The sequence below is a fragment of the Halopseudomonas salina genome, from assembly GCF_008641105.1.
Window position 1 is genome coordinate 115,343 of record NZ_VTTI01000010.1, and the last position, 48,372, is coordinate 163,714.

Below are 48,372 nucleotides of genomic sequence, written 5' to 3' on the forward strand. Positions count from 1 at the left end.
ACGATTGAATAACGTGGACTTGCCGACATTGGGCCGCCCCACGAGGGCGATTACAGGAACCATGATTACTCCGCGCACGGACTACCGTGCAATAAACGAAAACGGCCGCTGCGCCATTTCAGGGGGCAGCGGCCGGGAAAGTATAGCTTTATTTGGATCTAAGGGAGCGTCAACGCCACCAGATCACCACTATTGCCGTACACATACAGGGTGTCGCCGAGCACTATAGCGGGTGCCCGAACGCCATCACCATCCACCCGCACGCGGCCAACCATACGGCCATCGGTCTGAGCAAGCAGATGCACATAACCGTCAAAGTCGGCTACGGCGATGTAGCTGCTGAACGCTACCGGTGCAGTGAGGTTACGACGCATGAGGCTGTCGTTGACCCAGAGAGACTCGCCGCGAGACCGGTCCAGAGCTTCAACCCGCCCGTCCGCATGGCTGACATAGACACTGCCGAAACCTTCGCCGGGTCCAACCAGACTCGAAGCTTCTTTCTGCCAGCGAACAGTGCCCGACGCCACGTCAACGGCGGCAAGAGCACCCTGGTAACTGGTCACATACAGGGTCTCGTCAATCAGCAGCATTTGTCCATCAACGTCGACCATCCGCTCGAGCTCGGTACGACCCTGCGGTTGCGCGACTCGTGCCTCCATGATCGGCAAGCCGGTATCGGCCGCCAGACCCACCACTCGACCACTGGAAAGGCCCGCAAACACTCGCCCGCGGGAAATCAACGGAGTGCTGTGTCCACGAAGGGTCAGTACCGGCACACTGGATTCATAGATCCAGCGCTGGCTGCCGTCACTAATATCCAGCGCAGTGATCTTGTCATCCAGGGTCTGCACCACAACGACATCACCGTTGGTCTGCGGTGGGGCGAGGACCTCGCTCGAGACCCGTGTACGCCACATTTCCGAGCCATCCGCTTCATCCAGAACGATCACTTCGCCGTCCAGCGTACCAACCATGATACGACCGCCACCGGTGCCCACAGCACCCGAGACACGCTCATCAAGCTTGACCTGCCACATTACCTCGCCGGTATCGCGGTCCATTGCAACTACACGCCCCTTCGCGTCGGCTGCATAGAGAGTCAAACCGTCCAGCGATGGCATCAACTGGTTGTACAATTTGCCCTGGCCAGCACCAATGTTGCGTTTCCAGTTGCGCTCCAACTCTACTTCAGCGGTGAAATCCTGCAGCTCTGCCGGGGCGAGTTCTTTCTTGCCGGAACCACTGCAGCCTGCAACCAGCAGAGCCGCCATGGTTATGGCCAAATACGGGAACTTCAGTTTCACTAGGCTTCCTCCGCCAGATCATCAAGCTTCAACTGTAATTGCGGGCGTGCCTGGGGATCTTCGAGTGCCGCCAGGGCAGCCTGGTAGGCAGTACGGGCATCGTTTTCGCGACCGAGATCAAGCAACAGGTCGCCGCGTATTTCCTCACGACTGGCCAGCAAGGCACCGGTGACGTCACCGATGAGCACCTCAAGTGCTTCTTCGGCGCGATCCTGGGCGGCAAGAACGCGCGCAAGACGTTGGCGGGCGACCTCTTCCAGTACCGGATCCCCCGCATCGCCAACAATTTCATTCAGCAATTCTTCAGCTGCAGGCAGATCCTCTGCTTCCACGGCCAGTCTGGCCTGCATCAATGCAGCAAACTGGGCATAACGAGTACCGCTGTACTCGTCACGTATCTGCTCGGCCAGTTCTGCGCCGCGAGCTCGATCCTCGGTACCACCATCTGCCAACACCGACTCCAGCATTGTCTGATAGAGCGCCGAGGCGTTGGCAGCCTGGTTATCCTGATAGTTGTTCCAGCCCTGCCAGCCAAATACGCCAGCCAGGGCAATAACAACACCGGTCAGCAGAGGCACGCCGTGCTTGTTCCACAATTCCTTGATCTTTTCTACCTGTTCTTCTTCTGTCTCGTACGTCACCCCAGACTCCTTGCCTGAACGAAGCGGCTGCTTGCGCTTAAAATAATTGTTGAAGACGTGCCGGCAGCTCGTGCCAGGCAATATTTTCCTGCTGCGCATCACTGCGCAGCGGTTTGATCCCGATCTGTTCTGCCGCCGCTTCATCTTCGCCCAGAATCAGTGCAAAGAGAGCACCGGACTTGTCGGCCTTCTTGAATTGGCTCTTGAAGCTGCCGCCGCCACAATGCACGACCAGACGAACGCCCGGCAAAGCGTCACGTAGCTGTTCTGCAAGCCTGAAACTCGCAACCGCCGCTGCGTCTCCCAAAGTGACAAAGTAGACATCCACCTGTCGCGCCAGCTCGGCCGGCACCCGATCCAATGTCTGAATCAGCAGCAGCAAACGTTCAATGCCCATGGCAAAACCAACGGCTGTGGCTGGCTTGCCGCCCAATTGCTCGACCAGACCATCGTAGCGACCACCTGCACACACCGTTCCCTGAGCGCCCAGCTTGTCGGTGACCCATTCGAACACTGTCAGCCCGTAATAGTCCAGCCCGCGTACCAGGCGCGGATTGATCACGTAAGGCACACCTGCGGCATCAAGCAACGCTAGCAACCCTTCGAAGTGCAGCCGTGCGTCTTGATTCAGAAAATCGGCCAGCCGCGGCGCATCAGCCAGCAGCGCCTGAGTGGTAGGGTTCTTGCTGTCGAGCACGCGCAGCGGATTACTCTCAAGACGGCGCTGGCTGTCCTCGTCAAGCTGATCAAAACGTTCACGTAGATAAGCCACCAGCTCATCACGATAGCGGGCGCGATCGTCGCTGCTGCCAAGGCTGTTAAGCTCCAGAGTGACCGCGTCCTGCAGGCCCAGTTGCTTCCAGAGCCGCCAGCTCAACAGAATCAGTTCTGCATCAATATCCGGCCCGCTGATGTTGAAGGTTTCCACGCCAATCTGATTGAACTGACGATAGCGACCCTTCTGCGGGCGCTCGTGACGAAACATCGGGCCGGCGTACCAGACCTTCTGGCTTATGCCGCCACCCAGCAGGCCGTGCTCGAGCATGGCGCGCACACAACCGGCGGTGCCCTCCGGGCGCAATGTCAGCGAGTCGCCATTGCGATCAGCAAAGGTGTACATCTCTTTCTCGACGATATCAGTTACTTCACCAATCGAGCGCTTGAACAGCTCAGTAGGCTCGACGATCGGCATGCGCACCTGCTGGTACCCGTAACCAGTCAATAGATCAGCTACTGTTCTTTCAAAGTACTGCCATAAAGCGCTGTCGGCGGGCAGTACGTCGTTCATGCCGCGCACGGCTTGCAGGGTCTTCAATGCATCTTTCCTTAATCAGCCACGGGCGATGGTATTGGCTTCCAGCGCCTGTTTGGCAGCAATCTTGTCTCGAATGAGTTTTTCCAGCGTGTCGACCAGGTGAACATTATCGACTTTCTGGTCCGGCGTGCCGCCGACGTAAATCAGGTTGTTCGGAGAGCCACCTGTCAGACCGATATCAGCCTCTTTGGCTTCGCCGGGCCCGTTCACCACGCAACCAATCACTGCCACATCCAGAGGTACCACGACATCCTCGAGTCGTGCCTCGAGCTCATTCATGGTCTTGATCACGTCGAAGTTCTGACGCGAGCAGCTTGGACAAGCGATAAAATTGATGCCCCGCGAGCGCAGGCGCAGTGACTTGAGCAGGTCGTAGCCTACCTTGATCTCTTCCACCGGATCGGCAGCCAGAGAAATTCGGATGGTGTCTCCGATCCCCTCGGCAAGCAGCATGCCCAGACCCACGGCAGATTTGACCGTGCCCGAACGCAGCGCACCCGCCTCGGTAATACCCAGATGCAATGGCTGATCGATCTGCGCAGCCAGCAACCGGTAGGCACCCACGGCCATGAACACGTCTGATGCCTTAACGCTAACCTTGAAGTCCTGAAAATCCAGCTTGTCGAGATACTCGACGTGACGCAACGCAGACTCCACCAGGGCCTCTGGCGTCGGCTCTCCGTATTTTTTCTGCAGGTCTTTTTCCAGGGAGCCTGCGTTCACACCTATGCGAATAGGGATACCATTGTGACGCGCAGCGTCAACAACCGCGCGAACCCTGTCTTCACGCCCGATATTACCCGGATTGATGCGCAAACAATCAACGCCCAACTCGGCGACTCGAAGCGCGATCTTGTAGTCAAAATGAATATCCGCAACCAGCGGCATGGCAGTCTGCTTGCGGATCTCGCCGAATGCTTCTGCAGCTTCCATGCTGGGCACCGAAACCCTGACGATGTCTGCACCTACAGCCTCCAGCTGCCTGATCTGGGCAACTGTGGCGGCCACATCACAGGTTTCTGTATTGGTCATGCTCTGCACGGAGATGGGCGCATCGCCGCCGACCAGGACCGACCCAACCCGGATCTGCCGTGACACTCTGCGCTTGATGGGTGACTCGTGATGCATCGCGTAGCTCCTTCAGCCCAGGCGCAGGCGAACAACGCCCGATTCGCGGACGCTTTGCGTGTCCACCGGCTCGCCATTGAAGGCAATTGTTGAAACGGCCTCAACCGCGCCGATTACCACCTCTATTGGCCCCTGATGATCGATTGACAGCGACTGACCTGCCTGCATAAGGCCGCTGTGCAAGGAGTCGCCACCTGGGGTCCTGACCTGCACCCAACAGTCACCGGTGAACTGCATCTGCAACCCGCTACCCGCCACTGCCGGCTGCTCTTGACTTTCCACAACAGGCTCTTGCTCGACAACCGCCGTAGGCTGCGGCTGTTCAACCTGATCCAGCGCAGCCTGTGGCTCCTCAACAGGAATCTCGGCCGCACCATCAGACATTGTTCCGTCGTCTGGCACTGCGAGGTTACCAGTGGCGTCTGCCGGGCCCTCAGCGTCTGTCACCGAAGTCACCGGATCGGGAACCGACATAGCAGCTTCACCGGGCGGCGAGGGCTCCGAGGCAAAATTCTCGGGCAACGCCAGCGCATCTACCTCAACCTCATCAAGGGCCTGACCAGCGATACTGGACACATCCTCGACAGAACGCGTCGGCTGGCTGTCGTACCACCAAAGGAGAATGGAGGCCAGGATGGCCAGAGCGACGATCACCGTTGTCCAGGTCACCAGCATACCGCCCGCCTTGCCCGGCTTGGTCATCTTGTCGATGCCGCTGACCTGACGCTCACGCACTTCAATACCCCGTGACCGGTCGTATTCCAGCACCAACCGGTTGGCGTCCAGGCCCAACAAGCGAGCATAGCTGCGCACATAGCCACGGGCGAAGGTGTCCCCAGGTAACTGATCGAAGCGTCCGGCTTCAAGATGAACCAGTATTTTCTCCGGAAGCCGCAAACTGGTCGCCGCCTCGGCAGTGCTCAGCCCCTTGGCTTCACGCGCTGCCTGCAAGGTGGCGCCGGGATGGGCCATCCGTCCGTCGTCAGGCCGAAATTCACCATTTGGCGGCATCGCATCTCGCTGCTCTGTACTCATGATTGATCTGCTGCCTTCAATGCTTGCGCTTCCGGGCTTGTTGGATACAGGCGACGCAACTGCAGCGCGTAGCTTGCAGCGCGATTGTGATCTTCAAACCGCCGTGCCAGCTGAATGCCTAGCCAGAGGCTGGCGGCATTCTGCCCGGAAAACTGGGTGAAATTGCGATAGTAGTCCCATGCCGGGACATAATTCTGCTGAGAGAACTCGATCTTTGCCATCTCCAGCAGTGCCAGAGGTTGCCGGCTATTCAATCGCAGGGCACGCTCGAAGCTCGCCTTGGCTTCCTCCGGCTGGTCCATGCGCTGATAAGTCAGACCGATATTCTCAAATACCCTGGAGCGCTCACCATACAAAGTGTCCTGCGCTGCCTGCTCGAAGTAACCCAGAGCATCCTGATAGCGCTCTTCACTGAGCAGGAAAACCCCATAATTGTTCAATATTCTCGGATTGGCCGGCTCACTGGCCAGAGCATCCCGATAATGCTTGTCAGCCGAACCGGTTTCACCTTCCTGCTGAAACACCATCGCCAGCGCCAGGTGTGCAGCAGCCGAGCGAGGATCCAGTTTCAGTGCTTCGCTGAGTGGCGCCTTGGCACTTTCTGTTTCGCCTTCGCGAAGATAGCCAAGGCCCAGCTGAATATACGCATCACGCCCGGCGTCCGGATCAGGCTTGTTTTTTTGCGGCTGGTCGCTGGTTGTTACACACCCGCTGAGGGCGATGGCCGTTAACAATGTTACCGCGATCATCATTCTGTTCATCACAATCGATCCTCGGTTGGATGGCTTACCGGTCCGCGCTGGAGGGCTGCTCCACAGGCTGCCCGTCGACCGGTAATTCTCTTAGAGCGATGTAGCGTTCGCTGCGTCGGGTACGATCCATGACCTGCCCGACCAGTTGGCCACAGGCGGCATCGATATCTTCACCCCGGGTGGTCCGAACGGTAACGTTGTAACCCGCCTTGTGCAGCATATCCTGAAAGCGGCGAATACTGTTGTTACTTGGCCGCTCGTAACCCGAATGGGGAAAGGGATTGAATGGGATGAGATTGATCTTGCACGGCGTTTCGCGGAGCAGCTCAATCATCTCTTCGGCATGTTCCGGCTGATCATTGATGTCCTTGAGCATGGTGTACTCGATGGTCAACACCCGCTTCTCGCCCAGTCTGGCCATATATCGATTGCAGGCGGGCAGTAGAACTTCCAGCGGATACTTCTTGTTCAGCGGGACCAGCTGGTTACGCAGGGCGTTGTTGGGTGCATGCAGCGACAAGGCCAATGCTACGTCAGTCACCTCGCCCAGCTTCTCGATCATCGGCACGACACCGGAGGTCGACAGCGTAACCTTGCGCTTGGATATCCCATAACCCAGATCATCCATCATCAACAACATGGCATCGAGCACATTGTCGAAGTTCAGTAGTGGCTCACCCATGCCCATCATCACCACGTTGGTAATGGCGCGGTCCGTCTTGGCCGGGATACTGCCGAACGACTTGTTGGCGATCCAGACCTGGCCGATGATTTCAGCCACGCTCAGATCACTATTGAAACCCTGCTTGCCGGTAGAGCAGAAACTGCAGTCCAGCGCACATCCCGCTTGGGAAGACACACACAAGGTGCCCCGCCCATTCTGAGGGATGTAGACAGTCTCCACACAGCTGCCAGAGGCAACGCGTACGACCCACTTGCGTGTGCCGTCGGTGGAGATATCTTCGCTGACCACTTCCGGCGGACGAATCTCGGCGCAGGCTGCGAGCTTTTCACGCAGCGCCTTGCTGACATTCGTCATTTCGTCGAAATTACCGACACCCTGGTGATGAATCCACTTCATAAGCTGTCCGGCACGGAAGCGCTTTTCCCCGAGGCTCTCGAAGAAGGCTTCCATTTTCGGCTGGGTCAGACCCAGCAGATTAACTTTGCCGTTGGCATTGGTTGTAGCAGTCACATCATCACCCTGGTGTTGAAAGTCGTCTCAGCCGCGCGGGCAAAGATCAGTTTCTGCGAAAAAATAACCGATTTCGCGAGCCGCTGAGGTAGTGGAATCCGAACCATGTACAGCGTTGGCATCGATGGATTCAGCGAAATCAGCGCGAATGGTGCCTGCGTCGGCTTCCTTGGGGTTGGTGGCGCCCATCAGTTCACGGTTCTTCAGCACGGCGCCTTCGCCTTCCAGCACCTGCACAACAACCGGACCGGAGGTCATGAAGCCAACCAGATCCTTGAAGAAGGGACGTGCACTGTGCTCGGCATAGAAGCCTTCAGCATCGGACTGGGACAGCTGAACCATCTTGGCAGCCACAACGCTCAGACCCGCCTTCTCGAAACGGCTGATGATCTGACCAACAACATTCTTGGCAACGGCGTCGGGCTTGATGATGGACAGGGTACGTTCTACGGCCATGGAAAACTCTCCAGAAAATAATTGTGAGGTGAGAAATTTTACGAAATTGTTAACCCGCGGATTATACGCAGGTTAGAGGGAAATACATACCGGCCAGCAGATTCACCAGCCTAGCGCGAGGGGGCAACCGGTTCAGCCGCCCTGGCGCAACCTGGGAACCACAGTGCAGAGTATCTGCGCAGCACGTTTCACTTCGTCGGCCGAGGTAAAGCGACCCAACGAGAGACGCAGCGACCCCTGGGCAAGCGCATTGGACATACCCAGTGCACGCAGCACATAGGATGGCTCAACCGAGGCAGAAGTACAGGCCGAACCCGAAGATAGAGCCAGATCTTTCAAGGCAAGAAGCAGTAGCTCCCCGTCCACTCCGGCAAAGGCAAGATTGAGGTTGTGCGGTATGCGACGCTCACGGCTACCATTGAGAAACACCTCGGGCAACTCGGCCAGACCGGCCAGCAACAGGTCGCGCAGGTCGCTAATGCGCTGATGTTCCTGGTCCATCAATTCCCCGGCCAGAGCAAAACAGGCTCCCATACCGACAATCTGATGGGTGGGCAGGGTACCTGAACGCATGCCACGCTCGTGACCACCCCCGTGAATCTGCGCCTCAAGCCGCAGGGAGGGATCACGGCGCACGTAGAGCGCTCCAACACCCTTGGGCCCGTAGGTCTTGTGGGCACAGAAGGACATGAGATCAACCGGTAACTGATGCAGATCGATCGGCAGCTTTCCAGTGGACTGCGCCGCGTCCACATGCATCAACGCCCCCCCTGAGCGGGCAATATGACCCAGAGCCGCAATATCGTTGATGGTGCCAATCTCGTTGTTTACGTGCATAAGCGATACAAGAATGGTGTCCTCGCGCATCGCCTGCTGTAGTTGCTGCGGCTCGATGATCCCCGAAGCTTCCGGTTTGAGCCAGGTCACTTCGAAACCCTCACGCTCCAGTTGATGACAACTATCGAGCACCGCCTTGTGCTCGATCTGCGACGTGATGATATGCCGTCCACGCTCGGCACGACAGCGCGCCGCACCCTTGATCGCCAGATTATCGGACTCGGTCGCGCCAGAGGTCCAGACTATTTCCCGCGGGTCGGCACCCACCAGGTCAGCTACCTGGCGCCGCGCAAGCTCTACCGCCTCCTCGGCCTTCCAGCCGTAGATGTGTGAGCGTGAAGCCGGGTTAGCAAAATTGCCGTCCATCGTCAGACAACCCATCATCTTTTCGGCAACCGCAGGGTCAACCGGGGTAGTGGCGGCGTAATCGAGATAGATCGGCAACATCGGCATCGTGTCCTATAAACGCCCAGCATCGCTGGCATCATCGGATTTGGCTTCAACGCTATCGACTTCAGCCTTGAGCAGATCGAAATCCTCGCCGCCCAGCACTGGCAGCTCCTTGGCACAGTAATCACTGCCAAGCTCGCCCAGGGCGTGGCACATACCTTCCAGGCGACTGTCCACCGCCTGCATATGGTCAAGCATCTGACCGATTGCCCGAGCTACCGGGTCAGGCGTATCACGGGTGACCCCATAGGCATCGAAACCGAGCTTTTCGGCCATGGCCTGACGCTTGGCGCATTGCTCGTCGGCACGCTTATCCGACTCCTTGAGAATGACACGACCAGGTATACCCACCGCAGTTGCACCAGCAGGCACAGCCTTGGTGACTACCGCATTGGATCCGATCTTGGCACCGGCACCCACCGTGAAAGGCCCCAGCACCTTGGCCCCGGCACCCACAACCACACCGTCTTCCAGGGTTGGATGGCGCTTGCCCTTATCCCAACTGGTGCCACCCAGAGTGACCCCCTGATACAGCGTTACATCATTACCGATCTCGGCCGTCTCGCCGATGACCACCCCCATGCCGTGGTCAATAAAGAAACGGCGACCCAGTTTCGCGCCGGGATGAATCTCGATACCGGTCGCCCAGCGGGCGAAGTTCGACACCATGCGCGCTACCAGTCTGGCGTTACGCACCCACAGCGCATGGGCCAGTCGATGCAACCAGATGGCGTGCAGCCCGGGATAGCAGAACAGCACCTCCACGGTGCTGCGTGCTGCCGGATCCCGGTGGAACACACTGGCAATATCTTCCTTCATACGCTTGAACATGGTTAACGTCTCCGCTCACCGGTCGCTTTCACGCCGATGGCTTTCTGTGTTTCGGTAAGGATGCCACGCAGAATGTTCATTTCCATCCGATTTATCCGGATCCGGCCATACAGGCGGCGCAGTCGTGGCATCAATTGTCTGGGTTTCTGCGGGTCGAGGAAGCCGATTTCAACCAGCACCTGCTGCAGATGGCCAAAATATTGCTCCATCTCCTCGGCAGTAGTGGGAATTTCGTTCTGGGTTGCCGTGGTTTCGATCTTTTGCATGTGGGTAGGCTGGTCCTGACGCTTGAGCACCAGCATACGCAGTTCATAGGCCAGAACCTGTACCGCGGCCGCCAGATTCAAAGAGCTGAAGTCCGGATTCGAAGGTATATGCACATGGAACTGGCAACGCTGCAGCTCTTCGCTAGTCAGGCCGGAATCTTCCCGTCCGAATACCAGCGCCACCTGTGCACCCGGCAGCTCGGCTATCTGATCGAGCACCTTTTCCGCCGCTTCGCGAGGGTCTACTACCGGCCAGGGGATGCGCCTGTCCCGCGCACTTGTACCCATCACCAGCACGCAGTCGGCGATAGCTTCCTCAAGGGTGGGGACAATCAAGGCGCCTTCGAGCACATCGTCGGCTCCGGCCCCGCGTGCAGCGGCATTGGGATCCGGAAAACGCTGCGGATCGACCAGTACCAAGCGGGTGAGCCCCATATTTTTCATTGCGCGGGCCGCGCCACCGATATTGCCGGGATGACTGGTATTGACCAGAACCACTCGAACGTTGTCCAGCACGTAAGCACTCCACGACGGTTGCGCCGGTTGGCGAGGAACCGCACATCTTACAAAAGCCAGCACACAAAGGCCATGATGCATTCATGTTGGCTGGCTTATCTGCTACAATTTCTGGCTCTTCGAAACCCCCTAATCAGAGACACCCGTATGCAGCCCATGTTGAACATCGCCCTGCGCGCCGCACGCAGCGCAGGAGAACTGATCTATCGCTCCGTAGAGCGGCTTGACGTTCTGACCGTCAACGAGAAAGAGGCCAACGATTACGTTACCGAAGTTGACCGGGCTGCCGAACAGACCATCATCGCCCATCTGCGCAAGGCCTACCCGAATCACGGCATTCATGCCGAGGAATCCGGCTTTCAGCCTGGCCAGGGTGACGGCGCCGACATTGTCTGGATCATCGATCCGCTGGACGGCACTACCAACTTTATCCGCGGTATTCCTCACTATGCAGTCAGCATCGCCTGCCGCATCAAGGGCAGAATTGAACACGCAGTTGTGCTGGACCCGGTTCGCCAGGAAGAATTCACCGCCAGCCGCGGCCGCGGAGCGTCCCTCAACGGCAAGCGCTTGCGGGTAACCTCACGCAAGACACTGGACGGTGCGCTCCTGGGCACGGGCTTCCCGTTCCGCCAGAACCAGATGGAATCACTGGACAACTACCTGGGCATGTTCCGCAGCCTGGTTGGCCAGACCGCCGGCATCCGCCGCTGCGGCGCAGCCAGCCTGGATTTGGCCTATGTGGCAGCTGGCCGCTATGACGCCTTCTGGGAGGCCGGCCTGGCCGAGTGGGACATGGCAGCTGGCACACTGCTGATTCAGGAAGCAGGCGGCCTGGTCAGCGACTTCACCGGTGACCACCACTTCCTGGAGAAAGGCCATATCGTGGCCGGCAACCCCAAGTGCTTCAAGGCGGTACTGACTGCCATTCAGCCGCACCTGGCGCCAGGCATGAAGCGCTAAGGCGCTTCAGCCAGCTGCAAGCTTCAAGCTTCCAGCGGCAAGCGGCAAGCTTCAAGCAGGCCGGAGTGGCTCGAAGCTGGAAGCAAAAAAGGTTCTTCGCTTTGGTCCGTATCGCAACGGACTTTAGCCAAGAACCTTTTTTTACGTCTGCACGGCCAGCTTGAAGCTTACCGCTTGTCGCTTGAGGCTTGAGGCTTCTAGCTTTTAGCTTGCCGCTTGCCGCTTGAAACTTGCCGCTCGGCGGCGTGCTGCCGTTAGGGGCGGTCGTCCACTTCTTCTTCAATCTGCGGCGGAATCAGATCTTCGCGGGTCAGGTTCATCGTCATCAACAGGCCGTTGGCCACATAGATAGACGAATAGGTACCGATACCCACACCGATGATCAGCGCCAGCGCAAAACCCTGGATATTCTCGCCACCGAAAAAGTACAGCGCGAAAAGTACCAGCAAGGTCGATGCCGATGTTGCCAAGGTTCGCGCCAGCGTCTGAGTAGTGGATACGTTGATCACTTCTTCCAGATCGGCATTGCGCATCACTCGCAGGTTTTCCCGGACCCGGTCAAACACCACGATAGTATCGTTCAGCGAATAACCGATCACCGCCAGCAATGCCGCCAGCACCGTCAGATCGAAGGACAAGCCGAAGAACGAGAAGATACCCAGCGTGAAAATCACGTCGTGAACCAGCGCCACGATGGAGGCCACGGCGAACTTCATCTGAAAACGCAGCGAGACGTAGAGCAGGATTCCGCCCATCGCCAGCAGCATGCCCAGGCCGCCCTGATCACGCAGCTCTTCACCTACCTGCGGCCCGATGAACTCGATACGCTTGATGGTGACTTCACCGCCTTCTTCACTCTGGACGATTTCCGCGATCCGGCTACCCAGATCTGGATCTTCACTGGCCAGCCGGATCAGCACGTCGGTGGATGCACCAAAGTTCTGTACCACCGCATCGTCGTAACCCGCCGCGCGCAGGATGGTTCTAACCTCGGACAGATCCGCTGCTGACTCGTATTGCAGCTCGACCAGCGCGCCACCTGTGAAGTCGAGGCCCAGATTGAGCTGCTTGACCGCAAGGCTGGCGATGGAGCCGATCATGAGAACAACGGCGACTGCGAAGAAGAACTTGCGCAGCCCCATGAAGTTGATGCTTTTACTGGTAATCATGACGCGCTCCTCACAGCCACAGCTTCTTGATGTCACGCCCACCAATGGTCAGGTTGACCATCGCCCGGGTGACCATGATGGCACTGAACATCGATGTAAGAATGCCCAGCGAGAGCGTTACCGCAAAGCCCTTGATCGGACCGGAGCCCATGGCAAACAGGATCACACCCACCAGCAGGGTTGTAAGGCTGCCGTCGATGATCGCAGAAAATGCCTTGTCGTAACCTTCGTGGATAGCCCGTTGCGCTGATACTCCACCGGCAATTTCCTCCTTGATACGGGAAAAGATCAGCACGTTGGCGTCCACCGCCATACCCAGCGTCAACACGATACCCGCAATACCCGGCAACGTCAGCGTGGCGCCCAGCAGAGACATCAGAGCCAGTAGCAGCACCAGGTTGAAGCTCAACGCAATCCCCGCGAACACCCCAAAAACCTTGTACAGAATCAGCATGAAGATCAGCACAAGCACGAAACCGGCTTGCGTGGCCGATATGCCTTTGGCGATGTTCTCCGCACCCAGGCTCGGACCTACGGTACGCTCTTCAACGAAGTACATCGGCGCTGCCAGACCACCGGCACGAAGCAACAAGGCCAGTTCAGAAGATTCTGCAGGCGAATCCAGCCCGGTAATCCGGAACTGGTTGCCCAGCGTACTCTGAATAGTCGCCAGGCTGATGATGCTCTTTTCCTCGATAAAGGCCGGCACATCCACTTCGACCATCTCACCGTCGACTTCCTGCTGAACCTTGCGGGAAATCTGCCGTTGCTCGATGAAGATCACCGCCATACCGCGGCCCACGTTGTTGCGCGTGGCGCGGGTCATCATGTCGCCGCCAGGGCCATCCAGACGAATATTGACCTGGGGCTGACCGTTCTCGTCATAGTTGGACTGTGCATCGGTGACCTGGTCACCGGTGAGAATGATGCTGCGCTCTACGTCAGCTGGTGGCCGCTTGTCACCGCGAAAGTCAAAGGTCTCAACAGTGGCGCGTGGCGCATCCGGCTCCGCACCAAGGCGAAACTCGAGGTTCGCCGTTTTGCCCAGAATACGCTTGGCTTCGGCCGTGTCCTGCACACCTGGCAGCTCCACCACGATGCGATTGGCACCCTGACGCTGAACCAGCGGCTCTGCAACACCCAGCTCGTTCACCCGATTACGCACCGTAGTCAGGTTCTGACGCACCGAATAATCACGAATTTCTGCCATTTCGGCTTCAGTCAGGGTCAGACGCAGCACTTCCAGTTCTTCACGGCTGACGGTAGTCATCTGGAACTGGTTGTAGTCGGCACCGATCAGACGCTGTGCTTCCGACAACTGCGCCTCATCAGTAAACCCGAACTGCAGCACATTGCCCTGATTGGGCATGCTGCGATAGCGCACACGCTCCCCGCGCAACAGATTCCGGATTTCGCTTTCGTACACATTGACCCGCGCTTCAATGGCCTTGTCCATGTCCACTTCCAGCAGGAAGTGCACACCGCCAGACAGATCGAGACCCAGCTTCATGGGACCGGCGCCAATGTTCATCAGCCACTGCGGCGTGGTTGGAGCCAGATTCTGGGCAACGATGAATTCCTGGCCAAGGGTGCGGCGCACCACATCCTGCGCTGCCAGCTGGTCTGCCCGGTTGACCAGACGCACCAGCCCGGAGCGATCAAGATCGCCCAGATCAGTGCCCTTGGTCTCTATACCGGCCGACTGCAACGCGGACTCGATACGATCCAACTCACGCTGCTCGATAGTCTGACCAGTCTGTGCGCCGGAAATCTGAATAGCCGGGTCGTCCGGATAAAGGTTAGGCAATGCGTAGATCACGCCGAGCACGAGTACGGCGACGATCAGCAGGTATTTCCAGAGGGGATAACGGTTGAGCATATCGGAGCCCGATAACAATCCGGGCGCCAAAGGGCGCCCGAAGAAAGGTGGTTGGTGCGGATCAGATGGCTTTCAATGTGCCCTTGGGCAGCGCCGCTACAACAGCGCCCTTCTGGAACTTCAGCTCCTGGCCTTCGCTCACTTCCAGCACGATGAACTCGTCGGTAACTTTCTTGACCTTGCCAAGAATACCGCCGCCGGTGACAACCTCATCACCTACGCCCAGACCGCCAATCAGATTCTTGTGTTCCTTGGCGCGCTTGGCCTGGGGACGCCAGATCATCAGATAAAAGATAACCAGAAAACCGACCAGAAAAATCCACTCGAAACCACCACCCATAGGGGCTGCAGCCCCAGCTTCCTGGGCCATGGCGGCAGGTATGAAAAAGCTCATGTGACACTCCTGTAGTATTTACTCGAAAGAAAGATCAAGGGCGCTTCCAGAGCGCTTTTCAGGCCTCCAGGGGAGGTACCGGCAAGCCAATCCGAGCGTAGAAGTCGTCCACAAAGGCGCTCAATGTACCTGTTTGGATGGCACCGCGCAAACCGCTCATCAGGCGCTGGTAGTAGCGCAGATTGTGGATGGTGTTAAGCATACTGCCGAGCATTTCATCGCACTTGTCCAGATGGTGCAGATATCCGCGGGAAAAATTCTGGCAGGTGTAGCAGTCGCACGTCGGATCCAGCGTCGAAGAGTCGTGCTTGTGCACCGCGTTGCGGATCTTGATCACGCCCGCATCAACAAAGAGGTAGCCATTGCGCGCGTTGCGTGTGGGCATCACACAATCGAACATATCCACCCCGCGGCGTACCCCTTCAACCAGATCCTGGGGCTTGCCGACACCCATCAGATAGCGCGGCTTGTCGGCCGGCATGTGCTGGGGCAAGAAGTCCAGGACCTTGATCATCTCTTCCTTTGGCTCGCCGACAGACAGCCCGCCAATCGCCAGACCGTCGAAGCCGATTTCGTTCAAGCCTTCCAGCGAACGCAAACGTAGCTCTTCATGCATGCCGCCCTGCACAATCCCGAACAGCGCAGAGGGATTATCGCCGTGAGCGTCCTTGGAGCGTTTCGCCCAGCGCAGGGACAACTCCATCGAGCGGCGAGCAGTATCAACGTCCGCGGGATAGGGGGTGCACTCATCGAAGATCATTACGATATCCGAGCCCAGGTCCCGTTGAACCTGCATCGACTCCTCCGGCCCCATGAATACCTTGGCGCCATCAACCGGGGAGGAGAAATACACGCCCTCCTCCTTGATTTTGCGCATGGCGCCAAGACTGAACACCTGAAAACCGCCGGAATCGGTCAGAATCGGACCTTGCCATTGCATGAAGTCATGCAGATCCCCGTGCGCCTTGATCACCTCTGTGCCAGGGCGCAGCCACAGGTGAAAGGTATTGCCAAGAATGATTTGGGCGCCAATCGCTTCCACATCGCGGGGCAACATGCCCTTGACCGTGCCGTAGGTACCCACCGGCATGAACGCGGGGGTTTCCACCGCACCGCGGGGGAAAGTCAGCCTGCCGCGACGCGCCTTGCCGTCGGTGGCCAGCAACTCGAAGTTCATGTGACTCATGCTAGGTCCTCGGGTCCGGCCGCGGCCGGATTGCGGGTGATGAACATGGCATCACCGTAACTGAAAAAGCGGTAATGCTCCGCGACTGCTGCCTGATAGGCCGCCATGGTTTGCGTATAACCGGCAAACGCCGACACCAGCATCAGGAGCGTCGATTCCGGCAGATGGAAATTGGTCACCAGGGCGTCAACCACATGGAAGGGTCGCCCCGGGTAGATAAATATATCGGTATCGCCACTAAAGGGCTTCAGCTCGCCATCTCGGGCCGCGGTTTCAAGGGATCGCACGCTGGTGGTGCCCACTGCGATCACCCTGCCCCCGCTTGCCTTGCAGGCCTTGACCGCGTTGACCACGTCCGCGCCGACTTCCAGCCATTCGCTATGCATCTGGTGATCTTCGATACGCTCGACCCGCACGGGCTGGAAGGTGCCAGCCCCAACATGCAGGGTTACCTCAGCGCGCTGCACGCCCTTGTCGGCAATCGCCTGGAGCATTTCATTGTCAAAATGCAGGCCCGCGGTCGGCGCCGCCACCGCTCCAGCCTTCTGTGCATATACCGTCTGATAGCGCTCACGGTCCGCCGGCTCGTCGGCGCGGTCGATGTAGGGCGGTAGAGGCATATGGCCGACGCGCTCAAGCAATGGCAGTACATCTTCATCGAAGGCAAGCTCGAATAGCGCATCGTGACGCACAACCATGACCGCGACTGCACCGCCGTCGACGATAATGCGCCCACCTGCCTTGGGCGACTTGCTGGCCCGCACGTGCGCCAGCACACGCCGCGCGTCGAGCACACGCTCGACAAGTATCTCGAGCTGACCTCCAGTTTCCTTGCGACCAAAGAGCCGCGCAGGTATCACTCGGGTATTATTGAATACCATCAGATCGCCAGGCTGCAGATATTCCAGCAGATCAACGAAATGCCGGTGGGTCACCTTGCCGCTTGGACCGTCCAGGCACAAAAGACGGCTACTACGCCGCTCCGTTAGCGGGTGGTGTGCAATCAGGCTGTCTGGCAGATCGAAATGAAAGTCACTGAGACGCATGCAGAGATCGCTTCCGGACGTAGGAAAATGGCCGCACATAATAGCCGAAACCCGAACCCCGGGCCAAAGAAAGCGCATTTATTACAGCTTTCGGCATTGACCATCAACCCGCGGGATTCGTATACTCCGCGCCGTCTGTACTAAAGCACAGGCCTCGATGGCGGAATTGGTAGACGCGGCGGATTCAAAATCCGTTTCTGGTGACAGAGTGGGAGTTCGATTCTCCCTCGAGGCACCATTTGCACAGCAAATGGTCATTAAATTACAGACCCATCCCGGTGATTTCGCACCAAAGCATTCTCTTCAAGTACCGCTTGCAAAGCGTCTTCAATACTAGCAAAAGGCTATTGCCGTTTTTCGGACCTTGAAATATATTGCGTTTCCTCGGTTTTTTATGACCCGAGGTAATAAAAAATAATTCAGGAAGAATGAAAAACATGAAAATTAGAATCTTGGCTGCCGCCGCTATTGTTGCTTGTGTCTCTGTCAGTGCACCGTCCTTCGCACAATCCAAAGCTCCCGGCTCCGGCCCGAATCCATTCGTGGATTGCGGTATCGGCGCAGCTCTCTTCCCCAACACCGGTTGGGCTGCAGTTACCTCCAACGTGATCTGGGATATCGGCACCACCGCGGTAACATCTGCAACGATGAGCCCTGAAACCTGCTCGGGCAAAAATCTGGCCGCAGCACTTTTCATCAATGACACCTATGAAAGTCTGGCTGAAGAGACTGCCAAAGGTGAAGGCGAGCACCTGACTACCCTGCTGAATATTCTCGAGTGCGATGCAGCACGCCAGCCTGCAGCCATCACCAGCGCCCGTACCACTCTGTCCGGCCAGGTCGGCGCGGATGGTTTTGAAAACATGAGCCACATCGAAAAAGCCGCTGGCCTTTACGATGCCATGGATCAGGCTGTAAGCCTGAGCTGTCAGGCTTGAGTCGCCGGGTCGTCGGTGCCATGCACTGGCGACCCTCTTCCCGCGGTATCCCAGAACAATAAGACTTCCAAGTGCACCATTCCCTAGTGCGACATTTGCTCCGCCTGTTCGGCTGCCTGTTATTGATCAGCAGTCAGAACGCATTCTGCGACGAACAACCGGACGCTCTTCAGGAGTTGTCCAGCCACCCTGTCTGGCTGAATCTGCTCCACTACGAAAAAGCCGGATTGCTTCAGCCTCGCTTGCAAAGCGCGATTTCGAGCCCTGAATTCTTTCTTGCTGCCGATGGCCATCAGAACCCGCTCGCTGAACTACAGGCTACCCTTGCAGCACTGCAACAGAGTGTCGCCACGGACGATGCGGCTGGATCCCATGCCGTCTGCCGGTTTCCGGCCCGGGCGCTCTGGCTGCAGAGCCAACTCGGCACTGATCTGGAACTGCACAAGAATATTAACTGCACTGACCTCGACAAATGGACGCGGGACAATACCGTTTCGTCGGTCAGCGTGGTCTTCGCCACCGGCTATCTAGGCAATCCCGCCTCGTATTACGGCCATACCTTGCTGAAATTCAATTTTACAGGCGATGGCAGCGAGGGGGGGCTGATGGACGCAAGCCTCAATTATGGCGCCATTGTGGAAAACGATGACGATCCCGTAACCTATATCTTCAAAGGTATCTTCGGGGGTTACGACGGCGGTTTCAGCCATATCAATTTCTATTTCCACAATCACAACTATGGCGAAAATGAACTACGCGATATGTGGGAATACCAGCTAGATCTGCCCCCCGATGCCGTCGAGTTGGTTACCGCACACGCCTGGGAAGTACTCGGCAAGCGTTACACCTACTATTTTTTCCGGCGCAACTGCGCATACCGCATGGCCGAAATACTCGAAATCGTTGAGGGCCTGAAAATCGTGCCCGATAGTCGGCCCTGGACCATCCCACAAAGCCTGATCCAGAGCCTGGGCGACGCCAGTTACCAGAGCAGACCGCTTTTGTCCGAGGTGCGCTACCACCCCTCTCGTCAGTCTCGGCTATACACGAAATATCAAGCACTCAGCTCGTTCGAACAGCAACTGTTCAAACAACTGGCCCTCGAAGATATCCATTTTGAGGATGCCTCATTCACTGGCGCGGACCTGCCTTCTCGCCAGCGCATCCTGGACACCCTGCTGGATTACTATCAGTTCATACGCGATCGAGCAGCTGGCGCGGAGGACCCTGCCAACCTGGCGCACCGCGAGGCGCTGGCAATGCGTTACCAACTGCCACCTGGCTTACCGTCATTTGCCAACAAAAAGCCCGAATCCCCCCATACGGGCAGGGCTCCAAGCTGGTTTCAGTTAGGCATTACCCACAATTCCGACACTTCCCATGCCCTGTCGGTGCGTTTGAGACCCGCCTATTACGACGCTCTGGATGCAGATCATGCCCATGTAAAAAGAGCTGCACTGAGCATGGGCGATCTACGCCTGCATATTTCCGATCAGGGGATAAAGCTACGCCAATTGGACCTTATCTCCATAGCAAGCGTTAGCCCTGCTCTAACCGGGCTCCCGGGAGACACAGGCACGGCTTGGAACCTCAAGGTTGGCGTAGAACCCTTGCGCCTCGACTGCGAGCACTGCCTGGTACCACGCATACAGGCGGACAGAGGTTACGGCTACCGTTTTGATGAAAGCCTGTTTAGCACCACTTATATAGGTGCAGCAGTACAGGAAAGTCGACTTCAGGAAGGTTATGGTTTTGCCCGAATTGGGGCGCGGCTGAATCTCGCAACCGGATCGTTGTGGGAGGCGCAATTGCAGGTGGAGCATCGGCTCCCAGTCGCCGCAAAGGTGTCCGCCTACAACGCCTTGCGCTTGGAAGCGAGAAGAAGCATGGGGAGCAGCCAGGACCTGCGGCTAATGTACGAGCGCAATCGAGGTGACGAACTGACTCTTGCGCTAGGGTGGTACTGGTAGAAACGAAAAAGCCTCCTGTTAAGGAGGCCATTTCCAATACGATTACAGACTGCCAATGACGCAGGGCTTTACAGCTCGTCCAGATACCGTTCGGCGTCTAGCGCCGCCATGCACCCAGCACCAGCGGAAGTAATCGCCTGGCGATAGACATGGTCGGCGACGTCGCCGGCGGCAAATACGCCCGGTATATTGGTCGCAGTCGCGTTCCCTTCCGTGCCGCTCTGAATCTTCAGGTAACCGTCCTTCATATCCAGTTGGCCTTCAAACAGGCTGGTATTGGGGGTGTGGCCAATGGCAATGAAAACGCCGCTGAGCTGGATATCTTCGGATTCACCGGTGGTCTTGGCGATGCGCATACCGGTCACACCAGTCTGATCACCCAGCACTTCATCAAGGGTGGCATTGAGCTTGAGCTCGATCTTGCCTTCAGCGACGCGTGCCAACAGCTTGTCCACCAGGATCTTCTCGGCGCGGAATATTTCGCGGCGGTGTACAACGGTGACCTTGCGAGCGATATTGGCCAGGTACAGGGCTTCCTCGACTGCCGTATTGCCGCCACCGATCACAGCCACGTCCTGGTTACGATAGAAAAAACCATCACAGGTAGCGCAGGCAGAAACGCCCTTGCCCATGAAGGCCTCTTCCGAAGGCAGGCCCAGGTAACGGGCGGAGGCGCCCGTTGCGATGATGAGGGCGTCACACTGATATTCACCCTGATCACCCCAAAGAGTGAAGGGGCGCTTGGTCAGATCGACCTTGTTGATGTGGTCGAAGAGAATCTCGGTTTCAAAGCGCTCGGCATGCTCGCGCATCCGCTCCATCAAAGCAGGTCCCTGCAAGCCTTCCACGTCGCCTGGCCAGTTGTCGACGTCAGTGGTAGTGGTCAGCTGGCCGCCCATCTGCATGCCTGTGATCAACACGGGCTTGAGGTTTGCTCGCGCGGCATAAACGGCGGCGCTGTAACCTGCCGGGCCGGATCCGAGAATAATCAGACGGGTGTGACGTACATCGGTCATGCTGCCTCCAGAGCACCGCGATCGCGGTGGGGTTAATATGCGGACGGTCGATTTTGGCCGGGGATCCCCGGCGGACCAGAGCAGCGTTGCATGTTAGGCCATGCATGCTGGTACTGGGTATTCCAATCACTGTATAAGCCGGATAGTTTAACCCTATCACAGCGCTCTTTTATCCTCTTTCAGCAAGGATCTGTTTCATGAAGCAAACTTCTGCCCCATTGAGCGGCCCCGACTACCTGCGTCAAGGCTGGCAACGCGTGCGCCAGCCCGGGTTGCGCCGCTTTGTGGTGATCCCGCTGCTGCTGAATCTGGCGGTGTTTGCCGCCCTGATCGGCTGGGGTATACGCCAGTTCAATATCTGGATGGCACAGTTGATGGCAACGATACCGCAGTGGCTGAGCTTCATAGAATGGCTGCTCTGGCCACTCTTTGCGCTGCTGGTCCTCCTGGTCCTGTTCTTCGGTTTCAGCATCCTGGCCAACCTTATTGCTTCGCCCTTTTATGGCTTTCTTGCGGAGAAGATAGCTGAGCAGGAACGCGGGCAGGTCAGCCCGCCTACCGGCCTGCGGGACGTCATGCTGGTGGTGCCACGCGCCCTGGGGCGGGAGTTGCGCAAAATAGCTTACTTCCTGCCACGGCTGGTCATATTGTTACTGCTCAGCTTCGTACCGGTGGTCAATCTGATCAGCTCACCACTGTTGATTGTCTTTGGTGTTTGGATGATGGCTGTGCAGTATATTGATTTGCAGGCCGACAACGATCAGGTCAGCTTTATCGATCTGCTGCGCTGGATGCGGGGCAGACGGCTGCTCTCGATGGGGTTCGGCCTGCCGGTCTACGTGGGTATGCTGATTCCGCTGATCAACCTGTTGGTGATGCCCTCCGCCGTGGCGGGTTCAACATTACTGTGGGTGCGCGAACGGGGGTCAGCGCAGACATAAAACCGTTATCAAAACGTCACACTTGCATCATCGCGGCGCTCCATACTGGGATCATGAAAACAGATCCCGTTCCGCAAAAGTGCTTTGCCCTGGTCACCGAAACCTATGCACCCCAGGTGAACGGCGTTGCCAATACCCTCGGCCATTTGTGCCGAGGGCTCCTGAACCGCGGTCATCAGATACAACTGATTCGACCGGCCCAATCAGGCGAGCATCCAGGCATCAGCAACGGCCCGGAACTGCTGGAACGACGGGTCAACGGCATGGCCATTCCACGTTACCCCGAATTGCAACTGGGCCTGCCAGCCGGCAACCGCCTGCGTGCGATGTGGAAACGGCAGCGGCCAGACGCCATCTACCTTGCGACTGAAGGCCCTCTTGGCTGGTCTGCACTGCGCGTTGCGCGGAAAATGGGCATTCCAGTCATCAGCGGCTTTCACACGCACTTCCAGCAGTATGCCGACCACTATGGCGTAGGCCTGCTGCAGCAGCCGATCATGAGTTACCTGCGCTGGTTTCATAATCGTACGCAGCTGACCCTGACCGCCTGCCCTACTCAGCAGAAGGAGCTGATGCGTGCAGGGCTGGAGAATCTTGTTCTGCTTGGTAGGGGAGTGGATTGTGAGCGCTTTCACCCGAGCCATCGCAGCACGAACCTGCGCCAGCAATGGCAGGCGGGAGAAAATGACATCGTGCTACTACACGTGGGCAGACTAGCCCCGGAAAAGAATCTTTTACTTCTGATACAAGCCTGGAAAGAAGCGCTTGAAACAACTGATCATCCGGAGCGATTACGGCTGGTCGTAGTAGGTGACGGCCCAATGCGGGCAGAATTGCAAAAGCAGTTACCCGACGCCCTCTTTACCGGCTGGTTGAACGGAGCAGAACTGGCCAGCGCTTACGCCAGTGCCGATATATTCGTATTTCCAAGTATTGTCGAAACCTTTGGCAATGTGGTGACCGAGGCAATGGCGTCGGGCCTTGCAATCAATGCGTTCGACTCCGCTGCCGCGCACCAGCACATACGTGACCGCTTCAGTGGCTGCCTTGCCCCCGTGGGAGATGCCAAGCAGTTCACCTGCAACCTCCTATGGCTGATCGATGACGTTGAGGGAAGGCGAAGCGTGCGGATACATGCTAGACACCGGGCCTGTCAGCTTGGCTGGGGCCCGGTGATTGATCGGTTCGAAGGTTACCTGAGCAGAGCTGCATCAGGTCCGGCGAAGATGACACGCGCCACCCACGCCAGAGACCCGAGGCTCAAGCCAGGGTCTTCAGAGCCTCGCGGCTGAAGGGCAGGATTTCACTGAAACGACCTTCGCGGACCTTGTCTGCCCACTCGGGGTCAACGATCAGCGCACGGCCTACCGCCACCAGGTCAAACTCATTGGCCGCCAGGCGCACCAACAGGTCGTCGATGTTGGCAGTCTGAGCCACCTTGTCGGTCTTGACCATGAATTCCAGGAACTCGCCGTCCAGTCCCACACTGCCTACAGTGATGCAGGGCTTGCCAGTGATCTTGCGGGTCCAGCCAGCCAGGTTCAGATCGGAGCCTTCAAACTCAGGCTCCCAGAAGCGGCGCTGCGAGCAGTGGAAGATATCCACGCCGGCCTCAACCAGCGGTGCCAGGAAAGCTTCCAGCAGCTCAGGCGTCGGCGCCAGGCGCGCGGTGTAGTCCTGCTGCTTCCACTGGGAGAAGCGGAAAATGATCGGATACTCGGGGCCCACAGCAGCACGCACGGCACTGATGATTTCCACCGCGAAGCGTCCACGATTTTCCATGCTGCCGCCGTACTCGTCATCGCGGGTGTTGGTACCCTCCCAGAAGAACTGGTCGATCAGGTAACCATGGGCGCCGTGCAGCTCGATCGCATCACAACCGATTTCCTTCGCATCGCGGGCAGCCTGGGCAAAGGCTTCAACTACTTCACGGATGTCGTCACGGGTCATGCCATGGACGATTTTTCTGCCGTCCTTGAGCTTTTCCATGGGACCGTAACCGGGCACATCGGCGTTCGGCTCCGCGCCCAGACGACGGGTGTTCCCCACGTGCCACAGCTGGGGTGCAATCTTGCCGCCAACCGAATGGACCGCGTCGACAACTTTCTTCCAACCGGCCAGAGACTCTTCACCATGGAAAGCGGGTACGTCAGGGTAGCCACTGGCTGCCGCGTGATTGACAGTGGTGCCTTCGGTGATGATCAGGCCCACACCGGATTCAGAGCGACGACGGTAATACTCGACAACCTGGTCAGTCGGCACACCATTGGGTGAAAAGTTACGGGTCATGGGTGCCATCACGATGCGATTGCTCAGCGTGAGGGGACCGTACTGGAAGGAGGAAAACAGTGAACTGGTGTCAGCGGACATGGATAGAACTCCTGTAGTGAGTTGAATGTTGGTTGGCAACCGCGGTTCATCGGTTATCGAGTGGACCGGTCGTCTTGTTATAGGGTCAGTGTAATAGCATCAGCCGGCCGACAGCTCCGTCAGGGCCGCAGCAGGCGCTCCAGCTGGCTGATAAAAACGCGTAACGGGCCTATTTGCCGGTCTACCTTCATGCGCAGCAAGGCACCTTCCCATGCAGCGCCAATAAAGGCGCCCAACGCATGGGGGTCTTGATCAGAGGGCAACTCGCCAGCCTCACGGGCTTCAACCAGACAATTAGCCAGCAACTCACTAGAGCGATTGAGAATGGCACTTGCGGCATAACCTATAGGTTGGCTGTCGCCTGCCTTCTCATGGCAAAGGCTACCAATGAAGCACTGGTGAGTTGGCTCATGCTGATTGGCAAAATACCCGACCAGATCCCGATAAAAACGCAGAATTCGCTCCCGGGGGCTTGCATCGTCGGCCTGCAGTGCACTGCCAAAGCGCTCTAGCCTCGGCAAGTAATAGTAATGCAGGGCCTGAATGGCAAAGTCTTCCTTGCTTTCGAAGTAATGGTAAAAGGAGCCCTTGGGCACACCGGCGCTCTGGGTGATTTCCTGCACACCCGTTCCGTTATAACCCTTGAGCAGCATCACTTCAGTGCCGGCGGCCAGAATGCGTGCGCGTTTATCTTGAATAGCGTTCATGACGACTAATATACGACCGGTCACCTATTATTAATAGCGCACCCCAGGATAATGGATTCTACTGATAACACTGAATAGCCAAACAGCGCTCACAAAAAAGGCTCCCCTTGGGAAGCCTTTTTCACTGCATGGCTTTGGCCCGGCCGTCAGCCGGGACCCTCAACCAGCCTTAGTGCTCAACGCCACCTTCACCATGGATGTGACCATGGGCGATTTCGTCTTCGGTCGCATCACGCACTTCAACCACCTTGACTTCAAAAGTCAGGCGTTGGCCAGCCAACGGATGGTTGCCGTCAACGGTCACTTCGTCACCCTCGACTGCGGTGATGGTGACAATCTGCATGCTGCCATCAGGACCGGAGGCGTGGAACTGCATGCCCGGCTCAAGCTCATCGACACCTTCGAACATGTTGCGGCCCAGCACGGCTACCAGTTCGGCGCTGAATTCGCCGTAGGCATGCTCTGGCTCAACGGTCACTTTCAGCTCGTCGCCAGGCTGCTTGCCTTCCAGCTCCTGCTCAAGACCGGGGATGATGTTACCCGCACCTTGCAGATACACCAGCGGACCACCACCAGCGGACGAATCAAGTACTTCGCCGGCATCATCGGTGAGTGTGTATTCAATCGATACGGCTTTGTTCGCAGCAATCTGCATAATTCGTCACCTGTCTTTTCGCTTAAAACGGAGCAGTTTACGCCGTTTGACCGCTGAACGCACGGGTTGACCGACGCAAGGCTGGTATAGACTATGACCCGGAAAGATTTCCGACCGCCATCTGGCCGACCACTGACGAGGTAACGATGACCCAGCGACTGGTTCTGGTAATCAATTGCGGCAGCTCCTCCATCAAATTCGCACTGCGCCGCGAGGGCGACAGTGCAGCACTGCTGAGCGGCCTTGCGGAACGGCTGGGTAGCGATCAGGCCACACTCCAATGGAAGACTGCCAGCGCGCTGGAAGAAACCTTGCTTGAGGATGGCGAACATGGATCAGCCATGGCCGCCCTGCTCCCCCTGATCGAACAGCACGCCGGCCAACCCTTGAGCGCGGTAGGTCACCGGGTGGTACATGGCGGCGAACACTTCACCCAAGCCCAGCTGATAGACAACAAAGTAATAGCTGCCATCAGTGCCAATGCCGACCTGGCACCCCTGCACAACCCCGCCAACCTGACCGGTATTCAGGCCGCAATGGCCGTTTTTCCCGACATACCCCACGTGGCTATATTCGATACTGCTTTCCACCAGAGCATGCCCGCGTACGCCTATCGCTACGCAATACCGGAAGCCCTTTACCGGGAGCACGCCATTCGCCGTTATGGCTTTCACGGAACCAGCCATCAATACGTTACCCATCGGGCGAGCCTGCTCAGTGGCCACGCGCCTGGCAGGGGCGCCTGGCTCAGTGCCCACCTGGGCAACGGATGTTCAAGCTGTGCGGTGCTGGACGGACGCAGCCTGGATACCAGCATGGGGTTGACGCCCCTCGAGGGCCTGGTAATGGGCACCCGCAGTGGCGACGTAGACCCTAACCTGCATGCTCATCTGGGCCGCACGCTGGGCTGGGACTTGCCAAGAATCGAACAACTTCTCAACCGCGAAAGCGGACTGCTGGGCCTTTCCGGGCTGACCAACGACATGCGTCAGTTGGAGGCCGCCGCCGACGACGACCACGAAGGAGCGAAACTGGCCATTGAGGTGTTCTGCTACCGACTAGCCAGATCTCTACTCGGCCTGTGCGCAGCACTGCCGCGCCTGGACGGGCTGCTGTTTACCGGCGGTATTGGCGAAAATTCGGCGAAGATTCGCGCACGCACGGTGGAACACATGGGTGCAATGGGCCTCAAACTCGATGAGGCAGCCAACAACGGCCATGCCCGTGGTGAAGCCGTTGCTATACATGCCAAAGGCTCCCCGACCATCTGGGTCATCCCCACCGACGAGGAGCGCCAGATAGCGGATGAAAGCCTGGCCCTGCTCGATCACTGACACCTACATCACAGGCGGTATGACTGCATGCACACTTTTTTCATAGCTCCAACCGGCTTCGGGGTTGGCTTGACCTCGATCAGCCTCGGCCTGATTCGCTCACTGCAACGCGCAGGCTTGCGCGTGCATTTTCTCAAACCCATCGCCCAACCCCACCCCGGCGACCTGGGTCCTGAGCGCTCGACCGAACTGATCAGCCGCACGCTCGATCTCAAGCCGCCCAAGCCGTTGGCACTGGCCGATGTGGAGCACCGGCTGGCAAACGGCCAGCTCGATGAGGTTCTGGAAGACATTGTCAGCAGTTATCAGCTCGCCGCGATAGACGCCGACGTGGTGATTGTCGAAGGCATGGTGCCAACCCGTCAGGCCAGTTATGCCGCGCGCATCAACCATCACCTGGCTCGCAGCCTGGATGCGGATGTAATCCTGGTCACCGCGCCGGATGACGACGACATGTCGAGTCTGGCTGACCGTATCGAAATTCACGCTCAGGGTTTCGGCGGCCCGAGCCATCCCAAGGTACTCGGCGTGATCGTCAACAAGGTACGCGGACTCGAGCTGGCGGACAGGCTGCCAAGCGACCGCAGCGAACTCAAACGTACCCTGAAAGAGTTCGCCATTGCCCTCAAACAGGAGTCCCAGGTACTGGATACCGAGGACTTCCGCCTGATCGGCTGCATTCCCTGGGAAGAGACCCTGAACGCGCCGCGCACGTCTGACGTGGCCGAACTGCTGCATGCAACCGTATTGCACGAAGGCCAGATCAACAGCCGCCGCGTCATGGAGATTGCCCTGTGTGCACGGACGGTACCCAATATCGTCGAGCGCCTTAAACCCGGTACGCTGATCGTCACGCCCGGCGACCGCGATGACATCATCATTGCCGCAAGTCTGGCGTCCCTGGCGGGCACACCCCTGGCAGGCCTGATGCTGACCAGTGGCTTCGCCCCCGATGAGCGGGTCATGCAGCTGTGCCAACCCGCACTGACCGGAGGTTTGCCGGTACTGTCCACAACCACCAACACCTTCGAGACTGCGACCCGGCTCGACCGCATGAATCGTGAAATTCCGGTAGATGATCACGAGCGCGCGGAACAGGTAACCGAGTTTGCCGCCTCCCACATCGACCACGCCTGGCTGGAGCGGCGCTGCGACGCGCCACGGGAAGCCCGCATGTCACCGCCAGCATTCCGTTACCAACTGATGACCCGGGCCCAGAAAGCAGCCAAGCGCATTGTTTTGCCGGAGGGCGACGAGCCTCGTACCGTGCAGGCTGCAGCCATTTGTCAACGCAGGGGCATTGCCCGTTGTGTCTTGCTGGCCAAGCGCGAATCGGTTGAAGCTGTGGCCCGGGCTCAGCACATCACCCTGCCGGATGACCTTGAGATCATCGATCCGGAGGAAGTCCGTGAGCGGTATGTCGACAAGATGGTCGAGTTCCGTGCCGGCAAGGGTCTCAACGCGCCCATGGCGCTGCAACAGCTCGAAGACAACGTGGTGCTGGGTACCATGATGCTGGCACTCGATGAGGTCGACGGACTGGTGTCCGGTGCCATTCACACCACCGCCAACACCATCAGACCGGCATTTCAGCTGATCAAGACGGCCCCCGGGTACAATCTGGTGTCTTCGATCTTTTTCATGCTGCTGCCCGAGCAGGTGCTGGTTTACGGAGACTGCGCGGTCAATCCGGATCCGAACGCTGAAGAACTGGCAGAAATCGCGATTCAGAGCGCCCGGTCCGCCGAGTCCTTCGGCATTCCAGCACGGGTGGCGATGATCAGCTATTCGACGGGCAAATCCGGTACCGGGGAAGATGTGGAAAAGGTCCGTGAGGCAACCCGCATCGCGTCCGAGCGCGAGCCCGGGCTTCTGATCGACGGTCCGCTCCAGTATGATGCTGCCGCGATTGCCAGCGTCGGCCTGCAGAAAGCACCAGATAGTCCGGTGGCCGGCAAGGCAACCGTGTTCGTGTTTCCAGACCTGAATACCGGTAACACGACATACAAGGCGGTGCAGCGCAGTGCCAACGTGGTCAGCGTTGGCCCAATGCTGCAGGGCTTGCGCAAACCGGTAAACGATCTGTCCCGCGGCGCCCTGGTGGACGACATTGTCTATACCATTGCCTTGACGGCCATACAGGCAGACAAGTAAAAATGACTCGATCGCCGGTTCATCTGGCCGGCGGTCCCTGAATGAGCACCCATTGATGCTGAGCTTTCTGCCTCACGCCCTCCGCGGCGCCCTGGCAACCCTGTTGCTGATAATCAACACGCTGCTATGCTTCAGCGTACTGTTTCCCATTGCCATGGTGAAACTGCTGCCCTTCCCTGCCCTGCAGGCGCTCTGCACCCGGGCGTTGATCCGGATCGCCGAATTCTGGATGCTGTGCAACAGTGGCTGGATGCGGCTTAGTGGCAACACTGATTGGGACGTACAGGGCGTCTCCCAGCTGGACTATGACGGCTGGTATCTGGTGACCAGCAATCACCAGAGCTGGGTCGACATCCTGGTACTGCAGCACAATCTCAATCGCCAGATGCCTATGCTCAAGTTCTTCCTCAAGCAGGAACTGATCTGGGTCCCGGTAATCGGTATCTGCTGGTGGGCGCTCGACTTTCCCTTCATGAAACGCTACAGCAAGGCCTATCTGGCCCGGCACCCGGAAAAAGCCGGGCAGGATGTGGCGACCACCCGCCGCGCCTGCGAGAAGTTCAAAACCACTCCGGTCGCTATCTTCAATTTTCTTGAAGGCACCCGTCTGACCCCCGCCAAACACGCCGAACAGAACTCGCCTTTCCGTTATCTGCTGCGCCCCAAGTCGGGGGGTATCGCCTTTGTGCTTGATGCCATGGGTTCGCAGTTGCGCTCATTGGTGGATGTCACCATCCACTATCCCGATGGCAGTCCGACGTTCTGGGACCTGCTCAGCGGCCGAGTCAGAAAGGTCGTGATGCGCTGCGACCTGAAACCCATACCCCCGGAATTTCTGGGTCGCGACTATCAGAACGATAGTGCTTTCCGCGAAGCCTTCCAGGCCTGGGTCAACGAGCTGTGGGCTGAGAAAGACCAGCAGCTCGAGAGGCTGCACGACCAGTATCCAGCTGACCAGTAGCCCGGGAATTCACACAAAAAAAACGCAGCCAGATGGCTGCGTTTTTTTCATGGTCTTCTATCAACCTGCTTGCGCAGACAGATAAGGCCATAAGTCAATTACCGCTGCAGGGGCCGCAGGTTGATTTCCACACGGCGGTTCTGCGCACGACCATCAGTAGTGTCGTTGCTCGCGATCGGCTGGCTAGGGCCAACGCCCGTTGCACTGATACGCGCACCGGCAACACCGTTGTTAGCGAGATAGGATGCAACGCTCTGCGCGCGTTCACGGGACAGACGCATATTCAGGTCATTGCTACCGGTGCTGTCAGTGTGACCAACGATCTCGACACCATTCTTGTCGAATTCCTGGAATACCTTGACCAGCGAATTAAGGGTGGGATAGAAGCTGCTGGAAATGTCAGACGAACCGCTGGCAAAGGTGATGTTGCCTGGCATGACCAGCTGCAGGTTCTCGCCATTGCGCACAACCTGCACACCGGTACCGCGCAATTCCTGACGCAAACGGGCTTCCTGCTGGTCCACGTAGTAGCCATAACCAGCACCCGCGGCGCCACCAACAGTCGCACCGATCAAGGCACCCTTGGCGCGGTCATCGCTACCGGAAGTCGCAGCACCAATAGCAGCGCCGGCTGCCGCACCACCCAGGCCGTAGATTGCAGATTTGCCGCTTTCACGCTCACCCGTGTAGGGATTGGTAGTACAACCCGCCAGCAGCAGCGTGCTCAGACCCGCAACAACCATCATTTGCTTCTTCATGTATAGATTCCTTTTTCTTCAAAACACGTGGTGACAGATTAGCACACGCCTTCAAAGACACACTGGCGTGCGCGGCAAGCTTTGTGCTGCCAATCAAACTCTGTGGGAGAAACGTGACCTGGGTATCACCGTAGTGACGAGTATCAATTGCTGAGCCATAAGACCGCACTCTGATGCGCACTGCAAGACAATTACCTGATCCGGGGTCGGCCTACCCAAGCAGACCCAGCAACTTGCCCTGAGCTACCGCCTGCGTACGACGCGCCACGCCGAGTTTGTGATTGATGCGCCGCGCATGACTTTTTACCGTATGCAGTGAAATAAACAGGGCTTCACTGATCTGCTGATTAGAGTGCCCGCGCGCTATACACTCCAACACCGCGAGCTCCCGACTGCTCAGAGGCTCGACCAGTCCAGACTCCGGGGCCTGGCTGGCCATCGGCAGTTTCTCCTGCAGCCGTAACTTCAACCGGGAAGGGGGCGCGTTCTGGAGGGTGCGCTGGACCAGCACAGGCATGTGCGAGATCAGGGGCAGGAATGGGCCCACGATTGTATCGTCGGCAGCCCAGACGATGGCCCTGAGCAACAGTTGTTGAGCCTGGGCGCGTCGCTGGCTACGACCCAGCATCTGCACCAACTGCGTCATGACAGACAACGCCTGCAAGCGCTCACCCTGCAGTTGCAGGCGCTCCAGGACTTGCCACAGCAGGGCCTCGGCCTGCCGCTGCTCACCCCTGCCCCACAACAGTCGAGCGTATACCCGCTCGATCACCACAGGCAGCACATGGAAAAAGCTCGGCGGTGCAGCCGGCTCTTCAAGACAGTAAGTCTGGCGCAGCCGCGGCAGCCACTGCTCGGCCAGCTCCTGCCGCCCGGCGCTGATCCACAGATCGCTCTTCAGCGCCGTGCCCCAGCCGAGATAGAAAACCGGCGGAACATCCCACTGGTGCATCAAACGCTCAGCCTCAGCCAGCAGCTCGAAGGCCTGGTTGAAACCATCACGCCGACGCGCCTCAATGCCTGCCAACAGACAATAGCCTGGCAAAACATGGATATCTCGACAGCTCCTAGCCTCATCAATACCCTGCCGAACCTCACGCCGAGCGGCTTCAGAGTCGCCAAGCTGACCGACATAATAACCATGCAGGATCGTCAGCCGTGCCCGAATCGCCAGGCCCTGGGGGTAATCCAGCTTATTAAGCACTTCAAGCTGTTGACCGAGCATCCGGCAAGCGCGGGCCACTTGCCCACGGGCTTGCAGCAACCGCGCACGTACCAGTACCACCTGCGCCTCGAACAACACATTCGCGCTACGCTGAGCGAGCTCCAGCGCGGTTCTGGCCCAGCCCCGGGACGCGTCGATATTTTCTTCGCACAACGCAATATCAGCGAGGGTCAACATCGACATAAGTTGACTACCGACATCCTCGCTATTCAGACACTGCAGACTGTGCTGGGCACACTGGGATGCCTCGCCCAGATCCCCGGCAGCTCTGGCGACATAACTTTGCAGGGCCAGCGCCTGCCCCAGCAGCCTGCGCTGGCTTGCAGCGTCGGGTTGCGGCAGAAAAAAGGCCAGGCGGGCAAGCATGACGCGAGCATCCTCCAACTGACAGGCCAGCGCCAGCGTCCAGCCATGCACCAGCACCAGACGGGCAGAACTGCCTTGCAAGACGCGCGGCAGGATTGCCTTCCAGCGCAGCAGCGTACTCACATGCTGCTCGGCAAGCAGTTGATCGAGAGGCAGGTGCTGCGCCAGCGCCGCAGCCTCATCCGGACGTTCTGCGGCCAGCGCCTGCTCGACCGCATCAGCAATACGGCCATGTTCGCGGAACCAGTCACAAGCTCGCAAATGCACCCCCTGACGGGCAGGAAGCCCCTGCGCGGCACCCCGCTGTCGAAGCACATCACAGAACAGATGATGAAAGCGATACCAGGTGCTCTGACGGTCCAGGGGCACCAGAAAAACCTGATGTTCCAACAGCCAGTCAATGATTACCCGGCTGTCACTGGCATTACGCACCTGATCGCACAGCTCGGGAGTGAAGTGGTCGAGCCAGATAATCTGTGACAGAAACTCCTGCACGTGAACGGGCTGCCCCCCGATCACCTCCTCCAGCAGATACTCCTGTACCAGCTGCTCTTCACTCACCGTCGCCTGCGGTTCTCCAGATCCGGCCGTAAGCGCAAGTAGCCGCAGCCCCGCAAACCAACCCTCATTACGTTCGATACGCTGGCGGAGCCACTGCCGATCGGCAACGTCGACTCCTGCCCGCTCGAGAAAGATCCGGGCACACTCCGGCGGCAGCCGCAGTTGTCGCTCGTCCAGCTCCAGGACCTGATTGGCCAGGCGCATGCGCCCGAGAGGCCAAGTAGGGCGACCTCGGCTGGTAATCAGGACCTGGAAAGAGGCCGGCAGGCGCTCGAAAAGGAGCGCGCACAGGCTGTCGGTGGCCGCGTTGCGGGCAAGATGATAATCGTCGAGAATCAACAGCACGGACTGTTGAGACAGATTATGCCGTTCCAGTTCGCTTACCAGGCAGGCTATCAGCGGCTCGATTGCCAGCGGTTGATGCGTCTGCTGCTGCGCCAGCAGCGCAAGCTCGGCCGCACCCACCCCGGGAAACAGGGCCTGCAAGGCCTCTATCAGGCTGCGCAGCATTTGTGCGGGCGCAGCATCACGGCGCTCCAGCGCAAGCCAAGCAGATAACCAGAGATCAGGGAGTTGTTCGGCCACTTCAGCGGCGAGCGTACTCTTGCCGGCACCGGCAGGTGCGCAGATCAGCACCACACGACATTGGGCCGCGTCCTGGATCAGGCGGACAAGTTCAGGTCTGGGCAGATGGTCAGCCGGCAACGGGGGCCGGAACATCTTGCCTGGGGAGGAAATGGCAACGTGCATGCCACCAAGTCTAGCGGGATGTGCCTGGAGATATATTGTCGATTTGTAACGAACCGGGCCATAGCGTTTGGCTACAGCCCGGGGCGGTTACTAGCGAACGCCAGCCTGACGCAGAGCAGCCGGCGTGAAGTCTGACGAGCTTGCGCTGTGCTGATAATTATAATCCTGAGCTTCTTCGTTATTCAGGCCCATGACCAGATAGCGACCAGCCAGTACGTCATACAGCGTTTCGGCAGCAAAACCCGGCACCTGATCCTTGTAGCGATGCAGAGCATGGGCTTCGGCTACGCGCCACATGGTGTCACGTCCGTCATAATGGTCGATATGCGCAGCCTGCCAGGAGTCCTCGTCAATAAACATGTGACGCTTGGCATAGATGTGGCGTTGATCCGGCTTGACCGTTGCCTCGACTTCCCACACGCGGTGAAGCTCATAGCGGGTCAGATCGGGGTTCAGGTGACCGGCCTGGATGATGTCGCTGTACTCATGCTCCGGCGAACCCAGGTTGTAGCTGTTATAGGCAATGTACATTTCCTTCTTGCCCTTGAGCTCCCAGTTATAGCGGTCAGGTGCACCGTTATACATGTCCAGGTTGTCAGAGGTACGCATGCCATCGGCAGCAGTACCCGGGCCATCATAGGAAACCTGAGGAGCGCGGCGTACACGGCGCTGACCGGCGTTGTAGATCCACGCAGTGCGGGGCGTATCCACCTGATTGATGGTCTCGTGGACCAGCAGCACGTTACCGGCGAGACGGCTCGGGTCGGTCACCTGCTGTTTGAAGTAATAAAGGATGTTATCCATGGTGCCCGGAGTGAAATCACTCAGGCCCTGCGGAATAACATAGTCTTCGTTAAAACGTACTATGGTGTAGCTGCCGTTTGTCTGTGGGGTCGCCTGCACGATGATGCGCTGCAGTGACTCGCCACGGAAACGGGTAATGTGGTTCCAAACAGCTTCCAGACCATTGGTCGGAATCGGGAAAGCGATGGCCAGACGGTAATTTTCCAAGCCGTCACCACCGGCAACCAACTTGGTGTTGGCAGCGTTGTCGCGTGCTGCACTGTAGACCGAATCAGGCATGGAAACACTGCGGCGGCTTTCAAAAACCGGCATACGGAAAGTTTCGGGATAACGCTTGAACATCGCTACCTGGCCAGGGGCAAGATTGTCGGCATACTGCTCATAGTTCTCTGCAGTAATGACAAACAGCGGCTGGTCATCGGTGAAGGGGTTGGATGCAAAACCGTCGGCCCCTACAGGAGCTGCATCAGTTGCCAGGCCACCAGTCCACTCCGGGATAGTGCCTGCAGCGTTTCCTGCTTTCTCTGCACCAACCGGCGTCAGTGTATTGCCCAGCGATGCAACCTGCTCGGGCGTCGCGGCTGCCATACCGGCTGAACTGAAAGCCAGCAGGGAGACCGCCAATGCGGATTGTCTGAAATTAGGTTTCATAGTTGTTCTGCCTTGCCTGTGGCCAGGAATCTAACCCCGACCGGTTGAAGGGTGCCATCGCCGTGAAGCACAGCGTATGCAGCCGCGCACTCTACCCGAGCGCGTGCCGTGGTGAGACCGTCCAAAGTATGAATCTGCCAGGCAGACATACCGCAGAACCTCACCGCTTATAGGCATGAAACCCACCCTTCATGCCGAAGAAGCAGTCTTGAAGACTGCCTCCCCGACCGACAAAGACGCCACGACCAGACCGATGTTACCGGCCAGCCGCAACCCTGAAAACGCTTACAGCGTAGACAGGAAGGGGGCTTCAGCCTCTTGCCATTTGACAATCTCGCCGCGAATCAGTTTCTTGTCGAGCTTGCCAACACTGGTTTTGGGTATTTCGGTAACACACGCAATCTGGTTAGGAATGGCCCACTTGTTGATGCGGCCCTCCTCGGCATAGGGCTTGAGGTGATCACGCAAAATGCGTGCGTCCATCTCTTTACCGTCATGGGCCACGATCAGCGCAAAGGGACGCTCATCCCATTGGGGGTCAGGCACGCCCACCACGGCCACTTCCTTCACCGCAGGGCTCTGGCTAATCAGATCTTCCAGCTCAAGGGAGGAAATCCACTCGCCACCTGTCTTGATCACATCCTTGATACGGTCACGAATCTCGATAGCGCCCATCGCATCAATGGCTGCCACGTCACCGGTATGCATCCAACCATGGGACCACAGTTCCTGGCTCTTTTCCGGCTCGCGGAAATAGCCTTGGGTCAGCCAGGGTGCGCGCAAAACCAGCTCGCCCTGGGTCTTGCCATCGTGGGGCAGGAAACCGCCCTGCGGGTCCATCAAACGCGCTTCAACAAAGGGTACCGGGATACCGGCCTTGATGCGGTAGGCCGCGCGATCGTCTTCAGTACCCTGCTCCAGCTCCAGGTTGATGTAGCCACTGGAGATCAGGGGACAGGTCTCGGACATGCCGTAGGCTGCTGACAACACCATGCCCTTCTTCTTGGCCGCCTCATACAGGCTGCGGTTCAGCGCGCTGCCACCAATAATCACGCGCATACCGCCAAAATCCATATCCTTGGCACCATCAGCGTTAAGCACCATCTGCAAAATGGTCGGTACGCAATGGGAGAAGGTCACCTTTTCTTCGCGGATCAGCTTGCAGAGCATTTCCGGCTCATAACGGCCCGGATAGACCTGCTTGGTGCCCAGCAGCGTCGCAGTGTAAGGAATACCCCATGCATGCACGTGGAACATGGGTGTAATCGGCATGTACACATCGCGGTTGCCAAACAGGCGCACGCTATCCAGTCCACCCATGGTCGACGCCTGAGTCAGGGTGTGCAAAACCAGTTGGCGGTGGGTGAAATACACGCCCTTCGGATTGCCTGTAGTGCCAGTGGTGTAGAAGGTCGTTGCGACAGAATTCTCGTCGAATTCAGGGAAATCGTACGTCGGTTCGGCCGCAGCCAGCAACTCTTCGTACTCGCCCACCAGATCAGGGAGCTCGGCAGTCTTTTCCTGTCCATCGGTCAAGAGAATGGTTTTCTTGACAGTGGTCAGATCACCTTCAATGGCCTTATAAATAGGCACAAATTCACTATTGACCAGCACGAAAATGTCTTCGGCATGATTCATGGTGTACAGAATCTGATCGGGCGACAACCGGATATTGATGGTGTGCAATACAGCGCCGATCATCGGGATAGCGAACATGCATTCCAGGTAACGGTTGCTGTCCCAATCCATCACTGCGACGGTGTCGCCCGCCTTGACGCCCGCATTGGTCAGAGCATTGGCGAGCCTGCAGACCCGCTGATTGAGAGTGGCGTAGTCATACCGGCTGATGTCGCGGTAGACGATTTCCTGGGTGCGCTCATAGCGCTGACCGGATAGCAGAATATTCTTGATCAGCAACGGCGTAGCATGCGCCTCGTCCGTCGGTTTGATGACACGGGTATTGAGCATTGTAATGACCTGTATTGTTGGGCTTGTCTGGTCTGGATGCGGCCTTGGGCCAAGCATGCCTTTACTATAGCCAAGTTTGTCCCCGGCTACCTATCCCTCCTAAGTATGAACCTGGCCACACTTATCCAGCGAGTATACTTAGCAGGTATAATGTTGCAATCAGGTCGATAGATGACCCTGCCATCAAAGTCAGTCATTATTTTTCAGGAGCACAGCATGTCCGATAATCACATTGTCATCGTCAGTGGCGCGCGCACCCCAATGGGTGGCTTTCAGGGCAGCCTGGCCAGCGTAGCTGCCGTGGATCTGGGTGCATTGGCGATTCGTGAAGCCGTCAGCCGCGCCGGCATCCAGCCCACTGATGTGGAAGAGGTGATCATGGGCTGCGTGTTGCCCGCAGGCCTCAAGCAGGGCCCCGCCCGTCAGGCAAGCCTGAATGCCGGCCTGCCCGCCGCGACCGGCTGCACTACCATCAACAAGCTGTGTGGTTCGGGCATGAAAGCCGTGATGCTGGCCCACGATCTGCTCAAGGCAGGCACCAACAAGATCATGGTCGCCGGCGGAATGGAAAGCATGTCCAATGCCCCCTACCTGCTTGAAAAGGCTCGCGGCGGCATGCGCATGGGCCACGGCGAAATCAAGGATCACATGTTCATGGATGGCCTGGAAGACGCCCGCACCGGCCGCTTGATGGGTTCTTTTGCGCAGGAAACCGCAGACAAGAACGGCATTACCCGTGAGGAAATGGACGCCTACGCCATCGAGTCACTGACCCGCGCAAAAAAGGCAATCGACAACGGCTCGCTGGATAGCGAAATCGTACCCGTCACGGTCACCAGCCGCAAAGGCGAAACCGTGGTAAAGGACGACGAGCAGCCGCATAACGCCAATATCGACAAGATCCCCGGCCTGCGCGCCGCCTTCGGCAAGGACGGCACCATCACCGCCGCCAACGCCAGCTCGATTTCCGACGGCGCCAGCGCCCTGGTATTGATGACTGCAGCCGAAGCTGAAAAGCGTGGCTTGCAGCCACTGGCCCGCATCGTTGGCCATGCGACCCAGAGCCAGGACCCGAGCGAGTTCACCACTGCCCCGGTCGGCGCGCTGCGCAACCTGTTCGACAAGACCGGCTGGAAAAAAGACGAAGTGGATCTGTTCGAGATCAACGAAGCCTTCGCCATGGTCACCATGTTGGCTATGCGCGAGCACGATCTGGACCACGCCAAGGTGAATATCTTTGGGGGCGCCTGCGCCCAGGGCCATCCGGTTGGCTCCACCGGCTCGCGGATCATCGTCACGCTGATCAACGCCCTGCAGAAAACCGGCGGCAAGCGTGGTGTTGCAGCGCTGTGCATTGGTGGTGGTGAGGCAACAGCAGTAGCGGTCGAGCTGGCCTGACCAAACCCGATGCATTTGCCCTTCTGGTTGGTCACTGCAGTGCTCGCGCCTGTTCTGCTCTACCAGGGCAGGCGGACGCGGCGCATAACCCCGCGTTTACCTGACGGCAGCGGAACTCCAGGCGGGCAGTACGGCGAGGGCACGCCTGAGCGGCGCATACTCGTACTGGGCGAGTCCACGGCGGCCAGCGTCGGTGTCGCCACTCATGACCAGGGCCTGGCCAGTCAGCTGGCTCGGCTGATCCACCAGCACTCAGCGAGCACGACCGCCTGGCACACCTTCGGGGTAAATGGCATTCGCCTGCAAGCACTCAACGGCGCGCTGGTAAAGGCGGAGCTTCCGCCCGCAGATCTCGTGCTCCTGAGCATGGGGGTCAACGATGCTACGGGATTCACATCCCGAAATCGTTTCCGCCAACAGCTGATTGCCCTGCGTCAGATGCTGGCAGCGCGCTACTCGGCGCCCCTGGTGCTACTCGGCGTGCCACCCATGCATTCGTTTACCGCCCTGCCTTCACCGTTACGCCAGGTCATGGGCTGGCGTGCCCGACAGCTGGATGACGTATACGCCCGGTTGGCCCACGAGAGAACGGGTGACTTTATTCATCTGCGCTACCCACTGGTAACCGACCCCGATCTGCTTGCCTCGGACGGTTATCACCCCGGCCTGAAGGGGTATCGGCATATTGCCGAGGCACTGATGCAAGAAGGAATAGATCTGCTTCACTGACCCGCGCAGATCACCCGTGGGCGACCTTGCCTGGCACCTCAGCCATTCTTGCCGAGAACAGGCCCTGGCCCGAGCGCCTTTGCCGGCAGCATCCGCACAATCCAGCTCAGCAGCATCCCGTACAGCGGCACGAACAATACCAGGCTGATAATCAGCTTGATCGCATAGTCGACCGTGGCAATCTCGACCCAGTTGGCGGCCATGAACGGATCGTCGCTATGCCAGAACGCCACCGAGAAGAACAGGTAGGTATCCAGCAGATTACCGATCACGGTCGATGCTGCCGGGGCGATCCACCACTGGCGCAACTGACGCAGGCGATCGAATACCTGCACATCCAGCAACTGGCCCAGCGCATAGGCAAGAAAGCTCGCAACGGCGATGCGGAATACAAAGAGATTGAATTCTCCCAGCGCCGCCAGTTCACCAAAACGCGCCTCCTGGAACAGTACCGACACCACGTATGAAGCTACCAATGCGGGCAACATCACCCGGGCAATAACCCGCCGTGCGGCACCCTTGCCCATAAGCCGGACAGTCAGATCAGTCGCCAGAAAAATGAACGGGAAACTGAACGCTCCCCAGGTGGTGTGCCAGCCGAACAGGGTGACCGGCAACTGCACCAGGTAGTTGCTGACGATGATAATGAGGATGTGAAACGCGATAAGACCGGCCAGAACGGAGCGGCTGATCGTAGATGCTAGCAACGACATGGGATGTCCTTTTTGGGATGTAATGGGGTTAGGGAACCCATTGCCACAACCACTCTGGCTGCGTGCGGCCGGCATTCTAGCGCTTTGTCAGTCAAAAAGGTACCGATGCAGACGGGCGGTGTACTGCTTGATGACCCCCGTCAACTTATCTTCACGGCGGCTCTGCTAGTCTTACCGCCAGGCCCAGCCAGGACAGATCCATGGAAATAAACACGCCCGTTACCGTGGCGATCGCGATCATAGCGCTATGGATTGGATTTCATATCAATCGGCGAGTGGCCTTGCTGCATACCTACAATATCCCTCCCGCCGTTACCGGCGGCTTGCTGATCAGTGCGCTGGTCGCAGTGATCGAAGCCACTACCAGCCGGGACATACGTTTTGATCTTCAGTTACGAGATCTGCTGCTGATCACCTTCTTCGCCACCATTGGACTTTCCGCGCATCTACGGCAGATGCTGGAGGGCGGCAAGGCGTTGGCAATCATGCTCGGGCTGGCAATCGTTCTGCTGATATTCCAGAACCTGACCGGCACCCTTTTGGCACTTGTGGCTGGCGAAAGCCCCCTCCTCGGCCTGATTGGCGGGAGCGTTTCCCTTGCCGGCGGGCACGGTACAGCCATCACCTGGGGTCAGTTATTCGAAGAGCATTTTGGTCTGACCAACGCCAGCTCCATGGGCATGACCTTCGCCACCGCCGGCCTGATCATGGGCGGGTTGATTGGCGGTCCGGTGGGAGCCTGGCTTATTCGACGCAACAATCTGCATTCAGACGCCGCGCACGCCGAGATCCAGCATATCGAGTCCGGCAACAAGGTTACCTACATCATCGAATTGAACAGCGTGCTCACCGCTGTGTTGTTGATCGCCCTGTGTTTCGCCCTGGGCGCGACAATGTACGGCTGGCTATCGGGTGTTGGGGTTCGCTTGCCGGCATTCCTTACCGCCATGTTCCTGGGTATAGCACTTACCAACGGCCTGGAGTTGTTCAAGGTCACCATCGATCACAGACCCATACAGCTCGCGGGCGACTTGAGTCTGCAGCTATTTCTCGGTATGAGTCTGATCAGCCTGCCGCTGCTATCTCTGCAGGGCGCGCTTGGCATGATCAGCGTGGTCATGGTGATGCAGGCCGCTGTCATCACTCTGCTGACCATTTTTGTAGTCTTCCCGCTGCTGGGCCGCGACTATGACGCAGCCTGCATCAGCGCCGGCTTTATCGGCATGGGCCTGGGCGCGACGCCAATCGGTATCGCCAACATGAACGCACTGACCAACCGATTCGGGCCCAGTCCCAAGGCCTATCTGGTCATACCACTGCTAGGCGCCTTTTTCATCGACATCGCCAATGCCACGCTGGTGCAGCTGATTCTGAGTCTGGAGATGTTCCAGAGCTAACGACCAAGAACTAGCGTACTGGACAGAACCAGGGGTGTAACAACAGCCGCGAGCACATTCAAACCCAGATAGGGGCTTAATCGCTCGAGCTCATCTGCGTATCGGCGGGCACCTTCCCAAGCTACAAGCCCGGCCGCCGCAGGCACCAAGGCCAGCAGGGTTAGCGATGACAGGATTCCTGAGTCGACACTCAGCACAATAACAAGCATGGCCGCCGCCGCCATGAAACCGTATACACCGGTTGCAAACTCTACACCGTAGGCAATCGGCAAATGCCGCCGTCCGACCTGGCGGTCAGCCTCCAGATCTGGAAACTGGTTGAGCAACAACAGGTTATTCGCCAGAAAAAAAGGCACCAGTGACACAACAGCCGCACTCCCGCTGTACTGCCCAGTGAGCACGAAATGGGTACCCATCACCACTAGCGGACCAAAAGCGATACCCGGAGTTACAAGACACAGCCAGGGAAGCCTGTTCACCCACCGGGTATAGAACACAATAATGACCAGCCCCAGGATACCAATCGGGAGTATGGCTGCTCCAAACTGCGCCAGAAAATACAAACCAATCAAAACAACTGCCGCCAGGCATCCGCCGGCAGTCCAGCGCACCGCCATTGCCGCATCCGGCCACCTTATCAACGCGCCACTGCCACCACTAAAGGGCGTGCGCGAAGTAAGCGCATCCAGCCCGCTGCGGAAGTCCTGATACTCGTTGAGTGTGTTAACTGCAATATGCGCAGCCAGCGCGCCGATCATTGCCAGCCACAGGTTGGCCCAGAGCACCGGCTCAGTTCCTGCAAAGGCTGTTGCAACGCCCAGGAACACACAGCCTGGCGTCAGCACCAGAAAGGGTAACCGCATGGATTGGAACACGGCTTTGAGCGTCACCAGGCAACCTCGTCACTGAGATCCGAAGCGGACCCGTGGAATTTCAGCAACGATGTTACCGGAGGCTGGTGCAGGGGATATTGCTGCAGGTCAAAGACCCAAGGCACCTCGGCGCAACCAGTCGTGCACAAAGGCGAGCTTCTGACGCGCGTGGTCAGACAGCACAAAGGGATAAATATCTGACAGACCCATGGCACGATTGACGTGGTTTACGCCCACGGTCAGTGTCGCAGCAATGTGAATAAGTCGATCGGCATCCGGCTCCGAATAAGGGTCCCAGCCAGCATCAGGAATCTGCGGCGAGGAAAGGCCGGTGGCGACAAAGCTGTCTGCTATATCTGTCAGGTGGAGCAGATGCGCCGCCGTCTCGGCCCAATCTTCGTGGGGATGGGCCGACGCGTAGCTGGTCAGGTAATGCTCCTTCCAGTTCTCAGGAGGGCCGTTCGCATAGTGATATTGCAGCGCGCCAGGGTAGTCGATCATCACATCACCGAACATGCCCTGAAAGGCCTCCAGAAAGTCCTCGCGCAGGCTCAAACGCCACCAGAGCATGTGAGCAATCTCATGCCGCATATGGCCAATCATGGTGCGGTAGGGCTCTTCCAGTGCCTCACGGCGAGTAGTTACCAGCACAGGGTCCACCTCCGCCACACTGATCGTCACTACACCACCAGCGTGCCCCATGGGAACGGGTGTTGTACCTTCAGCCAGCAAATGAAACACCGGGCGAGCTCCTGGATCCTCTGGTCTGAACCAGTGCCAGCGCCCCAGATTATCCAGAGCCCAGCGCTTGGCAGCCTCGGTTTGTGCCCAGTTGGGAAGAGCATTGGCAATCGACGTATCCGGAGCCAGCTCTGTCATGCTGCAGGACCGGCAAAATTCGCCTTCGGCAGGTGCTATCCAGTTACAACCGATGATGTCGCGATTGGCACAAAAAGGTGGTGTGGGCAGAAATGCGCGCGCCTGCGGGTCGTACGCGACTGGCATACCCTCCGCCGTGGCAAGATTGTCGAACCACAGAGAGCCGGCGCCAACCGGATTGGAAAAAACACGCATAAGCGAGCTCCTGAAAAAGCGTTAGCTCTCAGCATGGACCCTGAGCCTGGAACTACAAGTTATTGATGCTCAATAAAACCGATGGAGCGCCTGCTATAGTCTGAATCAAACAGCGACAGCAGGCCGAGACATGTCACAGACAATGGGATTGACCGAGCGAATCGAACATATCCGCAAACTGCCCCCGCGGGATGCCGCCGAGGAGCTGGTCGGGCTGCCGGCGGACGATATCCAGTTCATTCTCGCGCGCCTGCCAACCGATCAGGCTATGCAGGTGGCCTCCCACTTGGGCGAAATCGCCGCTCCAGGGGACACCGCCACGCGCGTGGTGTTGTCCGGAATCGAAGAAACCATTGGCGAGCTGATGACCCCCGCCACAGCGACGCTCCCCTCCAGCTATACGGTTGCCGAAGCCTTGGCGTTCATGGTGAAAAGTGCAAACGTGGCCGAAATCAGCTACATATTCGTAGTCGAGGAAAACCGCCTGGTCGGGCTCGTGGGCATGCGCGATCTGATTCTCTCCAAGCCATCCGAAGCGCTGTCCAGCATCATGGTGCTTGAGCCATTCGCGTTTCATCAGAGCACACCCATCAAGAGCGCAGTCAGCGAAGTGCTCTACCGGCACTACCGCATCTATCCAGTGGTGGATGACCAGCAATGTGTGGTGGGCGAAGTGCGCGGCTGGAAACTCTATGAGCGCATTGTCTCCGAGCTCAGCACCCAGGCCGGCTCCCAATACGGTGTGGCAAAGGAGGAGCAGATCAATACGCCCGTACTGGCCGCCTTCCGGATGCGCCATCCGTGGCTACAGGTCAACCTGATTACCGCCTTTGCAGCGGCTTTTGTGGTGGGGATGTTCGAGGGCACCATCTCACAGATTGTCGCCCTCGCCGCCTTTCTGCCGGTGCTTGCCGGCCAGAGCGGCAACACCGGCTGCCAGGCACTGGCAATTACCCTGCGCGGCATAACGTTGGGCAAGATACAGGACTACCCGCTCAGGCAGTTGCTGCGCAAAGAGATACTACTAGGCGCCCTCAATGGCGCAGCGGTCGGGGTTATTGCCGGCACTGCAATGTTTGCCTATGCGCTTTTTACCGATTCTGCCAATCCGGCCATGCTCGGCTTCGTTATTTTTATCGCGATGATTGGCGCCTGCATGGCCAGCGGCATATTTGGGGTTGCCGTCCCCTTGCTGCTCAAACGCTTCGGCGCAGACCCGGCAACGGCCAGCAGCATTTTCCTGACCACTTTCACCGACATTATCGGTATGGGCTTGATGCTGTTCCTGGCGACCTCATTGGTGCTCTAGGGTTAGCCCTCGAACATCCTCTCAAAATCAGGATTGTTCTCTGCTTTGCAGGCGGCCCGGTCCATCTCGATCCTGCTCATCCGGGCTGTCAGCTCCTCAAGAAAACAGGCATCTACCCGTACCTCCGGCACCGTCAGTGACTCGGCAGAATAGTGCCCAGTAAACCCCGATAACGTCTTGTTGGTCAGCGTCTGTAGCGCAGTCACGGTCGGCATCTTGCCCTTGCCCTCGCAATGAAAACTGCCGGCCACACAGCGACAGTCCGGGCTCACATGATAGGAACCGATTCGCGTTTTGGCGGGCAGCCTGAGTATCGACCCGGGAATATCCCCGGCCAGTGTGGACCCGGGCTTGTAGGCGCCGTAAACAATGGCGCGTATCTCGACGCCGAAGGGATTGGACACATACCATTTCACGGGACTATAGGAGCTGAGCACCAACACCACAGGGTCAGCCGTCTTCTCCAGATTGACGATGGTCGTCATGTCCCGGGCGGAACTTTCGTACAGACCCGCATACAGCACCTGAAAGTCATCAAGCAGATTCGCCTGCAGGCGCATCTTGATCTGATCCATATCCAGATAAGTGACGCTGGAGTGTATGCCCACGCTGAACTCGGTCGTGTGCCAATTATTGACGTATTCCACCTCGATCTTGTGCTCACCGGGCTCAAACCGGTACAGGATCGACTGGTCCGATCCACCTTCGAACAACACTCGGCCATTGATCAGTATTCGTGTTTTCGACCAGCTCTGGCTGACAGTAAAGCTCATGACCTCCTGCTGCTTGAATTCGAGCATCCCCACCCAGTAACCGCCAAAATCACCCGATTCAATTCCGTGAAAATCATCACGTATATAGTTGATAGCTATGCCCCCGACGGACTCGGTTGCAATCACCTGGCGAGGCTGGTTGGTATTAATGTAGAACGCCTGAAAACCATCCTCTGGCAGCGCGCCAGAGGGATTTGCGTGCTCCCCCCAACTGGATTGGGCAGGACTCAGATCGGCTGCTGTTTTTATCGCTGAGGCATTGCGGTCCTCAACAGAAGCCGTTGATTTAACACTGTGTGGTTTCTGCACGGCCTCGCGTAAACGCTGCTTGCGGGCCTCGACATAGACGCTGTCTGCCCGAGTGCAGTCAAGCTGGTAACCGTACTCAAGGATCGATTTCTGATAGGTACAGTAACTGACAAATGCGTCGAACTGCCCCTGATAAACCGTCTCATCACCGTGCAGCAACTCTGGATAATGCCCGGTTCTATCAAAGTAGGACTCCACCTGTTGATATATATGACGTGACACTACGCCGCTGTTGATTGCCCGGTTGCGTTCGGTGCTCGATGCAGCGCGATAAGTATCGAGCCGCACCGCGCGCTCCTTGATGGCCTCGGTGGCCGCCACAGTATCCAGGTACTGCGTACCAATACGATCAAAGGTGCCCAATGCCAGCTCAAGCTCCCCGCGATCCCACTGCTGAATCGCCTGATTCAACAGCGTTCGCGCCGCTTTTTCAGAGTCAGCACAAGCAGCCACGACTGATACAAGCAAAAACGTTAATAAACACTTTTTAATCACAACAAGACCCTTGTGTTTTATGCACGCCTGCGCGGCGGGTTGAACGGTTCGGGAGGGATCTACCCCTTTTTCGCGGTCTGCACTTTGCAATTGGTTACCAAGCGTTGTTTCGCAAAGCGTGTCTCAGCGGCTTATGCTTGGCTATTCACCTTGCCCGTACCCCTTGCTGAATTTAAACAAGTGTTTAACACTGATAAACCTTTTTTCACCGCCCATATAGACAGGAGCATTTCATGAGCGATATTCGTTTTGACGACAAGGTCGTCATCGTAACCGGTGCCGGCGGCGGCATTGGCCGTGCCCACGCGCTGTTGTTCGCCAAGCACGGCGCCAAAGTTGTCGTCAACGATCTGGGTGGCAGCACCCAGGGCGAAGGCGCAAACAGCGAAGCAGCCCTCAAGGTTGTTGAAGAAATCAAGGCTGCAGGCGGTACTGCCGTTGCCAACCCGGACAACGTAATCGACGGTGAAAAAATCGTGCAGTGCGCGATGGATAACTTCGGTCGTGTGGACGTTGTGGTCAACAACGCGGGCATCCTGCGAGACAAGAGTTTTGCCAAGATGACCGACGCTGATTGGGATCTGGTCTACAAGGTTCACGTCGAAGGTGCCTACAAGGTAACCCACGCTGCCTGGCCCTACATGAAGGACAGCAATTTCGGTCGCATCATATTTACCGCTTCCACTTCCGGTATCTACGGTAACTTTGGCCAGGCCAACTACGGCATGGCCAAGCTGGGTCTGTACGGTCTGACCCGCACCCTGGCGATCGAAGGCCGCAAGAACAACATCTTCGTCAACGCGATTGCGCCGACTGGCGGCACGCGCATGACTGAAGGTCTGTTCCCGGAAGGTGCTTTCGACAAGCTCAAGCCTGAGCTGGTCAGCCCGCTGGTTGCATACCTCTGCTCGGAAGACAGCAAAGAGACCGGCAGCTTGTTTGAAGTCGGTGGCGGCTGGATGGGTAAGGTTCGCTGGGAGCGTTCGCTGGGTATTGGCTTCAACCCCGATGAAGGCTTCACGCCCGAAGACGTGGCTGCCAACTTCGAGAAGCTGTGCGACTTCGAAGGCGCTGTGCATCCGAAGGACAACATCGAGGCGCTGCGTGAGCTGATGGCTAATATTCAGAAGTTCAGCTGACCATAAAAGCCTCAAGCTACAAGCGGCAAGCTTTAAGCTGATTGTGGTTAGGTGGATCAAGAGCCCGTACTGTTTCGCAGTACGGGCTTTTTGGTTTCTGGCCGGCGGGGCCGGCTTTGTTCGAGGTGGAACTCGAACGTTCCCAGAGGCGGGGGCCGGTGTGAGGTGAAACTCGAACGTTCCCAGGGTTGGTGCTTATTGGGAATGTCGAGTTCCATCTTGACCAGCGGGGTCTCAGGAAGCATCTCTGGTGAAGTAAGACTAAGGCCCAACAAAGTGCCACTTTCGCCAGACAATAAAAAAGCCCGGCCCTGATATCAGGGCCAGGCTTTTGCACAAGCAGCTCGTCGCTTGCAGCTTGAAGCTTGCCGCTAAGCAACGCGTCAGATGTAGAACGCTTCCAGAGGCGGGAAGCCGTTGAATTCGATAGCGCTGTAGCTGGTGGTGTAGGCACCAGTAGAGAGCCAGTACATCCGATCGCCAATGGCCAAGTTCAGCGGCAGGCCGTATTTGTAGCTTTCGTACATGATGTCGGCGCTGTCGCAGGTCGGCCCGGCGATAACGACGTCTTCCAGTTCGCCTTGCTTCTAAAAAATTCGATCAGGCCGGAGAATTTGCCAACGTCGGTGTATACCCAGCGCTCCAGGGCGGTGTGGGACTTGCGCGACACCA

At 57.9% G+C, this 48,372-nt stretch carries 41 protein-coding genes, 1 tRNA gene and 3 pseudogenes (1 of these 45 running past the window's edge); 14 read left to right on the plus strand and 31 right to left on the minus strand.

The features are described 5' to 3' along the window. From der to trmJ, 12 genes are all read right to left on the minus strand, one after another. On the minus strand, positions 1 to 63 hold the beginning of the coding sequence (der, locus tag FZF01_RS15375) for a ribosome biogenesis GTPase Der (protein WP_150278094.1). 1,392 nt of this gene lie to the left of the window's left edge; only the first 63 of its 1,455 coding nucleotides appear in the window; its start codon is at positions 61 to 63; its stop codon lies beyond the left edge, outside the window. A gap of 95 nt (positions 64 to 158) precedes the next feature. Further along, on the minus strand, positions 159 to 1,271 hold the full coding sequence (bamB, locus tag FZF01_RS15380; RefSeq protein WP_150278205.1) for an outer membrane protein assembly factor BamB: 1,113 nt from the start codon (positions 1,269 to 1,271) through the stop codon (positions 159 to 161). A gap of 32 nt (positions 1,272 to 1,303) precedes the next feature. Further along, positions 1,304 to 1,945: a YfgM family protein gene (locus FZF01_RS15385; protein WP_223825472.1), complete on the minus strand. Its 642-nt coding sequence runs from the start codon at positions 1,943 to 1,945 to the stop codon at positions 1,304 to 1,306. A 37-nt stretch (positions 1,946 to 1,982) separates the two neighbouring features. Next, on the minus strand, positions 1,983 to 3,260 hold the full coding sequence (hisS, locus tag FZF01_RS15390) for a histidine--tRNA ligase (protein ID WP_263363770.1): 1,278 nt from the start codon (positions 3,258 to 3,260) through the stop codon (positions 1,983 to 1,985). Between the two features lie 15 nt (positions 3,261 to 3,275). Further along, on the minus strand, positions 3,276 to 4,388 hold the full coding sequence (ispG, locus tag FZF01_RS15395) for a flavodoxin-dependent (E)-4-hydroxy-3-methylbut-2-enyl-diphosphate synthase (RefSeq protein WP_150278092.1): 1,113 nt from the start codon (positions 4,386 to 4,388) through the stop codon (positions 3,276 to 3,278). A 12-nt stretch (positions 4,389 to 4,400) separates the two neighbouring features. Further along, on the minus strand, positions 4,401 to 5,423 hold the full coding sequence (locus FZF01_RS15400) for a RodZ domain-containing protein (RefSeq protein WP_150278091.1): 1,023 nt from the start codon (positions 5,421 to 5,423) through the stop codon (positions 4,401 to 4,403). Beyond that, a complete protein-coding gene (gene pilW / locus FZF01_RS15405) occupies positions 5,420 to 6,184 on the minus strand; it encodes a type IV pilus biogenesis/stability protein PilW (protein WP_373286449.1) in 765 nt (254 codons plus the stop codon). Before pilW ends, FZF01_RS15400 begins: the two co-directional genes overlap by 4 nt. Positions 6,185 to 6,209: 25 nt before the next feature. Next, positions 6,210 to 7,370, minus strand: coding sequence for a 23S rRNA (adenine(2503)-C(2))-methyltransferase RlmN (gene rlmN, locus FZF01_RS15410; protein WP_150278090.1), 1,161 nt, complete (start codon positions 7,368 to 7,370; stop codon positions 6,210 to 6,212). 27 nt (positions 7,371 to 7,397) lie between these two features. Continuing rightward, on the minus strand, positions 7,398 to 7,826 hold the full coding sequence (gene ndk / locus FZF01_RS15415) for a nucleoside-diphosphate kinase (RefSeq protein WP_150278089.1): 429 nt from the start codon (positions 7,824 to 7,826) through the stop codon (positions 7,398 to 7,400). Positions 7,827 to 7,958: 132 nt separating this feature from the next. Next, positions 7,959 to 9,110, minus strand: a complete 1,152-nt coding sequence (locus tag FZF01_RS15420; protein ID WP_229734567.1) for an IscS subfamily cysteine desulfurase — start codon at positions 9,108 to 9,110, stop codon at positions 7,959 to 7,961. A 12-nt stretch (positions 9,111 to 9,122) separates the two neighbouring features. Further along, entirely contained in the window at positions 9,123 to 9,944 is an 822-nt protein-coding gene (gene cysE, locus FZF01_RS15425; protein WP_150278087.1) for a serine O-acetyltransferase, read from the minus strand. A 2-nt stretch (positions 9,945 to 9,946) separates the two neighbouring features. Beyond that, complete coding sequence (trmJ, locus tag FZF01_RS15430; RefSeq protein WP_223825471.1) at positions 9,947 to 10,726, minus strand: tRNA (cytosine(32)/uridine(32)-2'-O)-methyltransferase TrmJ; 780 nt, start codon at positions 10,724 to 10,726, stop codon at positions 9,947 to 9,949. A 147-nt stretch (positions 10,727 to 10,873) separates the two neighbouring features. Between trmJ and suhB the strand changes: the two genes are divergently transcribed. Next, entirely contained in the window at positions 10,874 to 11,689 is an 816-nt protein-coding gene (gene suhB, locus FZF01_RS15435; protein WP_150278085.1) for a type III secretion system regulator SuhB, read from the plus strand. A gap of 254 nt (positions 11,690 to 11,943) precedes the next feature. Here suhB and secF read toward each other — a convergent pair whose 3' ends face one another. From secF to queA, 5 genes are all read right to left on the minus strand, one after another. After that, entirely contained in the window at positions 11,944 to 12,858 is a 915-nt protein-coding gene (gene secF / locus FZF01_RS15440; protein ID WP_150278084.1) for a protein translocase subunit SecF, read from the minus strand. 10 nt (positions 12,859 to 12,868) lie between these two features. After that, a complete protein-coding gene (gene secD, locus FZF01_RS15445) occupies positions 12,869 to 14,737 on the minus strand; it encodes a protein translocase subunit SecD (protein WP_150278083.1) in 1,869 nt (622 codons plus the stop codon). 61 nt (positions 14,738 to 14,798) lie between these two features. Further along, positions 14,799 to 15,131 (minus strand): preprotein translocase subunit YajC, encoded by a 333-nt coding sequence (yajC, locus tag FZF01_RS15450; protein ID WP_150278082.1) that lies wholly within the window; start codon positions 15,129 to 15,131, stop codon positions 14,799 to 14,801. Positions 15,132 to 15,189: 58 nt separating this feature from the next. After that, on the minus strand, positions 15,190 to 16,308 hold the full coding sequence (gene tgt / locus FZF01_RS15455; RefSeq protein ID WP_150278202.1) for a tRNA guanosine(34) transglycosylase Tgt: 1,119 nt from the start codon (positions 16,306 to 16,308) through the stop codon (positions 15,190 to 15,192). Positions 16,309 to 16,313: 5 nt separating this feature from the next. Continuing rightward, positions 16,314 to 17,363, minus strand: coding sequence for a tRNA preQ1(34) S-adenosylmethionine ribosyltransferase-isomerase QueA (gene queA / locus FZF01_RS15460; protein ID WP_150278081.1), 1,050 nt, complete (start codon positions 17,361 to 17,363; stop codon positions 16,314 to 16,316). 151 nt (positions 17,364 to 17,514) lie between these two features. On the opposite strand from queA, the gene FZF01_RS15465 reads away from it, so the two are divergent. The 3 genes from FZF01_RS15465 to FZF01_RS15475 all read left to right on the plus strand — a co-directional run bounded on the left by FZF01_RS15465 (position 17,515) and on the right by FZF01_RS15475 (position 20,271). Next, positions 17,515 to 17,601 (plus strand) — tRNA-Leu (locus tag FZF01_RS15465). Between the two features lie 199 nt (positions 17,602 to 17,800). Next, positions 17,801 to 18,301 (plus strand): DUF3015 family protein, encoded by a 501-nt coding sequence (locus FZF01_RS15470; protein ID WP_223825470.1) that lies wholly within the window; start codon positions 17,801 to 17,803, stop codon positions 18,299 to 18,301. An 86-nt stretch (positions 18,302 to 18,387) separates the two neighbouring features. Beyond that, on the plus strand, positions 18,388 to 20,271 hold the full coding sequence (locus FZF01_RS15475; protein WP_188434456.1) for an Lnb N-terminal periplasmic domain-containing protein: 1,884 nt from the start codon (positions 18,388 to 18,390) through the stop codon (positions 20,269 to 20,271). A gap of 68 nt (positions 20,272 to 20,339) precedes the next feature. Here FZF01_RS15475 and trxB read toward each other — a convergent pair whose 3' ends face one another. Next, positions 20,340 to 21,287, minus strand: a complete 948-nt coding sequence (trxB, locus tag FZF01_RS15480) for a thioredoxin-disulfide reductase (RefSeq protein WP_150278079.1) — start codon at positions 21,285 to 21,287, stop codon at positions 20,340 to 20,342. A 197-nt stretch (positions 21,288 to 21,484) separates the two neighbouring features. Here trxB and cysZ point away from each other — a divergent pair, with 197 nt between their 5' ends. Continuing rightward, the gene (gene cysZ / locus FZF01_RS15485) at positions 21,485 to 22,228 is read left to right on the plus strand and encodes a sulfate transporter CysZ (RefSeq protein ID WP_150278078.1); all 744 of its coding nucleotides are present in this window, start codon (positions 21,485 to 21,487) and stop codon (positions 22,226 to 22,228) included. Between the two features lie 53 nt (positions 22,229 to 22,281). After that, positions 22,282 to 23,520, plus strand: a complete 1,239-nt coding sequence (locus FZF01_RS15490; RefSeq protein WP_150278077.1) for a glycosyltransferase family 4 protein — start codon at positions 22,282 to 22,284, stop codon at positions 23,518 to 23,520. Here the strand turns inward: FZF01_RS15490 and FZF01_RS15495 are convergent. From FZF01_RS15495 to FZF01_RS15505, 3 genes are all read right to left on the minus strand, one after another. Next, positions 23,489 to 24,598, minus strand: a complete 1,110-nt coding sequence (locus tag FZF01_RS15495) for an NADH:flavin oxidoreductase (RefSeq protein WP_150278076.1) — start codon at positions 24,596 to 24,598, stop codon at positions 23,489 to 23,491. The two genes, FZF01_RS15490 and FZF01_RS15495, sit on opposite strands and share 32 nt — an antisense overlap. A gap of 119 nt (positions 24,599 to 24,717) precedes the next feature. After that, a complete protein-coding gene (locus tag FZF01_RS15500) occupies positions 24,718 to 25,305 on the minus strand; it encodes a TetR/AcrR family transcriptional regulator (RefSeq protein WP_150278075.1) in 588 nt (195 codons plus the stop codon). A gap of 169 nt (positions 25,306 to 25,474) precedes the next feature. Continuing rightward, on the minus strand, positions 25,475 to 25,960 hold the full coding sequence (locus FZF01_RS15505; RefSeq protein WP_150278074.1) for an FKBP-type peptidyl-prolyl cis-trans isomerase: 486 nt from the start codon (positions 25,958 to 25,960) through the stop codon (positions 25,475 to 25,477). A 146-nt stretch (positions 25,961 to 26,106) separates the two neighbouring features. Between FZF01_RS15505 and FZF01_RS15510 the strand changes: the two genes are divergently transcribed. Genes FZF01_RS15510 through FZF01_RS15520 form a run of 3 tightly spaced genes read left to right on the plus strand, consistent with a single transcriptional unit; the run spans position 26,107 to position 30,409 of the window. Beyond that, the gene (locus FZF01_RS15510; RefSeq protein ID WP_150278073.1) at positions 26,107 to 27,294 is read left to right on the plus strand and encodes an acetate/propionate family kinase; all 1,188 of its coding nucleotides are present in this window, start codon (positions 26,107 to 26,109) and stop codon (positions 27,292 to 27,294) included. A 27-nt stretch (positions 27,295 to 27,321) separates the two neighbouring features. Beyond that, positions 27,322 to 29,448: a phosphate acetyltransferase gene (gene pta, locus FZF01_RS15515; RefSeq protein WP_150278072.1), complete on the plus strand. Its 2,127-nt coding sequence runs from the start codon at positions 27,322 to 27,324 to the stop codon at positions 29,446 to 29,448. Between the two features lie 55 nt (positions 29,449 to 29,503). Beyond that, positions 29,504 to 30,409 carry an acyltransferase gene (locus FZF01_RS15520; RefSeq protein WP_150278071.1) on the plus strand — a complete coding sequence of 302 codons (906 nt, stop codon included), beginning with the start codon at positions 29,504 to 29,506 and terminating at the stop codon, positions 30,407 to 30,409. A 98-nt stretch (positions 30,410 to 30,507) separates the two neighbouring features. On the opposite strand, the gene FZF01_RS15525 is transcribed toward FZF01_RS15520, so the two are convergent. The 5 genes and pseudogenes from FZF01_RS15525 to FZF01_RS15540 all read right to left on the minus strand — a co-directional run bounded on the left by FZF01_RS15525 (position 30,508) and on the right by FZF01_RS15540 (position 37,492). Then, positions 30,508 to 31,167: an OmpA family protein gene (locus FZF01_RS15525; protein WP_150278070.1), complete on the minus strand. Its 660-nt coding sequence runs from the start codon at positions 31,165 to 31,167 to the stop codon at positions 30,508 to 30,510. A 211-nt stretch (positions 31,168 to 31,378) separates the two neighbouring features. Beyond that, positions 31,379 to 31,573, minus strand: a pseudogene (locus FZF01_RS19805) (response regulator transcription factor); the annotation flags it as partial. 153 nt (positions 31,574 to 31,726) lie between these two features. Beyond that, positions 31,727 to 34,069: pseudogene (locus tag FZF01_RS15530) on the minus strand (AAA family ATPase); the annotation flags it as partial. A gap of 90 nt (positions 34,070 to 34,159) precedes the next feature. Then, on the minus strand, positions 34,160 to 35,524 hold the full coding sequence (locus FZF01_RS15535; RefSeq protein WP_150278068.1) for a DUF1329 domain-containing protein: 1,365 nt from the start codon (positions 35,522 to 35,524) through the stop codon (positions 34,160 to 34,162). A gap of 285 nt (positions 35,525 to 35,809) precedes the next feature. Beyond that, positions 35,810 to 37,492: a fatty acid--CoA ligase gene (locus FZF01_RS15540; RefSeq protein ID WP_150278067.1), complete on the minus strand. Its 1,683-nt coding sequence runs from the start codon at positions 37,490 to 37,492 to the stop codon at positions 35,810 to 35,812. A gap of 216 nt (positions 37,493 to 37,708) precedes the next feature. Between FZF01_RS15540 and FZF01_RS15545 the strand changes: the two genes are divergently transcribed. Continuing rightward, positions 37,709 to 38,890, plus strand: coding sequence for an acetyl-CoA C-acyltransferase (locus tag FZF01_RS15545; protein WP_150278066.1), 1,182 nt, complete (start codon positions 37,709 to 37,711; stop codon positions 38,888 to 38,890). 9 nt (positions 38,891 to 38,899) lie between these two features. Continuing rightward, positions 38,900 to 39,619 carry an SGNH/GDSL hydrolase family protein gene (locus tag FZF01_RS15550; RefSeq protein ID WP_150278065.1) on the plus strand — a complete coding sequence of 240 codons (720 nt, stop codon included), beginning with the start codon at positions 38,900 to 38,902 and terminating at the stop codon, positions 39,617 to 39,619. 38 nt (positions 39,620 to 39,657) lie between these two features. Here the strand turns inward: FZF01_RS15550 and FZF01_RS15555 are convergent, their stop codons facing one another. Beyond that, positions 39,658 to 40,332, minus strand: a complete 675-nt coding sequence (locus FZF01_RS15555; RefSeq protein WP_150278064.1) for a 7-cyano-7-deazaguanine/7-aminomethyl-7-deazaguanine transporter — start codon at positions 40,330 to 40,332, stop codon at positions 39,658 to 39,660. 200 nt (positions 40,333 to 40,532) lie between these two features. Between FZF01_RS15555 and gltS the strand changes: the two genes are divergently transcribed. Then, positions 40,533 to 41,729, plus strand: coding sequence for a sodium/glutamate symporter (gene gltS / locus FZF01_RS15560; RefSeq protein WP_150278063.1), 1,197 nt, complete (start codon positions 40,533 to 40,535; stop codon positions 41,727 to 41,729). On the opposite strand, the gene FZF01_RS15565 is transcribed toward gltS, so the two are convergent. Together FZF01_RS15565 and FZF01_RS15570 are read right to left on the minus strand one after the other, a co-directional pair. Continuing rightward, positions 41,726 to 42,619 carry a prenyltransferase gene (locus tag FZF01_RS15565; protein ID WP_150278062.1) on the minus strand — a complete coding sequence of 298 codons (894 nt, stop codon included), beginning with the start codon at positions 42,617 to 42,619 and terminating at the stop codon, positions 41,726 to 41,728. The two genes, gltS and FZF01_RS15565, sit on opposite strands and share 4 nt — an antisense overlap. A gap of 90 nt (positions 42,620 to 42,709) precedes the next feature. Continuing rightward, the gene (locus tag FZF01_RS15570) at positions 42,710 to 43,675 is read right to left on the minus strand and encodes a zinc-binding metallopeptidase family protein (protein ID WP_150278061.1); all 966 of its coding nucleotides are present in this window, start codon (positions 43,673 to 43,675) and stop codon (positions 42,710 to 42,712) included. A gap of 130 nt (positions 43,676 to 43,805) precedes the next feature. Here FZF01_RS15570 and FZF01_RS15575 point away from each other — a divergent pair, with 130 nt between their 5' ends. Next, the gene (locus FZF01_RS15575) at positions 43,806 to 44,984 is read left to right on the plus strand and encodes a magnesium transporter (RefSeq protein WP_150278060.1); all 1,179 of its coding nucleotides are present in this window, start codon (positions 43,806 to 43,808) and stop codon (positions 44,982 to 44,984) included. A gap of 2 nt (positions 44,985 to 44,986) precedes the next feature. Here FZF01_RS15575 and FZF01_RS15580 read toward each other — a convergent pair whose 3' ends face one another. Further along, positions 44,987 to 46,519 carry a hypothetical protein gene (locus FZF01_RS15580; RefSeq protein WP_190325446.1) on the minus strand — a complete coding sequence of 511 codons (1,533 nt, stop codon included), beginning with the start codon at positions 46,517 to 46,519 and terminating at the stop codon, positions 44,987 to 44,989. Positions 46,520 to 46,794: 275 nt separating this feature from the next. Between FZF01_RS15580 and FZF01_RS15585 the strand changes: the two genes are divergently transcribed. Beyond that, entirely contained in the window at positions 46,795 to 47,700 is a 906-nt protein-coding gene (locus FZF01_RS15585) for an SDR family oxidoreductase (protein WP_150278058.1), read from the plus strand. Positions 47,701 to 48,083: 383 nt separating this feature from the next. On the opposite strand, the pseudogene FZF01_RS15590 reads toward FZF01_RS15585, so the two are convergent. Beyond that, positions 48,084 to 48,372: pseudogene (locus FZF01_RS15590) on the minus strand (type III PLP-dependent enzyme); the annotation flags it as partial.

Coding starts and splice junctions, on each gene's coding strand:
- bamB (WP_150278205.1), bottom strand. CDS start 1,271: ATGGCGGCTCTGCTGGTTGCAGGCTGCAGTGGTTCCGGCAAGAAAGAA.
- ispG (WP_150278092.1), bottom strand. CDS start 4,388: ATGCATCACGAGTCACCCATCAAGCGCAGAGTGTCACGGCAGATCCGG.
- FZF01_RS15400 (WP_150278091.1), bottom strand. CDS start 5,423: ATGAGTACAGAGCAGCGAGATGCGATGCCGCCAAATGGTGAATTTCGG.
- pilW (WP_373286449.1), bottom strand. CDS start 6,184: ATGAACAGAATGATGATCGCGGTAACATTGTTAACGGCCATCGCCCTC.
- ndk (WP_150278089.1), bottom strand. CDS start 7,826: ATGGCCGTAGAACGTACCCTGTCCATCATCAAGCCCGACGCCGTTGCC.
- FZF01_RS15420 (WP_229734567.1), bottom strand. CDS start 9,110: ATGTTGCCGATCTATCTCGATTACGCCGCCACTACCCCGGTTGACCCT.
- cysE (WP_150278087.1), bottom strand. CDS start 9,944: ATGTTCAAGCGTATGAAGGAAGATATTGCCAGTGTGTTCCACCGGGAT.
- suhB (WP_150278085.1), top strand. CDS start 10,874: ATGCAGCCCATGTTGAACATCGCCCTGCGCGCCGCACGCAGCGCAGGA.
- secF (WP_150278084.1), bottom strand. CDS start 12,858: ATGATTACCAGTAAAAGCATCAACTTCATGGGGCTGCGCAAGTTCTTC.
- secD (WP_150278083.1), bottom strand. CDS start 14,737: ATGCTCAACCGTTATCCCCTCTGGAAATACCTGCTGATCGTCGCCGTA.
- yajC (WP_150278082.1), bottom strand. CDS start 15,131: ATGAGCTTTTTCATACCTGCCGCCATGGCCCAGGAAGCTGGGGCTGCA.
- tgt (WP_150278202.1), bottom strand. CDS start 16,308: ATGAACTTCGAGTTGCTGGCCACCGACGGCAAGGCGCGTCGCGGCAGG.
- queA (WP_150278081.1), bottom strand. CDS start 17,363: ATGCGTCTCAGTGACTTTCATTTCGATCTGCCAGACAGCCTGATTGCA.
- FZF01_RS15470 (WP_223825470.1), top strand. CDS start 17,801: ATGAAAATTAGAATCTTGGCTGCCGCCGCTATTGTTGCTTGTGTCTCT.
- trxB (WP_150278079.1), bottom strand. CDS start 21,287: ATGACCGATGTACGTCACACCCGTCTGATTATTCTCGGATCCGGCCCG.
- cysZ (WP_150278078.1), top strand. CDS start 21,485: ATGAAGCAAACTTCTGCCCCATTGAGCGGCCCCGACTACCTGCGTCAA.
- FZF01_RS15490 (WP_150278077.1), top strand. CDS start 22,282: ATGAAAACAGATCCCGTTCCGCAAAAGTGCTTTGCCCTGGTCACCGAA.
- FZF01_RS15495 (WP_150278076.1), bottom strand. CDS start 24,598: ATGTCCGCTGACACCAGTTCACTGTTTTCCTCCTTCCAGTACGGTCCC.
- FZF01_RS15500 (WP_150278075.1), bottom strand. CDS start 25,305: ATGAACGCTATTCAAGATAAACGCGCACGCATTCTGGCCGCCGGCACT.
- FZF01_RS15505 (WP_150278074.1), bottom strand. CDS start 25,960: ATGCAGATTGCTGCGAACAAAGCCGTATCGATTGAATACACACTCACC.
- FZF01_RS15510 (WP_150278073.1), top strand. CDS start 26,107: ATGACCCAGCGACTGGTTCTGGTAATCAATTGCGGCAGCTCCTCCATC.
- pta (WP_150278072.1), top strand. CDS start 27,322: ATGCACACTTTTTTCATAGCTCCAACCGGCTTCGGGGTTGGCTTGACC.
- FZF01_RS15520 (WP_150278071.1), top strand. CDS start 29,504: ATGCTGAGCTTTCTGCCTCACGCCCTCCGCGGCGCCCTGGCAACCCTG.
- FZF01_RS15525 (WP_150278070.1), bottom strand. CDS start 31,167: ATGAAGAAGCAAATGATGGTTGTTGCGGGTCTGAGCACGCTGCTGCTG.
- FZF01_RS15535 (WP_150278068.1), bottom strand. CDS start 35,524: ATGAAACCTAATTTCAGACAATCCGCATTGGCGGTCTCCCTGCTGGCT.
- FZF01_RS15540 (WP_150278067.1), bottom strand. CDS start 37,492: ATGCTCAATACCCGTGTCATCAAACCGACGGACGAGGCGCATGCTACG.
- FZF01_RS15545 (WP_150278066.1), top strand. CDS start 37,709: ATGTCCGATAATCACATTGTCATCGTCAGTGGCGCGCGCACCCCAATG.
- FZF01_RS15550 (WP_150278065.1), top strand. CDS start 38,900: ATGCATTTGCCCTTCTGGTTGGTCACTGCAGTGCTCGCGCCTGTTCTG.
- FZF01_RS15555 (WP_150278064.1), bottom strand. CDS start 40,332: ATGTCGTTGCTAGCATCTACGATCAGCCGCTCCGTTCTGGCCGGTCTT.
- gltS (WP_150278063.1), top strand. CDS start 40,533: ATGGAAATAAACACGCCCGTTACCGTGGCGATCGCGATCATAGCGCTA.
- FZF01_RS15570 (WP_150278061.1), bottom strand. CDS start 43,675: ATGCGTGTTTTTTCCAATCCGGTTGGCGCCGGCTCTCTGTGGTTCGAC.
- FZF01_RS15575 (WP_150278060.1), top strand. CDS start 43,806: ATGTCACAGACAATGGGATTGACCGAGCGAATCGAACATATCCGCAAA.
- FZF01_RS15585 (WP_150278058.1), top strand. CDS start 46,795: ATGAGCGATATTCGTTTTGACGACAAGGTCGTCATCGTAACCGGTGCC.